Origin of the sequence: Shewanella sp. GutDb-MelDb, assembly GCF_002836075.1 — a bacterium.
Taxonomy (GTDB): Bacteria; Pseudomonadota; Gammaproteobacteria; order Enterobacterales; family Shewanellaceae; genus Shewanella.
The window spans coordinates 1-46,388 of the sequence record NZ_PJBM01000130.1 but is presented as its reverse complement, the minus strand read 5'-3'; the positions used below and the strand labels follow the sequence as shown (position 1 = coordinate 46,388).

The following is a 46,388-nucleotide window of genomic DNA, read 5'->3' as shown; positions in this document are numbered from 1 at the left end:
TCTCATTTAATAGGTGTCTTAGCTCTTTAAATACAAGGGTTTTTAGCTGGTGTAATAACAATATTAGCTCTGCTAATAGCGTTGGTTATTAATGGTTTTATTGTATTTCTCAGTATTTCTAATAGTAATGTTAGCTCTACTAATAAAGGGTTTTAGCCGTACTAATATCACTATTAGAAATACTATTTTGAGTAATAGGTTTTGCCGATTCTCGCTTTGTTTTTTGGCTATGTCTTTTTCGGGCTTACAATATGCGCACGTGATAAAGGTGAATGAAAACAACGGTATGCATCTTTATTTTGAGTGTTTGATTCCATTGGTTCTTTCGTTTTTTATTAATTTGTTGTTGCGTTAACCCACTTTTAAACTTCATTTTTAGCCCCTGTTTTGTGATGGGAATAACACTATTTTAAAAGTGATTTTTTCCGTTTTCTTTCTATTTCAAATGATCGTGATAACGATCACTGAATAAGAAAGTTAAGGAATGCATTATTCTGTCGTCAACCAAGCAGTGTTAATTAATAAATCAACGTTGTGGTCAGTGGGTAAGAAAATGAAAAAGGTGTGTTAAGTTATTTTAATTTGCGTCTCCAACCATTCTTAATAGTTAGCGTTAATAGCCGGGGGTAATCTTCCTAGCTATAAGCTAATACTAGGTCTGATAAGTATACAGATTGAAATAACTTCGAAACCTTCACTATTATCCTCCTAAATATAAGAGGGAGATGTATTAAGATGAATGAAAAAACGATGGATGTAGATATCACCGAAGTAAAAAAGAGGAAGGTCACTATTGACCCGAAAATATTTTTTCCTTCATTGCTTATCGTCATATTGCTTTCTTACTTGACTGTAAGAGATCTGGACGCAGCTAATTTGGTAATTAAGGATGTATTTCACTATTTGACCCACACATGGGGTTGGGCGTTTGAATGGTACATGATCGCAATGGCAGCGGGTTGGGCTTGGCTGGTCTGGGGACCCTATGCAAACAATCGCTTAGGTCAGGAAACACCTGAATTCAGTACCGGAAGTTGGATCTTCCTAATGTTTGCTTCCTGTACATCGGCAGCAGTGTTGTTCTGGGGGTCGTTAGAAGTCTATTACTATGTAACTTATCCTCCCTTCGATCTCGAAGCACTGTCGGTTCCAGCAAAAGAGTTAGGACTTGCTTATAGTCTCTTCCATTGGGGACCTCTGCCTTGGATGGGTTACGGCTTCTTTACCGTTGCTTTGGGTTACTTCCTGTTCGTTAAGAAAATGGATGTAGTTCGTCCCAGTGGCACCTTAGAGCCGATTCTAGGTAAACATCATAAGGGGATTATTGGTACTTGTATCGATAACATCTATGTGGTCGCCTTGATCCTTGCTATGGGTACCAGCCTAGGTCTGGCTACACCTCTAGTGACTGAGTGTATCCAATGGTTGTTCGGCATTCCTCGTACCCCGGCAGTCGATACAATCGTTATCTCTTCATGGATTATCTTTAACGCTGTGTGTGTCGCCTTCGGTCTACAGAAGGGCGTTAAGCTTGCCAGTGATCTGCGTAGCTACCTAAGTATCATCATGCTTGTTTGGGTGTTCCTTATCGGCGCCACCAGCTTCACGGTTAACTACTTCACTGAGTCAGTCGGTGTCATGTTGGACCTACTGCCTCGCATGCTCTTCTATACCAGTTCAATCAGTGAAGGCAGCTTCCCGCAAGATTGGACCGTGTTCTATTGGGCTTGGTGGGTAGTGTATGGCATTCAGATGTGTATCTTCCTGGCTAAGATCTCTCGTGGTCGTAAAGTACGAGAGCTTTGTCTGACAATGGTGGGTGGTTTGACGGCTTCTACTTGGTTCCTTTGGACCATTCTGGGCAGTAACACCATGAACTTGATGAATGAAAATATCATCAACATGCCTCAGCTAATTTCTGAACATGGTGCTGCCAGAGCGATCATCGAAACCTGGGCTGCACTACCGTATAGCACGATTACCATGTGGGGCTTCTTCATCTTATGTTTCCTCGCAACGGTCACCCTGATCAACGCCTGTTCTTACACGTTGGCGATGTCTACCTGTAAGGGAGTCGATGCTGATAACGAGCCACCAGTGTGGGTGCGTGTGGGTTGGTCTGTACTTGTAGGTGTTATCGGTATCGTGTTGTTGTCACTGGGCGGACTTAAGCCTCTACAGACGGCAATTATTGCCGGTGGTGCGCCGCTGATTATCGTCAATGTCATGATTATTATCTCTTTCTTGAAAGATGCTCGTAAAAACAAATGGAGCTCTTAGTGTTGGCCTACAAGCCTGCTCTTTAGCCAAGTAATAGCAATTTATAGGAATATACGATGGATTTTAAATTAAACGACGAGCAAGAGTTATTTGTTTCTGGTATTCGCGACTTAATGGCGAAGGAGAACTGGGAAAACTACTTCGCAGAGTGTGACGAAAACAGTCAGTACCCTGAAAGGTTTGTCAAAGAGTTAGCCGATATGGGGATCGACAGTTTGTTGCTTCCTGAAGAGTACGATGGATTCAATGAAGGCATGGTAACTCTGACCGCTATTTGGGAAGAACTCGGAAGATTGGGTGCTCCCACTTACGTTCTTTACCAGCTGCCAGGTATTGCTACTGTACTGAGACACGGTAACCAAGCTCAGATCGATAAGATCATGGCATTTCGTGGCACCGGTAAGCAGATGTGGAACTCGGCGATTACTGAGCCTAGTGCCGGTTCTGACGTGGGTAGCTTGCTTACCACTTATAAAAGAAAGGATGGCAAAATTTATCTGACTGGTAGTAAGTGCTTTATCACGAGTGCGGCAGGTACGCCTTACATCGTGGTGATGGCTAAAGATGCCGATTCAGAAAAGCCAATCTTCACCGAGTGGTTTGTCGATATGTCAAAACCTGGGATCAAGCTAGGCAAACTGCCAAAGCTTGGGCTAAAAATGGACAGCTGCTGTGAGTTGCAGTTTGACGAACTTGAACTCGAAGAGTCAGACATGTTTGGTGAGGAAGGCAATGGCTTCCTTCGTGTTAAGGAGGAGTTCGATTCTGAACGTTTCCTCGTTGCACTGACCAACTATGGTGCAGCGTACTGTGCATTCGAAGATGCGGCTAAATATGCCAATCAACGTGTGCAATTCGGTGAGGCTATTGGTCGATACCAGCTGATCCAAGAGAAGTTTGCTCATATGGCTATCAAGCTTAACAGCATGAAAAACATGGTTTATGAAGCAGCTTGGAAATGTGATAACGGCGTCATGACTTCGGGTGACTCGGCAATGTGCAAATTCTACTGCGCAAATGCGGGCTTTGAAGTCATCGATTCTGCCATGCAGGTTCTGGGTGGTTACGCTATTGCCGGTGAGCATCGTATCAGCCGTATGTGGCGTGACATTCGTGTCGACAGAGTGTCTGGCGGTTCAGATGAGATGCAAATTCTGACCTTAGGTCGTTCTGTGTTGAAGCAATATAAGTAACTGTCGCTGGGTTTAATCCGTACGGCAAGGCCTCCACAAACCATTGTGGAGGCCATTTAAATACTTGCCTAGTTCCCGAAAACGCGCATTTATCGTCATCACGTTTTCAAGGTTCAGTACGCCTTATCTTCAAATCCGTTTGAGTCTTTATTAGAGATTGCCGACGTATCGTCGTGCAGAGTCTTTGTTTGAATATAAAAGAGAAGGGTAATATGTCAAAGAAATTAACCACTCCTACGTTCGGCCCGCTAGCAGGGGTTCGAGTTGTATTTTCCGGTATTGAAATCGCAGGGCCTTTTGCCGGCCAGATGCTTGCCGAGTGGGGCGCTGAAGTCATTTGGATTGAGAATGTGGCTTATGCAGACACCATACGTGTACAGCCTAACTATCCAGAGCTGTCTCGTCGTAATCTGCATGCCTTGTCTCTGAACATCTTTAAAGATGAAGGTCGGGATGCGTTTCTAAAATTGATGGAAACGACTGATATCTTCATTGAAGCGAGTAAAGGACCCGCCTTCGCTCGTCGCGGTATCACAGACGAAGTTTTGTGGCAGCATAACAAGAAATTGGTTGTTGCTCATCTGTCAGGTTTCGGCCAGTACGGCACCGATGAGTATACTAACCTTCCTGCTTACAACACGATTGCTCAGGCGTTCAGTGGCTACCTTATCCAGAACGGGGACAAGGACCAGCCTATGCCGGCTTTCCCTTATACGGCTGACTACTTCTCAGGCATGACAGCGACCACTTCAGCCTTGGCGGCCTTATACCGTGTTCGTGAAACCGGTGTCGGCGAAAGTATCGACATCGCCATGTATGAAGTGATGTTGCGTATGGGTCAGTACTTCATGATGGATCACTTCAACGGTGGTGAGATGTGCCCGCGTATGACCAAAGGTAAAGATCCTTATTATGCCGGTTGTGGTCTGTACACCTGTAAGGACGGCTACATCGTTATGGAGCTGGTCGGTGCAATGCAGATTGAAGAGATGTTCAAGGATATGAATATTTCTCATCTATTTGGCACAGAGGAGATCCCTGCAGGAACTCAGCTGATCCATCGCGTTGAATGTCCTTTCGGTCAGCAGGTTGAAGATAGTCTGGATGCCTATCTCGCGACTCGCACTATTGAAGAGGCGTTAGCAAGATTTGCCGAGCTGAAAGTCGCCAGCGCTAAGGTGTTGACGGTTCCTGAGCTCGAGACTAACCCACAGTATGTGGCGCGTGAGTCTATTACCGAGTGGCAAAACATTGATGGCAAGACCTGCAAAGGGCCAAACGTGATGCCTAAATTCAAGAATAATCCTGGTCAGATATGGCGCGGAATGCCGAAACACGGTATGGATACTGCGAATATCTTGAGTGATATTGGTTATTCGGATGAAGAAATTCAAAATTTAAGTGAAAAAGGCTTGGCCAAAGTCTCTGGTAGTAAGTGAGGCATTGATAATGGATATCGTTGGTAGCAAAACAATCAGATGCATGTGGGAAGAGCGTGCGCGTAAATATAGTGATAACACAGCATTAGTTTTTGAGGATGCTGCTGGCGATGTCCGAGAGTTTACTTATAGTGCACTGAATGACGAAATTAACAAGGCAGCAAACTTATTCCTTCAGTTAGGTATTAATAAGGGGGATAAAGTCGCTGTACAGTTATATAACAGCCCTCAATTTATATTCTGTTGGTTTGGGTTAGCAAAAATTGGCGCTGTTATCGTTCCTCTTAATACGCAATATGTATATGGAGAGTGTAATTACATCATTAATAAATGTGATGTAAAAGCGGTGGTTATTGAAGAGGAGTTTCTGCCTACTTTTAAAAGAATAGCGCAGGATGACGATAATTTAGTCACTAATATCTTAGTGGCAAGGTCGATAAGTACAGATATTTCGAATGCGATTAATTTCGATAAGCTTATGAGCCAACAATCTAGTCAGTTAGACAAGATGGTGCCATTAAGCAGTGATGATGTGGTCGAAATTTTATGTACCTCTGGCACAACCTCCAGGCCTAAGGGAGTGGAGATCACTCACTGTAATCTTCTGTTCGCGGGTTATTACACAGCCTGGCAAACAAACTTGAGATCTGATGACATCTATTTAACGATGATGCCCAGCTTTCATATCGACTTTCAGTGCAATGCGGCTATGGCTGCGTTTACTGTTGGTGCGCGTTTAGTCATGCTTGAGAAGTACAGTGCACGTAAGTTTTGGAAGCAGGTTTGCGATTATAAGGCCACTATCACCCACAGTATGCCGATGATAGTTCGGACTTTAATGTTGCAGCCGGTCATGCCCCATGAACGCGAGCATTGTCTTCGTGACATGTTGTTTTTTATGCACATTTCAGATCAGGAAAAGTCAGATTTCGAAAGACGATTCAAGATTGAGTTGTTTAATTCCTATGGTATGACTGAGACCTTAGTCGGTTTAATCGGTGACACGCCAGGTGAAGAACGTCACTGGCCGTCCATCGGCAGACCGGGTCTTTCCTATGACGCTAAGATCACCGATGCTAATGGCGATGAAGTTGCGCCAAATGTTGTTGGCGATCTGCGAGTCAAAGGGGTTCCCGGGAGAACCATACTCAAGGGGTACTATAAGGATCCAGAAGCGACAGCACAGGTCTTGACTGCTGACGGTTGGCTCTACACCGGAGATAAAGGATATGTCGATGAAAGGGGATTATTTTATTTTGTCGATAGAAAGACAAATATGATTAAACGCTCTGGAGAGAATATTTCAAGTAGTGAAATTGAAAAAGTTCTGATGTCTCATCCCTATATCCTCGATGCTGCGGTTATCGGTGTTCCGGATCATATCCGTGATGAAGCAGTAAAAGCCTTCGTTATTTTTAATGAGGGCGAGTCATTGAGTGTCGATAATATACTCAATTATTGTTCTGAAAATATGGCTAAGTTTAAAGTTCCATCTATTGTTGAAATAAGAGAGTTCTTCCCAAGAACGTGTACTTGTAAAGTAGACAAGAAACTTCTTGCATGACCTTTGTTTTAATAATTCCAGCTAAATAAAGTGAATTATATCGAATTAATTAAACCCAATTAATTAAACCCAATTAATTAAATCCAATAACTGAATTAATCTTTTAATGAGAGTCATCTTTGATGACTCCTAATGGAGTATTAGTATGAGCGAATCATTACACATCGTCCGAAATGGCAGTATTTTAGAAATTACCTTGGACAGACCCAAGGCGAATGCCATTGACGCCAAAACCAGTTTTGAGATGGGAGAAGCCTTCCTGGCATTTCGTGAAGACCCAGAACTGCGCGTCGCCATTATTACCGGTGCTGGTGCACGTTTCTTCTCTGCTGGTTGGGATCTGAAAGCCGCGGCCGAAGGTGAAGCACCAGATGCTGATTTTGGCCCGGGTGGATTTGCGGGTTTAACCGAGATTTTTGATCTAGACAAGCCTGTCATCGCAGCGGTAAACGGTTATGCATTCGGTGGTGGTTTTGAACTTGCGCTTGCGGCAGACATGATTGTTTGTTCTGAGAATGCCAGTTTTGCTTTGCCTGAAGCCAAACTCGGTATTGTGCCTGACAGCGGCGGAATGCTACGTCTGCCTAAATTGTTACCGCCTGCAATTGTCAATGAGTTGATGATGACTGGCCGTGGTATGGGCGCCGAAGAAGCACTTCGTTGGGGCGTCGTTAACCGCGTGGTTGAAAGCGATAAACTGATGGAGACCGCGCGTGAATTGGCTCTGCAAATTGCTCAGGGCGCACCTTTGGCCATTGCCGCAATTAAAGAAATATATCGCGAAACGGCTGAGCTATCAGTTGAAGAAGGCTATCGTCATATCCGCACCGCAACCTTGAAAAATTATCCGTCAGTATTGCGTTCAGAAGATGCATCAGAGGGACCTCTCGCTTTTTCTGAGAAGCGTGACCCTGTTTGGAAAGGCCGATAATCTTTCGATTAATAGCCTTAAATAAATCGGTGGGATCAGGTGATCCCGATCCCACTGTTATTAGTTCAAATAGCCCGTCAGGCGTTGTGTTTCTTGGTTTGTAAAAGGAGTTTCGAATGGCGTTAAAATTAGAGATGCAGGGACAAATATACGGCCCCTTCATCAATGAATATACACAAAAAGATGTCATGTTGTTTGCACTGGGTTGTGGTGCAGGAAGTGACGGTAAAACAGATTTAGATTATGTGTATGAAAAGAATTTAAAAGTATTACCTATGTTTGCGGCAATACAAATTGTCGACGCCGAGGTGACCAAGACTATAGATTATGGTTTCCAGTGGGGTGGATCTCTGCATTGGGGATTTGATCTCCATATTCATCAGCCATTACCCACCTGTCCGGGGAAATTGAGCACTACAGTGTTGCTAAAAGGCCTGTTTGATCGAGGTGAAGGCCGTGGCTGCCTCGCTCAACATATCGGCGAAACCTTCGATGAAGCTGGTACAAAACTCTTTACTAACGAGAGCTGGGATTGTGCCCTCTATGACGGTGGCTTCGGTGGACCTAAGGCGCCCAGAGATATCGTTGAGATGCCTGAACGAGCACCTGATTTTGAAATTGAACAAGCAATTCCACTTAACCAGGCGCTTATTTACCGACTATCTGGTGACGATCATCCCCAACATGTCGACTGGGAGTATGCTCAGGAATTTGGTCACCCTAAGCCAAACCTGCATGGAGTGAGCACAGCTGGTGTTGCCTGTTGTCACATTATTCAGGCCATGTTTCCCGGCAAACCTGAACGTCTGACGCGTTTTAAAACCCGTCTCACCAAATCATTGTATCCGGGCAGCACAGTGAAAACCCAAATCTGGAGATGGGACGATAACTGTATTCACTTCAAAATGGTGGATGCCAACGATCCTGAGATGGTCTATCTGAACTTTGGCCTCGTAGAGTGGCAATAGTCGAGATAGAGCTACCGAGCGGAAAGTCGCTCGGTTCATGTTTTTCGGTGAGCGCAATGCTCCCAAGAATATCGATGGCACCTTTATATTCAGTGCTCACCACACTGTTATCGGGTCGGTATTAGAGACATTATCCGTTAATTTTTTGGGTCTATTGAGGCAGAGAGTTAACCGCTAATTTCTTACACAATGTAAGAGAGTCACTTGTATGGCCTGTTATGTTCTTGAAAGGCTTAAGTTGCTGATAAAATGGATAGTAAATAGAGCGAGTAATTGTAATGCCCTGTTATGAATTTGAAGGCTTAGTGCCAGTGGTAGATCCCAGTGCCTATGTCCACCCGACTGCAGTATTAATCGGTGATGTAATCGTCGGTGCAGATGTCTATATTGGGCCAACTGCATCGTTGCGTGGTGATTATGGTCGGCTGATTTTAGAGCAAGGTTCCAATCTGCAAGATGGCTGCATCATGCACGGTTATGCTGGTATGGATACCGTGGTTGAGCAGGACGGTCATATCGGTCATGGCGCCATTTTGCATGGTTGTGTGATTAAGCGAAATGCCCTCGTCGGCATGAACGCGGTGGTGATGGATGGTGCCGTGATTGGGTGTGACAGTATTGTTGGTGCAATGAGCTTTGTAAAAGGAAGTTTTCAAGGCGAACCGCGGCAACTGCTGGTTGGCTCGCCAGCTAAGGTCATTCGGCAGGTATCTGAGCAAGATTTGCATTGGAAAGGGCTCAATACCTTAGAGTATCAGCTATTAGCGGGTCGCTCGTCGAGATCGATGCAGGAGGTCGAGCCGTTGACTCAGGTTGAGGCTAATCGTCCACGTTTAATAGGATCTACCGAGGTACAGCCGAAAAGTTAGTGTCAATTTGGCTGGTTTTAACTCTGGCTTATTTGAGCAAGGTTATACGCTTATCGAAGCGTCACATTTTTTATGCTGCCTGAGGAGTGTTCTATTTCAACAGAGTCAGTTGATGATTTTCAATCCCCACATTGTTTGATTCTGTAGCTGTTAGTGATGGCCAGGCGGCATACCTTTTTATTGTTTAGGTAAGAATCTAGGCGACATGTAAATGTTACCAATGCGCGGACATGTCATTTGAATAAGATACTAATTTCAATTGAATACATTAGAGATAAGGAGAGGATTATGCCGCTCGACCCAAAAGTTGAACAGTTTTTGCAAAAGGTGCGTGACTCGGGTGCTCCAGCTTATGAGGATATGACGCCGGCACAGTCCAGACGTGACGATCTAACCGCATTAGCCACGGCAACACCAAGCCGTAAACCAGAAAGCGTTTCTGCGGTTGAACATCGCTTTATTCCGGGGCCAACGGCCGACCTACCCATTCGTATCTATCGTCCTGAAGGCGTTGAAGACACGGGAGAGTTGCAGCCTGGGCTTATCTTTATTCATGGCAGTGGTTGGGTTGTATCTAACATCGAAACCAATGATTCATTTAGTCGAGCGTTGGCTAATCGCACTGGGGCTGTTGTCATTGCCATTAATTACCAGAAGGCACCGGAGCACAAGTTTCCTATCCCTATGGATGATTGTTATGCCTCGACACAATGGGTTTTTGAGTATGCATCTCAACTTGGCTTGGATGCGAATAGAATTGGTATTTTAGGTGACAGTGCGGGCGGTAATCTTGCTGCTGCTGTGTGTTTACGTCTGCGTGATGAAAATGGACCTAAGCTGGCATATCAGGTATTGGTTTACCCAGCAGTGCAGTACGGGTGGCATACGCCTTCGGCTGTCGCCAATGCCGAAGGTTATTTGCTCCAGCAAGCCAGTATGAAATATTACTGGAATCACTATGTACGCAGCGAAACCGATGCCAAAAATCCCTATTGCTCGCCCCTCGATGCTGCCGACCACAGTGGGTTACCACCGACATTGATCTATACCGCCGAGTATGATCCCTTATGCGATGATGGCTGTCATTATGCACAAAAACTTCAGGCATGCGGTGTGCTGGTAAAACATAAGATGTATGGCGGCGTCATTCACGGTTTCATAAAAATGTTGGGTGTGTTTGATCAAGCCGATGAATTTCTCGATGAAGTCAGCCAAGATCTCAGTGTTATATTGGGATAGTCTAATTACCAGTATATTAGACTTTGTCTAATCTTCTCGAACAAGTGTATTTGATTAATGCCCTGTTTAATTCTACGGGGTGTTTTCACGAACGATTGTTAACCAAATGAAAAATTTAAATATTGATGAATGTTTTATTTTAATAAAAACACCCAAGATGTATGCGTTATTTTGACAATAGTTGATGGTAAATATTTTGTTCAAGGTTAAGCTTTTGATTTATAGTGGCTTTATTCTTATTGTTTGATTTTTATTATCATTGTCGTTATATTTTAAAATTGCACTGAAATTTATTTTTATATTTAGTGTTCACGTTATAGGTAGTGTTTGTGATCCCAGTCTTATTATTAAAAAAACCCGTTCCATTTAACTATGGAGTAACACTTTATTGTGCGCGTCATTACATTTTTTAAGTAAAATCTTATGATAACCTCCTGTAAGGTTTTCGATATTTAGTTAATTATGAATAATAATATTCCGTTAAGAGCACTTCAGATTTTTGAGTCCTGCGCAAGATTAGAAAGTTGCTCTCTTGCTGCTAATGAATTGAGTATTACTCAAAGTGCTGTATCGCAGCAGATTAAACAGCTGGAAGACTACTTCTTAGAAAAGCTATTTTATCGGAATTCAGGAAAAATCAACTTAACTGAAGCAGGCCTTGAACTGAGGCAGAGACTGTCTCCGGTTTTCTATGACTTGAATAGTGTCTGTGCCAGTCTGGTTCCAACGATGTCTGGTGAGGTCAGGGTGCACTCCTATACTTCTCTCGCGGCCAGATGGCTGGTTCCAAATATGGAGAAGTTGAGAAGGGAATATCCTGAGTTGAATATTAACGTCGGCATGTTTCAAAATGACATCGAAATGAGCGATATGATTGCCGATATATTTATCGTAACTCGAGAGTCGCAAGATGGTTATGTGTTTAAGCCGCTTATTAAAGAGACGCTTATTGCATTTTGTAGTCCTGAATATCTTGAAAAGTCGAAAAAAATTACGTCGCAAAATTTACATGATCACTGTTTGTTATTTTCCAAACATAAAGATTATGGTCTGGACTGGGATAGCTGGTTCAGGGATAACGGTATCGAAATGAGTTCCGTTCAGAAGAAGTTAGTGTTTAATCATAATATGCTAGCGGTTCAAGCTGCGATATATGGAGAAGGTGTTGTACTGGGGGTTGAACAAACCTTGAAGGTTGAAATCGATTCGGGCAACCTGGTTAAATTAGATCTTCCTTCATGTTATTCAGGTTTTAATTATTCGATAGCCTATAAAGCATCGAAGCAGCGCGATGCAAGGATCATGAAAATCGTTGATTGGATCTGTGACAAATATCCTCGTGTGGGTAGTAGTAAGTAATACCGCGAAGCTTTGTTTTATACCAAACACTGTCCATCACTTGGACAGTGATAAATCTCGTACCTTTTTCTTCCACGCACCTGAAGAGCATCAATTTCTGTCACACCAGAAAGTCTCCATTAGCTATGTTTATGTTCCATAGCCGTTCTCAGCCTTATATCAAAGGTACTTTTGCCAATTTACCTCAATCATTTTGTGCATTCTCAATGTAGAAATATTACTTTTCTAATGCTAAAACGAGATAGGCCAAAACCCTTTGTAAAAGAAATACGGCTGCCGTGGAGTCATTTAGCGACTGTTATTTATTGTTTTTTTATGGCAATTGCTGCATTTATAAATATTACGTGTTGTCAGTTGATATCAATAGCTACAATTACTCGTAGGATAAATAAAACGATCAGGCCATATCATTTTCTTTAAATGATTTAGGCTATCAATGTCAGAGAAAAATGGGCGTTGCCGTTCAATAAATGTGTTCGAGACATCCCATCTAAATCTTCACTCCTCGTCGTGATTTATACAGCAAGTGTAGGCTGGGAATTTACTCATATGCATAGGCATTTTTTTGTTTGATTAATTACATTTTAGGCTAATATAGAGTATTCCAATCAGCTATCTTCCTGATACTATTGGCCAGCATGCCAAGATAAACGTTGTTTAGGCATTGGCACTCACGATTACACATTTCGATTGAGCATTACCAAGGGTTGTAAATGAAACCGACTGATCCGGCTCCTCAGCTAAAGTCACAGATACAAAAAAATTATAGTAGGGCAGTTTTTTACACTTACATCGGTGTAATTATCATGGCCTTGGTGACTGCTTGGTTCTTTTTTGAAAGACAAAAAACACAAGTGATGGAGCAACGTGAAGAGCTTGTTGAGCGTCATGTGCTACAAATCGATCTGTTGCTTGAATCGAGTATTAGAGCGGTAAAGAGTTTGCGTAATGTCGCCATTGACCATTTAAGGTTGGGTGAACTGGTGCGTAAAGACCGCTTACCCCAGTATGAAAAATTTAACGAAAGTGGTCAGTTTTTTACACTGGAACCGAGTTATGCCCACAGTGGTGAACCGTTTACCAGCATGGGGCGGATAACCGGTGCGGGTTCTCTTAACGGCCGCAGCGATAAGTTCTATCAAGAACTGGAAATGCTGTTTGAGTTATCGCTGTCATTCCCTGTTGCGACGCAAGCCGCGCCCAAAGCCTCATCCATCTATTACATCTCTAAACGTCGAATAATGTCCTATTATCCTTGGCCATCGGATGATCAACGTTTTCGCGATGAACTGCTCAATAAAAAACAGTTCCAGTTAGTCACCCCAGCGATGAATCCGCAGCGCAGTATTGCATGGAGTCCGGCCTATGTTGAGCCTGCTGAAAAGGGCTTGCTAACCACTCTAGGCGTGCCTATTTATCTCGAAGATGAGTTTATCGGATCAATCAACTTAGATATGACCTTATCTTCATTAGCCAAGCAGATCCGTCTCTATTTTAAAATGCCTGGTACAGTAATTTTACTGGATCAGGACAATAATATTTTGTCCCATAGCGATATCGACACCTCGGACTTTAGTCGGGTTTACCATATCAGCCAAAAGATCCCTTCTGAATTGCACTCCATCCCAGAGTCTGAACTGTTTGATGCCCATGAAGGTATTATCCGTAATGGCTATTACATTCACTCTGTAGCGTTAAATAATGCGCCTTGGCGACTACTGTATCTGCAAGATGTGGATGATCTGTTTAAAGATTCATGGGAAAAACTTGAACTGTCATTTGTGTTGGTGGTGATGGCGTTATCCATTTTGGTTACGATTGTGCATTGGCAGACACGTCGCTCGTTCGTTAACCCTGCCACTCGGCTACTCACACACTTAGAAGAGTGCTCGGCGGAGCCGATAAAGCCACCGGAGAAGATCACCGAAGGCTGGGCCCCCTGGTTCCAGCTCGTGAGTCGGATTTTTGAAGAAAACAAACAATATACCCGACATCTAGCAGAACAAAACCGGCGACTCGACAAGCAAGTTGCACAGCGTACAGAGCGACTCAAAGAGACCACTGAACGACGTGAGCAAGAGTATGCGTTATTGCGTTCCTTACTGGACTCGATCCCCGAAGCTATTGTGTTTAAAGATAAAGAGGGTCGTTATTTAGGTTGTAATAAATCTGCAGAGCGCATGCTTGGTTACACCGAAAATGAGATCATAGGCCAGTATGCTGATGCACTCATCCCGAGCGAGCAAGCGGTGCGTATTCGCGCCGAAGATAAACGCGTCCTCGCCAATCGCGTGCCACTGCGTTACCAAGAAAAAGTGGATCTGGCAGGTAAACCCGTACTGCTTGATACGTTAAAAATTCCCTTCTATAACCGCCGGGATGAGCTGTTAGGTTTGATTGCAGTATGGCGTGATGTTACCCGCGAGTATGAATCAGCTGAGCAGTTACGTTTGTCTGAAGAGCGTTATCATCTTGCGATGGACGCAGTAGAGGATGGCCTCTGGGATTGGTATCTAGATTCAGAGCAAATTATTTGTAATCCAGCGTATTACTCAATGCTCGGTTATAAGAGTAATGAATTTCCTGCGTTAGTCTCTACAATCGATGAACTTATTCACCCTGATGACCGTTTACGGGTAGAAGAACATCGTAATGAGTACCTGAGCAATCCCGTGGGCACTTATGATGTTGAATTTAGAATGCTCGGTAAAAATGGTGAGTACCATTGGCTGCTATCGCGTGGTCGAGTGGTCGAGTTTACTGCGACCAATCAACCCAAGCGTATGGTCGGAACCCATAAAGATATTACCCGCCATAAGCGCAATGAAGGCGCCATGCTTGAAGCTAAGCAAGACGCTGAAATGGCAAACCTTTATAAGAGTGAATTCTTGGCCAACATGAGCCACGAGATCCGTACACCGATGAATGCGATTATTGGTATGTTGCAGTTGGCGCAGCGCACATCGCTAACGGCTCAGCAGAAAGATTACCTCGAAAAAGCCGGTTTCTCAGCCCATTCATTGCTGCGGATCATCAACGACATTCTCGATTTTTCTAAGATTGAAGCCGGTAAGCTTGAACTAGAGCGGGTCGCATTCCCACTCGATAAGGTGCTCGACCATGCGTTGGATCTTAACGCGCTAAAAGCGCAAGAGAAGGGTGTCGAGCTACTGTTATATGCGCCGGTCACCGCGGGGTTAATTCTTGAGGGCGATCCACTGCGTCTGGGGCAAGTGTTGATTAACATGCTGTCTAACGCCGTTAAGTTCACCCAGTCAGGTGAAATTGAGCTTGGCTGTGAAGATGTCGGTGAGCGAGATCATCGCATTACGCTTAAATTCTGGGTACGTGATACCGGTATCGGGATTAGTAAAGAGCAGCAAGCCATTTTGTTTGACGCCTTTGCCCAAGCTGATGGTTCAACCACCCGTAAGTACGGGGGGACCGGACTAGGCTTATCTATTAGTAAGCACTTAGTGTCAATGATGGGTGGCACCATGCAAGTTGAAAGTGAGATGGGGGTAGGCAGTACCTTTAGTTTCACCATCAGCTTTGAGATTGCCGAAGAAGCGGAAGTGTTGCCATTTGTGGTGCCTGCAACCGTAGGCAGCTTGAAGACCTTAGTTATTGACGATAACCCGACAGCGTTGCAGATCTATTCAAGCGTGATGCGAGATTTTCACTTCTCTGTTGATACTGCCGCCAGTGGCCCTGAAGGGTTATATAAATTAAGCAAGAATCCGGTCGATTTACTGCTGCTTGATTGGATGATGCCCGAGATGGATGGTATTGAGGTGATTAAAGAGATCGACGCCATGGTGGCTGAAGGCAAGTTGGCTAAGCGACCTGTGATCATCATGATGACAGCCTATACGGCGGAGCCGATGCATAAGGATATTGAAGGTGCTAATGTGTTTGCATTGCTGCAAAAACCCTTTAAAGCGTCATCTTTGTTTGACGAAATAATCTCGGCATTCTCCGACGAACCAAGCCTAAATCCGCTACCAGAGGCGAGTGAAGAAGAATCAGACAAAGATGCTGGTTATATATTGTTAGTTGAAGATAACTTTATTAATCAGCAGGTTGCGACTGAACTGCTCAAGAGTGCAGGTTATACGGTAGATGTGGCTGAAAATGGCCAAATCGCCTTAGAGATGATTGATGCGGCAAGCTACGATGCTGTTCTGATGGATATACAGATGCCAGTGATGGATGGTTTAACCGCCACCAAAGAACTGCGTAAACGTTATCCTGCATCAGAGCTGCCCGTTATCGCGATGACGGCCCACGCTATGTCTGGTGATAGAGAAAAGAGTTTATCAGCAGGGATGAATGCACATATCACTAAACCTATTGTGCTCAACGAGTTATTTGAAACCATCAGTTATTGGATTAATGAATGTGGTCGAAAATCATGATTAGCTTGATAATTTTTCATATAGGCTTGCTATAGTACAAGCCTATTTATTAAGCTAACAAATAATAAAGATTATTGTATTGATACAATAGCGAATAATAAGGCTCAAGGAGAGACCATGAAACCTTACAAACTTGCACTGGCAATCGCCCTAGCGACAATGCCACTGACCAGTGTGAATGCTGCTACTAATACCAACACGATCATTAAGAAAAGCCAAGCAGCCACAGGTTTCATTAATCTGTTTTATGAGAAAGCATCTGGCGATCTCTACATGGAAGCCAACAAACTCAACCAACCTTTTTTATTGCTCACCAGTTTACCGCATGGGGTTGGCTCCAATGATATCGGTCTTGATAGAGGGCAGTTAGGGCGTACCCGAATGGTACAGTTTGAACGCCATGGCCCTTACCTTATTCTTAAACAACTCAATACCGCTTACCGAGCTGACACTGATAATGCTGCCGAGCAACGTGCAGTAAAAGAGGCATTTGCTGAATCTGTTTTATGGCGCGGAAAATTGGTCACAGGTAAGCGTAATTTAGTCTCTATAAATGACTTAGTCGTTAGCGATCTACATGGTATTAGCGATGTCTTAGAGCAGACTAAACAGGGTAGCTACCAATTAGACAAAACGAAGTCTTTGATTTTACCTGAAGGGGTTAAGTCATTTGAGCGTAATAGTGATGTGGATGTATTACTGACTTTTAACAGTGCCAAAGAGGGTAACTATGTTGCGCAGGTAACCCCTGATGCAAAACATATGTCAGTGCGTTTACGTTACTCGTTTATCGCTTTGCCTGAAGAGCAATATCAGGCGCGTTCTTATCACCCCATGAGCGGTTACTTATCTGATGATTATCTCGATTACGGCACCCGTGTCGATCAAGATATTCGTCAACGTTTTCTGCTGCGCCACCGACTAGAGAAAGTAACCCCTGGTGCAGCGCCAAGTCAGGTTGTTAAACCTATTACTTATTACCTCGATCCTGGTGTGCCAGAGCCTATTCGCTCAGCACTCCTTGAGGGCGCAAGCTGGTGGGAAGATGCCTTTACTGAAGCTGGTTTTATCAATGGCTTTAAAGTTGAGTTATTGCCAGAAGATGCCGACCCACAAGATGTACGTTATAACGTTATTCAATGGGTGCATCGCGCTACGCGTGGCTGGTCTTACGGTTCAGCCGTGACCGACCCTCGCTCGGGTGAAATCATTAAAGGGCATGTCACACTGGGTAGCCAACGAGTACGACAAGACCATCTTATTGCACGAGGTCTTACTGCGGGTTGGGAAGATAGAGCCGCGGCTGATGATGCCGCCATGGCGTTGTCACTTGCAAGAATAAGACAGCTTGCGGCCCATGAAGTTGGCCACACGTTAGGGTTAGATCATAACTTTGCCGCATCGAGCAATAACAATGCCTCAGTGATGGATTATCCACATCCTATGGTCACGATTAACGGTGACAAGATTGATATTACTAAGCCTTATGATGAAGGTATTGGTGCTTGGGATAAATATACCGTTGCTTATGGTTACGCTGAATACTCAGATCCAGCGCAAGAGAAAGCAGCACTCAAGGATATGCGCGCAGAAGTTGAGCGCCAAGGGCTTAGATATATTGGTGAAGCCGATTCAAGAGGGGCGGGGGCCAGTAACGCTTACGCCAGCCTGTGGGACAACGGCAACGACCCAGTGGCTGAATTGACACGTTTAAGTGCTGTACGCGCTAAAGCGATACAAGACTTCTCTGCCACTGCACTATTAGCGGAGCAGCCAAAAGGTGAGCTTAGTGATGCTTTTGTGCCGATCTACCTATTAACGCGATTCCAAATCACAGCCGCCGCTAAGTTTATCGGGGGCACAGATTACACTTATGGTGACGGAGTGGACGGTAAATCATGGCACTACCTTGCCCCAGCACTGCAGCAGCAAGCATTGCAGGCCATTTTAGCGACCTTAGCGCCGAGTGAGTTAGCCATTTCTGAGTCTCTGCAGGAGATGCTAGTCCCTAAAGCGGGCAACTATAGCAATACTCGAGAAAGCTTCCATTCGGGACTCGGTGTGGTCGCGGATCCGTTAGGAATGGCTGAAGTCTTAAGTCGGCATGCACTATCACAAATTTTTGTGCCAGAGCGAATCAATCGTATAAACCAAGCTTATCTTAACGATAAAGAGCAATGGTCGGTGTCAAAAGTGACCGATAAAGTGCTCGCTAAAACGGTTTTTGCCGATATGCCAACAGGCCCTGAATTGGGTGTGTGGATGCGAGTCAATGCGGTGACTGTTGATGTGTTATTAGCGGCATACCATGACGATAAAACACGACCTGAAGTGAAGGCTCAATTAGCCGAACGTTTAGGCTATATGGTTAAGCAGCTTAAACGCAAAGTAAAACGTGTCAGTGCCTACGAAGCAGCGCACTTTGCTTGGTTGCAACAAGGCATTGAAAAGGGCTTGAACGATCCTAAGCTTAAGCTTATTGCTCATCCTTTACCTATGCCACCAGGTTCACCTATTTAAGCGTAATAGCCTTGAAAATCATCAAAGCGCTTAGTGAATAACTAAGCGCTTTTTTATTGGGCGCGGGAGGCCTGATTGTCAGTCTTTAATAAAAATATAAATGGAAACTATTGGGCGGATCATCTGTCTACTACTGTGCATTCACGGATCTTAACGATTGAATTTCTAGCAAGGGTAAATGATTAAATGATTAAAGGGTTAACACATTGGGTATTACTCATCTCATTGGTTGGGCAGTTTCTGCTGAGCCCTGCGATGGCGTTGCCTGATATACTACATACCCTAGATAAAAGCGATATACAGATCCAACAACGTCTTGCTGATACTGGTAAAACATCTTTACTGATAAACTTTTCAAACATCGCTTCGTCGATTGAAACGCAATATGGTGAACATGGATTTTTGTCTGACAGTCGTTATATCTATGGTGCTAATTGCGACGATGTGTGCCAAGTTTTAGCGTCGGGTCATTGCACTACTCACGCACATTGTCCGATCGGTTTACATTTGTTTACTGATTTGTTTCCCATACAAGACAAGCTCGAAGGAAAGATTTCTGAGAGTCCTTGGCCGATAAAAACAGTTACTCTTCATATAGTTAATCCTCCTCCAATAACATAGTTGTCTAACATAGTTTTAATTTTTTGTATGTTATATGTATCAAATTGCAAAACTTGTCCTTTTTTTGTTCTCTAAAACAGGTAAATAACTTAGACTGTTTGTTAACGAAATAGGCAAATTAGATTGGAGTTGTATATGAAAATGTTAACCAGCGTAGCCTTATCTGTAATTGTTACTTTATTTTCTGCATCAGCAATGGCAGAACGACCAGATTTTTCTAAAACATCAGCTGCACGTGCTGATTACGATTTTTCTAAAAATATTGCCGCAGCAGCGCAACCCAATAATATTCAGCGTGGCTCGACTCGGCATGATTTTTCAAAGACGTTAGCGGCGACTAACGCTTATGATTTTTCGAAAAATGCAAAGTCAAAAATTATTCAGCATACTCAGCCGACAACGCAACATGATTTCTCTAAAACGAATGCCGCTAAAGAGTCATGCATGTAATCGCGACCGCGATTCTGCTTTGTTGAAATCAGCATTGTTAATAAAAAAGGGTTACTCAATGAGTAACCCTTTTTTGTTGGCAAATTTGGCTATATCGAACAGCTAGTCACTATCTTGGCGGCGGCCTAAACGGTAAGCATCTGCAATACCAATAATCCAAGTCACTATAAAACCAGCGGTAGCAAGGTTAATCCAAATCGCTTCATTGCCGACAGGCGCTTGAGTTACTGCGCTGTATATAGCATCAAGCTGTAATGGAATTTCTCCACTGAAGATCTGCTCCGATATTAACTGTGCTCGTTGATAGGCATGCCAGCATAAGTAGGATAAAGAGGCGATGGTCGTGACTAAAATGAGATTGCCTACCGCACGCTGCTTTAAATAAAAATGGCCTGCACCAGGAAAAATAAATGCCGATAACAAGGCTGCTTTTGTTGAGGTTTTCATGGTTATACCCATTCGGTTTAATAGGTGGTCTTAGAACTTTTCCTGGCCTTTTAAGAGGGTTCAGGCGTCTTTATTCTAGATCTATACGTCGTAACGCTTGCTGTAAAAATTCTATTTTTTCTGCTAATGCTGCTTTGTGAGTATGACGATCTTGGCTGGCATAATATTGGCTTTGAACGCCACTAAGCACCTGTACCAACCAGCCTCTTATCATCACATAATAACGCGAGTCGGTGCCGTAGTGAGTAATAATCTCTAATGAGTCGTTAGATGGATTTTCAAGTGCAGTATTTATCGCTTTTACCATTACGCCAATTGAATACTCTTCACTCTGTTGTTCCAACTGGGGTTTATCATCCAATGCTGTATTGGCTATCGCTTCGCTTGATAAGCAGGGGATAGATAGCAATGCTGCGGTGATTATCAGCTTGGAAGGTATTATTCTGAATATTAGCGGCTTCATAAGCAGACCATGATAGTAAGCAACAGCTGTTTACATTAACAGCCTCGTTGATCGATTACTCGTAAACTTTTGTTCATCAAACATCAGAAAGTATTCCGGCTTGGCCCATTTATGGGTCAAGCCGGAGCTGCCGGGAAGCATTTTTGTTGTACTAATTTAATTGATTTACGGGGTTAATTTAATGCGTTGTAACCTCCTTACTTCGCATTTTTATGTGGATAAGGAATGCGAAACATTAAGGTATAAGTGACGGGCAGTACGATGAGTGTCAATACTGACGCAAAGCCTAGTCCGAAGATGATGGTAATGGCCATTGAGCCAAAAAAGGCATCGGATAGCAGTGGCACCATCCCCAGCATAGTCGTTATCGCTGCCATCAACACAGGGCGTACGCGGCTGACCGACGAGTCTACAACTGCCTGATAGGCCTCTTTGCCTTCGCTGAGTTCGAGGTTGATTTGATCGACCAACACAATGCCATTTTTAATGATCATACCGGTAAGGCTCAATAAGCCCAGCAGTGCCATAAAGCTAAAAGGGGCATCAAAGATCAGTAAGCCCGATACCACCCCAATCAAAGCGAGAGGCACAGTAAACCAGATCACCAAAGGCTGGCGTACAGAGTTAAATAACAACACTGTGATTAAGAACATGGCCAAATAACCCATGGGTATTGAGCTGAATACCGACACTTGCGCTTCACCGGCTGTTTCAAATTCGCCGCCCCACTCTAATTCATAGCCACTGGGCAGTGGAATGGTTTCTATATCAGCTCTGATGTTTCTGAAAACGGAATCGGCGGTCTCGTCGGTTCCATTGATGGGGTCGGCATAGACAGCCAGCATACGTTTTCTATCTCGGCGCATAATCAGTGGGTTTTCCCACTCGGTAGTGAACTCCGAGACCACTTGATTTACAGGGACAAAGACGTTGTTTTCACTGCTCCAAACTTGCAGTTTCCACAAGCTGTCGGCGTCGAGTCGCTCTTCTGCAGGAGCTCTGGCAATGATCGGCAACAGGTGGCTATTTTCACGATAAACCCCCACCTGCTTGCCACTGAAGTTAACCAGCAAGGAGTTATCGAGATCTTGTTTACTGATCCCGGTTTCACGAGCTTGTGCTAAGGCCAGTTGCGGGCGGATTAAGGTCACCTGGTTACGCCAGTTATGCCTCACACCAACTGCCGTAGGCTCTGCCTCTAAAATGGCTTCGGCTTGGGTCGCGAGTTGGCGCAGCACTTTTGGATCTTCACCATAGAAGCGCGCCTCAATCTTAGCGGCTGGGCTAGGGCCATTTTCCATATACTTGAAGCGGTACTCCGCTTCTGGGTATTTAAGGCTTAACTCCTGTTCTAGGATGCGCATATACTGATTCAAGCGAGTAAGATCGGTCATCTCTATCAGCAGTTGACCGTAAGCGCTATAGCCTTTCTCTGGCGCATAGGAGAGCACAAATCGTTGTGCACCTTGACCGATAACACTGGTTAAGTTGACTAGACCGATATCATGGCGCTGTTGCTGTTGCATCAAGTCTTGTTCGATACGGCCGAGTAAGTGTTCGGTTGCCTTAATATCGGTGCCCTCTGGCATCCACACATCAACAAAGAACATTGGCGTGTTTGAGGCTGGGAAAAACACGTTTTTCACATGTCCGAAGCCCATGACTGAGGCTATCAGCGCTGTAATAACCAACAGTATGGTCACAGAGCGAAAGCGCATCGCCGTATTTAAGCTGCTACGGTATATCTGAAATACCCAACCCTTATAAGGATCATCGTTTTCATCATCGCTGACGACACCGTCTTTGAACATTAGATGACAGAAAAACGGCGTCAATGTCATCGCGGTGATCCAACTGATAAACAAAGAGATCAGTAAGACTTGAAATAAAGAGACGCAGAATTCACCCGTGGCAGTGTCAGATAAGCCGATGGGTGCGAAGGCGAGAATAGCAATCACCGTCGCGCCAAGCAGTGGCCATTGGCTTTGCTTGACGACTTGTTTCGCGGTTTCTAAGCGACTGTAACCCCGCTTAATGCCGATGAGAATGCCTTCGGTAACCACGATGGCGTTATCGACCAACATACCTAACGCAATGATCAATGCCCCGAGAGAGATGATCTGCAGCTCAATGTTGAGCACACTCATCATGATAAAGGTGCCTAATATGGTCAGTAACAATACCAAGCCCATTAGCAGACCAGCACGTACTCCCATAAATATCAGCAGCACACCGATCACGATGGCAATCGACTCTGCCAAATTGATTAAGAACCCACTGACCGTTTGGTCGACCATCTTGCTCTGGTCATAGACCTTAAAGAGTTCAATACCGATAGGACGTTGGTTATCCAGTTCGCCCAATCTTTGGTTAATGGCCTCACCCACATCAACAACATTGACGCCGCTAGAAAATGCAATGCCCACCGATAACGCAGACTCACCGTTACCATGATAGAGCGTACTTGGCGTTTCATCGTTGGCTTTATAGATCTTAGCAATATCACCTAAATAGATGAGCTTAGTGCTGCCTGGTGCGCTAATCAGCAAGCGTTCCATCTGTTTAACGTGATTAAATTCGCCAGTAGGGTGTAAACGGATACGGTTATCGCCGACACGGATGCTGCCGGCATTGGACACCACATTTTGGCTATTGATCAGACTATAAATATAGTCTTGGTCCAGACCGAGTGCATTGAGCTTCTGTGGTGAAATTTCGACCACCACCTGCTCAGTAATATCACCGGCAATATTGACCTTTTTAACCCCATCGACCAGTACTAGTTCACGCCTGAGAAAATCAGCATAATTTTGCAGTTCTCGGCTGGTGTAGCCATCGCCAGTGATGTTGAGCAAAATGCCATACACATCGCCAAAATCATCAATAACCGCAGGGGTCGCGACCCCGGGGGGTAACAAGGCTATGTTGTCATTCACCTTACGGCGAAGTTCATCCCATACTTGCGGCAGTTCATCTGCCCCGTAATGCTCTTCAATTTCCACTTCAATCTGAGATAAGCCCGCACTGTTGACCGACGTTATGTGCTTGACGGCATCGAGTTGCTGTATGGCATCTTCAAGGACTAAGGTGACCTCTTCCTCTACCTGCTCGGGTGAGGCGCCGGGGTAAGCGGTAACCACAAGTGCTTGTTTAAGAGTGAATTCCGGAAATTCGAGCTGACCTAAGCCAAGAAATGAAATACTGCCCCCCACGAGCAGTAATAGGGCGAACATCCAGCTAATGACTTTATGTTCGATTGAATATTGAGCAAAATTCACAGATTAAATCCTTGCAGGCGAAAGAGAAACATAAAAGCTAATTCCAGTGTCATCAGGGGTTATACGCCACGCTGCCAACGCAGTGGTTTAACGCTTTGTTCGGCTGATAGGTATTGCACTCCAGCGACCACAAGTTGATCGCCTAGGCTTAGTCCCTCTAAAATTTCAATGCCATGGGTAGTGACACGGCCGAGGGTGACAATTTGTGGCGTCACACTGCCAGTATCAGCATGGTAGAGCCAGATGATGTTCTCGCCATCTTGATCGCGCTTCATCACTGCACTTGCTGGCACCACGGTTTTGCTGAGTTCATTGCCCAGTGATAGGTCCAATGTTAGCTCGGCGCTCATACCGGGAAGGATGTTGATGTTCGTCGGATTGGGTAGGGTATAGACCACTTCATAGCTCTGGGTGCCAGGGGTGACTTGGGTCGCATGCTCTTTCAAGCTGACCTGATAGCTTTTATCCAATTGAGTGCTAAAGCGCACCTGTGGCTGAAACTTGGCATTGGGATTAAATGCGATAGCTTTATTCGCCATTGATTCAGGCACCTGAATGACGACATCAATATGATGATTTTTCTGCAACACTAACACTGACTGATTGGCTTGGATCATCTGGTAATTGTCGATAGAAATTTTAGCCACTGTGCCGTCATAAGGTGCGAGTAAGCGGGTGTAACTTAACTGATCTCGGGCATTAGCAAGGGCAGCGGTGGCTGACTTTAATTGCGCCTTAGCAAGATCGTAATCGGCAGGTGAGATCAGCTGACGGCGAAGTAATTCGCCCTTACGTTTATAATCGGCGGTAGCCAACTCATGATCCGCTTCCCGATTAAGCAAAGTGTTGCGGGCATCTCTGTCATCTAATTGAGCCAGAGTCGCCCCCTTTTTTACCTGTAGACCTTCGACCAAATTAAAATCAATTAACTGACCAGAGACGCGAAAGCTCAAGTCGGCCTGCTTAGTCGCGGCCACTTTAGCAGGGAAAACACGAATAGAAGCGGCATTAATATCGGTGACTTCCAATAACTTCACGGGCCTTATTGATTGCGGTGCAGCTTCAGTTGATTCTGCGCTGCAGCCCGAGAATATGGCTGCGATCATAACAAGGATGAATGTTTGGGGGAGGTGCTTCATAAACCGAATTCCATAAGTGCGACAAATAGTATTAATGACGGCTAAGATAACAGTATCTAATTTTGAACAAAACGGGAATGAATGGGAGTGTGAGTTCCATAAAGTGAGACTATTTAACCTTGATTGTAAATGCTAATCGTGTGCATGATCTTTGCTGTTAAAGATGTTACTGATCAAATGTGCTTGTCGGCTGCGCTTTTACTTAAGTTATTTACTTGAGCTATTCGCCCAGCGTGACGCTGTACAGCCCCTGTAGAGTGTGCCGTGAATGTGCCGCGAATTTGTAGTGAGAGAGTATGAAAACTGAAGATATTGCCTTGTTTCATCGTATCGTAGAAACAGGCAGTTTAGTGGATGCGGCAGATCTGTTGAACCTGCCTAAATCGACCGTGAGTCGCCGCTTGCAGAGCTTAGAAGAGGATCTGCATGTGAAATTGTTTCATCGTCAGAGTCGCTCTATGACATTAACGGCGTCGGGGAGTCATTTCTACGATAAGACCTTATCTATTCTTGGCGAACTTGAGCAGACAATGGTGGAGCTGACTGATACGGAAGCCGAGATTGGAGGCCACTTACGCATTCTTATGTTCCCAGTGCCTGAGTTGCTCGATATTGCCAGTGGTATCTTCGAATTTATGGATCATAACCCTGAGCTTACCGTTGAGCTGATTGTGAGTACTGAACCGCAGGATATGATCCGTAATAATATCGATCTCGCTTTCATGATTGAAGACGCCTTTAACGAAAGTGAGATGGTGGCTCGGGAAGTGCTCACCGAAGAATTACATTTCGTCGCCAGTCCCGACTATTTGGCAAAGGCAGGCACACCCTTGCTTCCCGAAGATCTAGAGAAGCATAACTCCATTCTTTTCCGTTACCCTAACGGCCGAATTTTTAATGAAGTTCCCTTCGGCAATGATATGAAAATAGCCGTCAAAGGCAACCTGTGCCTAAATAGCCTTCAACTCTGTTTAGAAGCGAGCTTAGCCGGCCGTGGGATCGCCTTCCTCCCGATAGAAGTGACGCGTGATTATGTCGAACGTGGTGAACTCACCATGTTGTTTGAAGATGTAGCGCCCTATATAGGTAAGTGCTACTTGGTATATCCCTCAAGACGTTTTATTAGCTTAGCCAGTCAGCGATTTATCGATCATATGATGGCGGCACTCAAGCGTTGTAATTCAGGTAAGGGTTGTGGCAGGGAAGAGAGATTACGCGGTGCTATCAAGTCCTGGATTTAAGACCGTTTGAAGATGTAGAGTACATGATATAGGCAAGTGCTATCGGGTATATCCCTCAAGACGTTTTATTAGCTTAGCCAGTCAGCGATTTATCGATCATATGATGGCGGCACTCGAGCGTTGTAATTCAGGTAAGGGCTGCGGCAGGGAAGAGAGATTACGCGGCGCTATCTAACCCACGCGCATACTTAACCAGGGGTTTCAGTCAGGCGTGACTATCAGCCCCAATGGTGCCAGTAATTGCTCCTGTTGCCATTGATTAATGATCACGCCCTCAAGCCCAACGTTGCGCGGATCTAAACCGTCGAGTTCAATTCGGGTGAGGTTACACCCTTTAAGCTCAAAGGTGCCCCATTGCTCTGGGGAGAACTCGCCGCCACTTAAGTCGCTGCCTTTCATCGACGCGCCAGTGAGGTTAGCCCCGCGCCAGCGATTATCAAATAGCTCACACTCTTCCAGCAATGCACTGTTTAAGTCGGCATAAGCCAAGTTACAAGCGGTGATATAGGCAGAGCAAAAATAGCTTTTAGGGGTAATGTAATTGGCAAAGCTAGCCCGACTAAAGTCGCTCCCCTGCAAGTTACACTCGCGCATCTCAATACCGTAACAGCGGGCACCCTTAAACAGGGTCATGCTCAAATTACAGTGTTTAAAGCTGGCGCTGGTTAACGTCGCGTAGCTAAAATCACAGCCCTCATCTTCGCCTTGTCGTACAAATTTACAATGGCTAAAACGCGCATCGGTTAGGTCGGCATGGTTAAAGCGGCAGTGGTGGAATTCACAATGCTCAAAATGGGCATCTTGCAGATCTTGGTCGCTAAAATCTTCATCGCTAAAAATCTGTTTTGATGCCAGCATCGGGTGTCCTTTAGTGTGCTATTGGAGCGAGTTCAGGTTCTGAAATTCGACGTGCCAGAATATAGCAAGCCAGTCCCATCAACGCATTGGTGATCGGTAGCGCGAGCAGCAAGCCCTTTACGCCGCCCAGATAAGAGCCCAGAGCTGCCAATGGCAGCATGATTAAAAACAAACGGCAGATATTTAATACCAGTGAACTCATGGGTCTATGGTAGGCATTGAGCGTGGTCGCCACCAAGATAACAACGCCGAGAGGGCCGTAAGCGGCAGGTAATACCAAAATATAAAAACTCAACCACTCAATCACTTGTGGGTCGCTACTGAACAATTGTGCTAAAGGCTCGGCTAAAAAGAATAGCGGCAGATAAAGTAGGGTTTGAAACAACAATACAAACTTGAGTGAAAGCAGCAATGCATCACGGGCACGAGCGGTTTGCCCTGCGCCTAAGTTCTGCGCCACAAATGGCACCAGGCTTGACGACAACGCCATGACCACAATCAACATCACCGACTCTAATCGAGTGCCCGCGCCAAAGGCGGCGACGGCGCTATGGTCGATACGTGCCAGCATCGCCATGATAATGGCATTTGTGACTGGGTTTAATAGGTTCATTAAGGTTGCAGGCTGGGCAATATGCGCCAGTTGCTTCCAATTACACTTAAGTCTGGCGAGATTAAACTCAGCAAACTCGACTAAGTGACGCTTAAAAATCAGTAGATGAGTCGATAACGACAGCGCCACTATCCAAGAGACCACCGTGGCAATGGCAGCGCCTTGAATTTCTAAGCGTGGGAAAGGCCCAATACCGAAAATAAGCAGCGGATCCAGAATCAGGTTTATCAGCGCCGCCAACATCATTATTTTAGCCGGCGAGTGGGTATCCCCCGTCGCGCGTAGGCCTTGGTTACCCACCATCAACAACACCAATAATGGCGCACCGAGATACCAGGTAAACATATAGTCATGGATCAGCGGTAAGCTGTTTTGGTTAGCGCCGAGCAAGCTAAATAACGGACTAATACACAAGCTGCCAAGCAGCGAGATAACCGCGGTTACCAAGAAGGTTAACAATAGCGCGTCATGCAAAAAAATCTTGGCTTTATCGGCGTGGCCACTGCCTATAAGGCGGCCTAAGTTGGTGGAAACTCCTGCGCCAATGCCAATAGCGATACTGGCGATGATTAAGGTTACAGGAAAAGTAAAGCTGATTGCCGCTAGGGATTCGGTGCCTAACTGGCTGATAAAAAAAGTGTCAATGAGGCTGAACCCGAGAATGGTTAGAATACCAATCAGGTTTGGGAGGCTCATATTTAGCAGTACACGACCAATTGGCTGTGTTAGCAGCCCGTGTCTGTCTTTCATAGGGAAGTGTTGCCTAGTCTATGCTTGGACGGCGAATTCTATCAGGATTGCCGCAATATTTATAAAACAGAGTTAAAATAAACAGATTTATTTTATAAATGGGGCTTGGAACTGTCGACCTTTACCCCCATATCTCGAACATCAAGCGAGATTTTTGTTTTCACAGAGGTGAAAACAACCAATATCGTTACAATCTTTAATAGTCAGCAATAAGCGCTGGCGACCAAAATACTAGGAGCATCCATCGATGAATATTCGCCCATTACATGATCGTGTCATTGTTAAACGTTCAGAAGTTGAATCAAAGTCAGCTGGTGGCATCGTACTAACAGGTAGTGCTGCTGAGCAATCATCACGCGGTGAAGTTCTTGCTGTAGGTAATGGCCGCATTCTTGAAAATGGTTCAGTTCAGCCACTTGACGTAAAAGTGGGTGACATGGTTATCTTCAACGAAGGTTACGGCGTTAAGAAAGAAAAAATTGATGGTGAAGAAGTGCTGATCCTTTCAGAATCTGATCTAATGGCTGTTGTGAGTTAAACCACTTCGTTTAAACATTTTTCAATGCTGATGTGTTGCTCGAGCTTAGAGGACACATCGGTAATTTAAACAGAATTTAAAGGACAATTAAAAATGGCTGTTAAAGACGTATTATTTGGTAACGATGCACGCGTAAAAATGCTTGCAGGCGTTAACGTACTAGCAAACGCAGTAAAAGTAACTTTAGGCCCAAAAGGTCGTAACGTAGTACTAGACAAGAGCTTCGGTGCTCCACTTATCACTAAAGATGGTGTGTCAGTCGCTAAAGAGATCGAACTTGCTGACAAGTTCGAAAACATGGGCGCTCAAATGGTGAAAGAAGTTGCTTCTAAAGCCAATGACGCTGCGGGTGACGGTACTACTACTGCTACCGTGCTTGCTCAAGCTATCGTGACAGAAGGCCTAAAAGCCGTTGCTGCTGGCATGAACCCAATGGATCTTAAGCGCGGTATCGACAAAGCGGTTATCGCTGCAGTTGCTGAACTTAAGACACTGTCACAAGAGTGTTCAGAATCTAAAGCTATCGCACAAGTGGCGACTATCTCAGCTAACTCTGACGAATCAATTGGTGACATCATCGCAACAGCGATGGAGCGTGTTGGTAAAGAAGGCGTTATCACTGTTGAAGAAGGCCAAGCGTTAGAGAACGAATTAGATGTTGTTGAAGGTATGCAGTTTGACCGTGGTTACCTATCACCATACTTCATCAACAACCCAGAAATGGGCAGTATTGAACTAGAAACGCCATTCATCTTGTTGGTTGATAAGAAAATATCAAACATCCGTGAATTGCTTCCTATCCTTGAAGGTCTAGCTAAAACAGGTAAGCCACTGCTTATCGTTGCTGAAGACGTTGAAGGCGAAGCGCTAGCCACATTAGTGGTAAACAACATGCGCGGTATCGTTAAAGTCGCTGCTGTTAAAGCCCCAGGTTTTGGCGATCGTCGTAAAGCAATGCTACAAGATATCGCTATCCTAACTGGCGGTACTGTTATTGCTGAAGAGATTGGTCTAGAGCTTGAAAAAGCGACTCTAGAAGATTTGGGTACTGCAAAGCGCGTTATCATCACTAAAGATGACACCACTATCATTGATGGTAACGGTGAAGAAGTTCAAATTAAAGCACGCGTTGCACAAATCAAAATCCAAGCTGAAGAATCAACTTCAGACTACGATAAAGAAAAACTTCAAGAGCGTATGGCTAAACTTGCAGGCGGCGTAGCCGTAATCAAGGTTGGCGCAGCCACTGAAGTTGAAATGAAAGAGAAGAAAGCACGTGTAGAAGATGCACTACACGCAACTCGCGCAGCCGTTGAAGAAGGTGTTGTTGCTGGTGGTGGTGTTGCACTTGTACGTGTAGCAAGCAAAATTGGTGAAGTTGAAGTGCTTAACGAAGACCAGAAGCACGGTGTGATTATCGCACTACGCGCTATGGAAGCACCGCTTCGTCAAATCGCGACTAACGCGGGTGAAGAAGGTTCAGTTGTTGCTAACAACGTGAAGATCGGCACTGGTAACTATGGTTACAACGCGGGTAACGACACTTACGGCGACATGCTAGAGATGGGTATCCTTGACCCAACTAAAGTGACCCGTTGTGCACTACAGTTCGCTGCATCTATTGCAGGCCTAATGATCACTACTGAAGCTATGGTGTGTGATGCGCCACAAGAATCAGCTGGTGCACCTGATATGGGTGGTATGGGCGGTATGGGTGGAATGGGCGGCATGATGTAATTTTACTGGTCTAAATTGATTCTTACTGCGTTGCCATTCGCTCGCGTAAGAAAGACTACGCGTCGCTCAAGGCGCCTTGTTATAATCAATTTATCCTACGTAAAATACGTTGTCGGTCTATAGCTCAAAAGCTAAAGCCAAATAAAGAAAACCGATACTTAAAAGTATCGGTTTTTTTATGTCTGCAGATTAGTTTAAAGCTGTGGCGCTTCGCCCATTCTGTTGTAAAGAGCAGAGCCAAGGGGTAAAGCGCTTGTCCCCGCTCCATTGCATTTGCTAAGAGTTCATAAGAGTCAATCCCTCAGCACCCCGGCGAAATTTCTGAGAAGCGAAAATTTCCAACGGGGAAGATTGGACTCTGTGAGTGGCGAGGTTTGGAATTGGGTTAATCGATTTTAGAGAAAAAGGGAAAAACATAGGTTTACTCTGACCCAAACTTTTAAAAGGTTACCCTCTTATCATCCCTGATGAGCTTAAGATGCTGAGACTATAATTGGCTTAGTGTTTGCCTTGAGCAAATGCGTTTATTTTAACAAGTTTATCCAGCATAGACTTGTCATGAGTAAATAAACGCAATAATATTGCGCGCAATTGAATTGTTCGAAATATATATTCAATCCGACTGCAGTAAAGGATCACAGGCTGTTCAATGAATGCCTGTAGTAAAACAGATTTTAAATCTGGCTCATCTTTTAAGCTTTAACAATAAGGAACACCATGAAAGCAGAATTAATTAATGGCCAACGTGCGATGATTTTGTTCATTACACTGATTTGCAGTACAGCGAGCACTGCCGCGACAACGCCTGAATCTGAACCTGCCGTTGTAAATGTTGATGAAACAAGTTTTAGCTGCATACGCGACATGACGCCAGTGCGCCACTTTTACGTAGATAATCTGTTGGGAGACATTAACGGGACTCTGGCCGCCGCTAATTCACCTGAGGGAGCGATATATCCGACAGGATCTGTGGTGCAACTGGTACCAACCGAAGTTATGGTCAAGCGTGAGCCTGGCACTTTTCCGGCAACCAGTGACTGGGAGTTTTTTGAGTTAGAAGTTGATGAAAGTGGTTCTAAAATTGCAAAGCGTGGTTTTGTTGATGTAGTGAATCGCTTCGATGGCAACTGCTTCACTTGTCATGTGCCCGCTAAAGAGAAGTGGGACTTTATTTGTGAGTCGGGACACGGTTGTGAACCGATCCCAATCGACCATAAAATGACTGGTGCATTGCAGCGCTCAGATCCGCGTTGCGGCGAAACTGCACTGGAGTCTGGTGATACCATGGCACTTATAAAGCTTAAGGTTATGCTCAGTATTGGCCTGACCAAGAAGTGGCTAGAAGATCTGTTTTAAGCTAATCAAAATAGGGCGGGTCAGAGTAAACTTTCCTTCAGTATCTCGTTAAAAGGACTGGATCAGACTCTCTCCGCGCTATTTATTGCAGAACCTACTTATTTAATGTCCCAGTTTAGGGGAATGGACCATTCTTATTCGATGCCATATTAATCGCCATATTGACTGATTTTCAGTGAATATATTATCTTTTGAGATGACGCTTTGGGTAATGCATTGATTTATAGCTCTTATATTTCTGGCATAACTTTTGCTGTTAACGATGTGTTAAATAAAAATTGTTAACTTTTAAGGTACGCCAAGGGGATAGGAATGAGCGAAGCTGCAATAATCAGAACAATAGCGGTAGATGGTAAAAGTCATAATTCAACGAATAGGCACTGGCTTGGTCATAGTGCGAAATTATGGTTTGCAGTGACTGTCATGGGGCAATGGATTTTTGCTGCCTATGTGGCCATTTTTTATGGTGGGGCAACCTTTTCCGGAGATCTTGCAGAGTGGAATAAGGTGATGCCACACGGTTATATTGCAGGTGACACCATAGGTAACTTAGCGGTAGGAATGCATCTGTTTTTAGCCTTGGTGGTGCTCATTGGTGGGCCGTTACAGCTTATTCCCCAAATAAGATCTTATGCGCCTAAGTTTCATCGCGTTAACGGACGGGTCTATATTCTAACCGCTTTTATATTAAGTCTGGGTGGTTTATTTATGGTGTGGAGTCGCGGCGTTGCAGGCGGTGAGATTGGTAAGTACAGCATCAGTTTAAACGCCATTTTAATCATGGTATTTGCAGGGCTGGCGGTATATAACGCGATTAAGCGAGATATTAAAACCCATAGACGTTGGGCAATAAGGTTGTTTATCGTTATGGGAGGGGTATGGTTTTTTCGTATTGGACTGATGCTATGGTTAATGGTCCATCAGGCACCTGTAGGGTTTGATCCTAAGACATTCGAAGGGCCATTCTTAAGCTTTTTGGGCTTTGCTCAGTACCTGCTTCCGCTTGCTGTCGCTCAACTGTATTTTGCTGCATCAGACAGTAAAAATCCAAAGTATAAGATGGTGATGTCTTTAAGCTTAGTTGTACTCTCTCTTGGTATGGCCTGCGGTATTTTCGCTGCTTCAATGGGAATGTGGTTACCACGAATCTAATCGAAAAATGTTGGCAATGAGATGATTTTCACATCGACGAAATGGAGGCAGAGTCTGACTACCCCTTTATTTAATCTTTTGTGTAACTAATGGGTTTTCTGAAGTAATAAAAAACCGGCCTCAAACATTGGGTTAAGGCCGGTCATGATATTACTGTGTGTTACTGGTTTTCTCTATATATCGCCGTTATCGGTATAACGCGTATTCGCTTTTCAGCCCTTTAATCAGACTAACGCACATTAGTAACAGCACAAAGGTGAAGGGTAATGCAGTAGCAACGACGCCGGACTGTAATGCCTGCAGCGCTTCTTTACCGCCAACCCAAAGCATGACTGCTGCAATAGCGCCCTCTACAGTTGCCCAGAAGACGCGCTGAGGGATCGGTGCATCTATCTTGCCGCCAGCGGTAATGCTGTCGATCACCAGTGAACCTGAATCCGATGAGGTCACGAAGAAGATCAATATCAGCACAACCGAAAGAATCGAAATGGCAGAGCCGTATGGTAGAGCATCGTATACATGGAACAGAGAGAGTGAAATATCAGTCAAGCCATTAGCACCCAGCTCACCCACCTTATTGGCGACTTGATCGAGCGCAATACCGCCGAAGACAGCCATCCAAATGATGGTCATCGATGTTGGAATAAAAATCACGGCAAACAGGAATTCACGTACTGTGCGGCCTTTAGAGATTCGGGCAATAAACATACCGACAAAAGGTGACCATGAAATCCACCATGCCCAGTAGAATACGGTCCAACCATGCATCCATGTTGTGTCTTCCCGACCATGCGGATTGCTCAGGCCAATGACATTGTTCACATAGGCCATTAATGTGTCTGGAATCGACGCCATTACAATATCAAAGCTGACGTAAGTAACGAATATCAGCAAGGCTAATGCAAATAGCATATTGATATTACTCAGCACTTTAACGCCGCCATCGATGCCACGAATAACAGAGCCAATAGCAATTAAAGTCACTAAGATAACGACTGCCAGTTGCATACCGATACCGCCATCAGTACCAAATACATGGTTGATACCACTGGTGGCTTGCATTGCCCCCAATCCCAGCGAAGTCGCCAAACCAAACAAGGTCGACAGTACTGCCATAACATCGACGACATGTCCTAGCCAGCCCCAGGCTCTGTCACCAAAGATCGGGTAGAACACAGAACGAAGCGACAGCGGCAATCCCTTGTTATAGGTGAAAAATGCCAGCGCGAGCGCGACAATCGCATAGATTGACCAGCCGTGAATACCCCAATGGAAGATAGTTGCCCCCATGGCCAATGTTTTAGCTTCAGGGGTTAATGGTTCTACATTAAATGGCGTGCCCCACCAGTCAGTAAAGTAAGCGGTAGGTTCAGCAACACCCCAGAACAACAGTCCGATACCCATACCTGCGGCAAACAGCATCGCCAGCCATGAAACTCTGGAGTGCTCTGACTTGGCCTCTTTGCCGCCAATACGGATTTTACCGAGCGGCGACAGCATTAGTGCCAAAGAGAAAAGGACGAAAAAGTTGGTTGACCACATGAAGAGAACATCAAAGTTTTCAATGATGCTGCTTTTCAGGGTATTTAGCATTTCTTTTGAAGTGCTTGGATCAACGATGAGGAGTGTGGAAAGGAAGATAAGAATAAGGCCTGCGCTGATCCCGAATACGCGGTTATGTATATCGAAACCCCATTTTTGGACGTTGTCCTGACCAACCTGATAGTCCGTTGTTTCAATACTGTATTTATTTAATGTGTTATCCGAATTGATGCTCAAATGTTTTGCTCTTGTAATACTTTTAATCGAAAAGTAAAAACGAAATGGTCTTTAAAAATAAAGTAATTAGACCACGAAATAAAATAACGCGGGGGATAATAACAACTCCAGTACTAAATCTCAAATACCACCTGATTAATGGCGTTTTTATTGCTATTCCAATAGTCGGCGAACATGTATATATAGTTCGTGTTCTAAGTATTTGTCTGATGGGAACCGTTAGGGATTGAGGGCTTTATCTCTATCCCATAGATAATGGAATGGAACTTAACGTTGGATGACGTAGCTTAGATTATCCAAGTGTGCGATAAGCTAGACATACAATATCAATAGGCTATTAATAGGCGGATTCGGCTGCTTCTGAATGGTCATTCGCAAGCGCTTGTCGTTGCTCTAGTCACTCTTTTATGTCTTCTTTTAGCTTATGAACAAACGGGGTTTGATTCCGCTCCTTTAAATGCTAATTACACCACTGTCTTTCACTGAGGGTGCCATCATTGTTGCCGTCCATTTTAATGTTGGGGCAATATTGGTGATAAAACTTTGCTTGCTGACAAATGACTTGGTCTTTTAAGCCATCGATTACAGTGGCTGGGGATAAATATTTTCGTGAGAATGTGTAGATGGCGAGTTTAAATAATGAAATAGCATTACAATGGTTAAACAAGACAAGATTGGACTCAATAGTCACTTGAACACATAAGCTTGTTAATATTTAGGGCGATAAGAGAGAACTCATGGCCCTTTTTTTGAGATACACATTAGTGAGGGTTTAGCGTGTCTAAACAAGATTATTACAGCGTGCTAGGTGTTTCAAAGGCCTCCTCAAATCAAGAGATAAAAAAAGCCTATAAAAAGCTAGCGATGAAGTACCATCCCGATAAAAATCCTGATGATTCTGTGTCAGAAACAAATTTTAAAAATGCTAAAGAAGCCTATGAAGTACTGACTGATGCTGACAAGCGCCAGAAATATGATGATTTTGGTCATGATGCGTATGTAAACAATGGCCAGGATGGACAACGTTATAGCCAAGGCGGGTTTAACGATATGTTTGGTGCCGGGTTTAGTCAGCGAGAACGTGGCTTTGGTGGTCACAGCTTTGATGCAAATGATTTTGAAAGTATGTTTTCTCAATCAAGAGGGCGAAGCCGAACTCAAAAAGGGCAAGATAAAGAGTTTGTGTTCACTGTAGACTTTGTTGATGCAGTGCAAGGTGCTGAAAAAGTCGTTGAACTACCGGTTAATGGCGAAAATAAAAAAATAAAAGTTAAGATCCCTGCGGGTATTAAAGACGGTGAGAAAATACGCTTCACCGGCAAGGGGAGTGCAGGAATACATGGTGGAGCTGCTGGTGATCTATTTCTAACGATCGCCACCCGCGCTCATGCTTTTCTTGAACGTGAAGAGAACGATCTTATTTACACCAAGGCTGTCGATATGGTGACGGTGGCACTGGGTGGCGAGATTGAAGTCAACGTATTGGATAAGCGCTTTAAGCTTAAAGTGCCCGCTGGGACTCAACATGGTCGAAAGTTCAAGATAAAGGGTAAAGGTGTTACGGATCGTAAAGGAGAAACCGGTGATTTGTTTGTGCAAATTAAGGTGGAAATTCCGCAGGATCTCACTGAAGAACAACGTTCATTACTGGAACAGTTCAACGCTTTAAGAGAAAGTTAATACGCTTTAAGCAGTGTTGCAGAGCAAGCCTGCAGCACTGGCCTCAACTTTAATCTCTATATGTACTCAGTGTACGTTTATCGTGAGCCTAGCTTATTTTGGTGCAAAATGAGCTAGGCAGACAATTTCTATAGGTTACTTAGAGGCCGCTTCGGCTTCCTCTTTCTGTGCTTTCAGCAGGGTGGTTATCTGTGCACTGAGCATCATCATTCTATTATCGATCTCTTTGCGTTTCTCATCAGCGCCCGCTGATTTATCACCCGCAAGTGCTTGTCGCTCCTGTTGTAACTCTTTTATCTCTTCTTTAAGTTTATCGATTTTTTTCTCTATATCGGTACGCGTATCTAGTTCTTCACTTTTTTGTTCTTGCGCTTTTGTGGTGGCAGAGTTTTTGTTCATGGCCATGCCAAGTTCAGTCGACAGCTTTTTTTGCGCTGCATCTGAAATAGACACTGTATCTGATCCAGCAACTGGGGAGGTCGATATTGCTTGTGGAGCGATATCAGATCTTACCTTGATCTCTGCTTGTTTCATGTTTTGAGTGACCGAAGATGCTGATCCTATACCTAAGCCGGAAACGTTCATTGCTATTCCTTGCATAATAATACCAGTTGCATTAAGTATTTCGTCAATTCAGAAGCGCTCACGCTTTTCGTTTCAAAGCGCATTGACGAGAGAATGGTTATTCCCTTGTGAGCCAATGCAATGCGGAAGTGGAATGCGTGAGTGCTTCACGTCGGGTGGGTTTCAAAGCGCTGTATGCTGCGTCGAAAACACTCGAGATAGAATCACTATTAGCTTCATGTTTCCGGCTTGCCTTCAGCGCTTTGAATTCCAACTGAATGAACAGGTACTTAATGCAATTGGTATAAGATAATTGTTTATCGGCTTTTTGGGTAAAGGCTTTAGTACTAATTAATGGGCGAATTGCAGCGTAAAGAGTTTGGCTACTCAATACTTGCAGCGGGTTAACCTATAGTTTTTGCTTAATGCTGATGAAAATAAATCTGTAACTTCGAATGAAAGAGGGGGGAAGCAGGATGACATGGCTCATCCTGCTTACTTGTTTGCGGGCAATGAAAGTTTATTCGCTGGCTAAGGACTTAAAGATTTGTCCATCTTTCATCACGAAAGTCACGTTTTCCATTAAGCTGATATTCTTTAGCGGATCCCCCTCTACGGCGATGATATCTGCTAAAAATCCTACTTTTATTTGTCCCAAGTTGTTTTGTTTAAGCAAAGCGGCACTGTTAATCGTTGCTGCTTGTAAAGCTTGGGCTGGGGTCATACCAAATTTAACCATACGTGAGAACTGATTGCCGTTATCACCATGAGGGTAGATAGCAGCATCTGAGCCAAACACCATATTTGCACCTGCTTTGACCGCTTTTCTAAAGCTGTCACGCTGCGCTTGTGATACCAGCTTTTCTTTGTTGATGTTCTCTTCTGGCACACCGTTGGCGGCGCCAAAGGCGAGGGTATATTCAGTATTGTAGATATCACAAGATAGGTAAGTACCCGCTTCTATCGCCATGTCGATCGCTTCATCATCCATAAAGCTGCAATGCTCGACGCTGTCGATACCAGCTCTGATTGATGCCTTAATGCCACTGGTTCCGTGGGCGTGGGCTGCAATGACGAGTCCACGCATATGGGCTTCATCAACGGCAGACTTTATCTCTTCGTAGGTTAACTGTTGAACTCCCACCTTGGTTCCTTTAGAAAAGACTCCGCCAGTGGCACATACTTTAATGGCATTGGCGCCGTACTTTATATTTTCTCGGACTTTAGCGCGTACAGCCCAAGGTCCGTCGGCGACCCCTTGTGCCTTGGCCTTCTTTTCTGGAGATGAGAAGTTATCGTCACAATGTCCGCCGGTAATACTAATAGCATGGCCTACAGCCCAAATTCTCGGTCCAGGAATTTCACCAGCGTTGATGCCGTCGCGGGTAGCGATCACTGCGTAGCCTGAAGCGCCTAGGTCTCGCACTGTCGTAAAGCCTGCCATTAGGGTTTTTTCGGCATTCTTTACCGCTTTAACGGTTTGACGTGGAATGGAATAATTCTGGGCTGCTAGAAAGTTATCCTCTGCATCACCCGATAGGTGCACATGCATATCCATGACGCCTGGGAGTAGGGTTTTTCCACTTAGGTCGACGAGTTTATAATCATTATTAGTCGGGATTTTTGATTGTTTGGTGACTTGGCTTATCTGGTTGTCGCTAATCACTATAGCAACGTCTTTAATGGTTTTACCTGCTGCAACATCGACGTAAGCATCTGCTATTAACAGCGTATCTTGTGCGAGAGTCGGCAAGCTCAGGGTCATTGCTATTGCCGCTGCTAAGGATAACTGCAAAGAGGATTTTAATTTTTGTTTGGTTAAGGTCATGAACTCTTTATTCTTATTTACCATCTTTGTGGCCTTCCCTTTATTGTTTTTAGCTGGAATGAGCTTGAAAACTATCATACGATAAATGTTAACCTTGTGTTAACACTAGTTGCGGTTGATTTGAAAAAAGGGGGAGAGCAATCAATTTTTCTAAGCTTGATTGATTTAGCTCAGTAGCTTCCATAGGTCAAAATGAAAACCAGCCTAAGGGGTTGGCCAACTCGATTATGAGGTTGAGATAACTCAGTCTGTCGCTAGCGTTTTTAATATACGTTTCAGTTTTGTTTATTACAATTGATTGCTTTGTCATGTATTTCAACAGTTAAAAGAGAGAATAGTTAGCATGGATACACAAAATTCACACTCGACTCGGCGTAAGCCTTTGGTTTTTATTGGGGTCATTGCATCAATCGTGGTAGTGGTTTGGTTGTTGTTGATGGTAATGCCAAAAGGTTTTAAAACCACCCACGAACAAATAGGTACAGGCTTACCTGCATTGGTGTTTGTCTATGATCCTAACCTGACACTGAGTCATAGCCAGACCACACAAATGAATGAGGCTCGTATGCATCTGGGCGATAATGCGTTGTTTCTTCTCGCCAGTATTGGCACGCCAGAGGGCGATCAATTTATCGCAAAATATCGAGCGGGTTCAGCTGAACTATTCCTTTTTGATCCTGCTGGAAAGCTAGTTAAAAGGCAGTTTGCTGTGAAAAATGCTAATGATCTCATACTGTGGCTACAGGGCTGATAATGGAAGCCTGAGTAAGATTTACTCAGGCTCATCTTTATCACGATAGCCAAACGTTACCATCTGCTGGCTAAACCCGCGTAATGAAAGAGGGTGCTGAGTAAGCTTTATCCCACGGTATTGCACAGCTTGCCGCTTTTCTCTCAACAATAACCAATGTATCCACAATAGATTAATCTCTTAGCTAAATAATAGTTATTGAAGTATTAAATAGTGCTTGGAAAGTTAAGTGGCTATGTTTAATAAAAAACCGAAGAGTGATTACTCTTCGGTCAATTTAAGGTCTCTAACTGTGTTTATAGCACTGCTTTCAATTAAAGGCTTGGCACATCCACTTTAAGTGTGGCTAAGTGGTTAGAGAGGTTGGCAGGGACCGTATTGTCTTGGCGTCCACCTAAATGCAAGGCAAAAAATTGTTCCATTGCGACAATATAAGCAAGCTTATTATCTCTTTTTTGAAAACCATGGCCTTCATCTTTTGCCAAGATGTACTCAACAGGCAAGCCTCTTTTGTTCATTGCTTTAGCAATATTATCGGACTCAACTTGAGTGACTCGAGGATCATTTGCTCCCTGAACCAACATCAATGGCGCCTTAATGTTATCGACAAAGTTTATGGGTGAACGAGACTGCATATCTTTACGATCCATCTCGATTTCTGGGTCGCCTACCGCACTATAAAATTGCCCAAGATAGGGACGGAAATGTGGCGGGAATGACTCCATTAATGTGATTAAGCTTGAGGGGCCAACGTAAGAGATAACAGCTTTATAGAGATCGGGTGTGAATGTGGCACCTGCTAGCGCAGCGTAGCCACCGTATGAAGCGCCCATGATCCCTAAACGTTGTTTGTCAGCAATCCCTTGGTCGATGAGATAGTTAGCACCGTCAGTAAGATCATCTTGCATGCTGCCAGTGCCCCAGTTTTTATTGCCAAGATTGAGAAAACGTTTACCAAACCCTGTAGATGCTCGGAAATTCGGCTGTAATACAGCATAACCTCGGTTAGCCAATAGTTGAGCAATTGGATTAAAGTAACCTGAACTCAAGGTCCAATAATCTCGTGCCCATGGACCACCATGGGGCAAGATAATCGTTGGAAGGTTTTTGTTTTGCCCTTTTGGGAGAGTCAAATAGGCTTGTATTTTTACACCGTCTCTTGCTACGTAGAAAATGGACTGACGTTTTGCTAATAGCGCGGGATCGATCGCTGGTTGCTGCTTGAGCAATAGACTGATTTTTCCAGTATTTGCATTGTAGCGATAGTCATTACCCATATCGATATCACTGGCGACATGCAGCTGCCATAAACCAGACTCTTCATTGCGTTCTGCTATGGTTATTTCTACATCCTGTGCAAAATATGCGTTAATATTTTCCCAATGTTGAGCAAATGATTGGCTTAATGGATAGGTGCGCAGGCGGCCGCCGTAGTAGCTAACCGCAATCGGTTTGCCACTGTCGTCAAACAAGACGTCTTCGACGTCAGATTCATTTTCTGGATCGGTATGCAGCGTCGTCAATTTCCCAGTGGCTATGTCTAAACTGAGCAACTCTTGTTTGTCTCGTCCCTGTATATTGGCGCGAATATAGGCGACGTTGCTATCTTCATCAAACTGCAGTAAATCAATATCTTCACCAAACTCAGTCGTTATTAACACTTTCCATTGGGTATCGACCTTGGCATACAGACTAGTGGTGTTATCTGGATTGCTGCTGACACCTAAAACAGGGATCCCCTGTTTGTTGGTCTGTATATTATTGAAACCATACGTGTTTGAAAAAACATTACTTATTGAACCGTTTGTTACATCTAAACGGTAAACATCAAGTTGTTGAGGATTATCCTGGTTTGATAGCAGCACTAAGTTGTTGGGGGTTTCTTTGGGCTGCTCAATAATCTGATATGTGACTTCATTATTGTGAGTCAGCGCGGTTGTGGTTGCTTTGGGGGTATCGTGAGTTAAATCGAGTGTTAGCATGTAGATTTGGGTATTTTCGTTACCGCCATTATCACTTAAAAAGAATATGCTATTTCCTGAAGTTGACCACCTAAACTCATTGATTGGCTCTTTGGAATCAGTAATTGCAACGGCCTCTTCAAGTTTGGCGCCTGCTGGTAGCAAGTAAATATTTTTGACTCCTTGATACTCCTTTAGAAACGCCATCCATTGACCATCGTTAGAGGTGTTGAGGTGAGTGATGTTCTGCTCACTAAAGAAGGATTCAAGCGGAATGAGTGGACTTTGCTGTTGCACTGTTTCTACAGACGACACTTTAGGTGTTTGGGAGCACCCAGTGACAAATAAGCTGCAAGCGAGTGCAGTAGCTAAAAGACTGGGTAAGACTTTATTGGTGATCATATTTTTATCCTTTACGACAACGCTATGGCTGACAGCAATGCTAATCTTTCATTATCCTGAATGCTAATTAGCCTATTACATAAAATAATTATTGTAAAACGATAATTAAATATTATTTTGCAATCAAATGTTGTTGTCTTATATAATTGGCAGGTCATTTAAGTTGAGGTCTACAAAAGGTTATGAATTCCAATATGCAGAAGCTGATGCAGATCAGTGGTTTTTTTAGAATCGCAGTTATTTTTGGTGCCGTGTCTATATTGATTTACCTTGGCTATGGCTATTTTATTCAAGGAGATATTCGCTTTTCAACTAGTATGCTGTTTACCGAGTTATGGTGGGATGAGCGGGCGAGTAGACAGGTGTTATTAGCGATTCAGGCGCCGCTATTTATCATGTTTTTAGTTGGGGTGTATTGGCTGCAAAAATTGCTAGGTTTTTATCATCAAGGTCATTTTTTTGGACACAATGCCATGCGCTGTTATTTGTGGTTGATATGGATAAAGCTGGCTGATTTTGCACTTGAAATCGTTCAACATCTGCTGACGGGTTATTACCATAAATCTTTCTTCGATAAAACTCACATCGAGTTACCGTTAGATTTTGGCAATATTACGACAATCTTACTGATGTTGATTATTGTCTATTTGCTTAAAGCCGCTAGAGAAATCGAAGCTGAAAACAAAGAGTTTATTTAAGCCATGGAAATTATAGTTAATTTAGATGTAATGATGGCGGTACGAAAGGTGAGTTCTAAAGAGCTCGCTAAAGCGATAGGTATCACTGAAGCCAATCTCTCTCTACTAAAAAGAGGCAAGGTCAAAGGGGTTAGGTTTGAAACATTGGCGAGCATCTGTAATTATCTGAAGTGCCAGCCTGGTGATATTTTAGAGTTTCGTACGGTTCCAGAGTAGTTCTGTTTTGTCGAAGCTATTGAGATAATAGGGCTCTCTTTTTAGAGGAAGAGAGCCCAGAGTCAACTTTGTTCTATGTCATCGCAGAGCATGCCATTTTTCCCCAAGCAACAACTCACATATCTGTATTGGAATAACCCCTAAGCTAAAAAAGTAATGGTTGAAAATAGCGGTAGTGGTAGAATGCGCTCGGCAAGTCGATTGACTGCCTGAAAGGTCGTTATGCGGTTCGAATGAAACCAAAGTAAAAGTAGCAAAAGTAAGGGGGAAAAGTGCAAGCTGGCCTTACCTAATCTCTTTTGCAAACAGCATTGCGTCCGCCTTATGCCCATAATTCTTCATTATTGATTCGAGTACTTATGAAACGGATTTTACTGCTAACCTTATTTGCCTTTTCCAATGTGGCTGTCGCTGTTGAACCTCTGTTTGAAACTCCTGAGAACATGGAACCGACCTGGGTCGATAACATTTTGTCCGTTTTTGGTGCCGACGGTGAGTTCGATGACAGCAAACCCATTGATATGAGTTATCTACCAACCGCGTATTACACACCCGAGAAGAAGTTTGGTGTTGGTCTGTTGATGGTCGGTTTGTATAAAACTGACGGTGCATCGAATGAAGAGCAACCGTCGTCGTTAGTATTAAATTCATTTGTTTCAATGAACAACTCTTACGGCGTTGAAGTTGAAAACATGACTTTTTTCAATGGTGGCAAACAGCGTTTATTACTCGGGCTAGAGCTACATAATGAAGCGTCAGTTTATTATGGCCAAGGTATTGATGACGGCAATGTCGACGCGAATCATCATGAATTTGAAGAGCAGTTATACAGTTTCAAACCTCGCTGGATGACAGAAGTCGCCGATAATTATTTTCTAGGGGTTGGGGCTGACTTCACTTATGCCAGTGCTGACAAATTAGAGTTAGTCGAAACTGGCGTACCAGTAGATGCAGACACTCTTTTACCGAGTAATTTTAGCTCGGGTATCGTCGTTACCAGTATCTATGATTCACGAGATTATCGCTTAAATGCGACTAAGGGTTGGTTGTTCCAAATCGATGCAGGTCTTTACCAGAACAGTGAATATTCGACGTTTTCAACCTATAACCTTGAGCTAGCAAACTACATTGATTTGAGTTCAACATCGCTACTTAGCTCTGCGCCAGGGCTGATTGCATGGCAAGTGCAAGGGCAGTTCACCGAGGGCGATGTACCTTGGAACATGTTGCCAGATTTAGGCGGTTCAAGTGCAATGCGTGGTTATATTAAAGGGCGCTACCGCGACAAGCAGATGATGATGGGCCAAGTTGAATATCGTTTACCGATTTTCCAGCGTTATGGCATGGTTTTTTGGGGCGGTGTGGGTAGCGTAGCATCAAAGGTGAGCGATCTTAACGAGGAGCTAATGACCTCTTATGGCACAGGCTTCCGCTTTAAAATCAAAGACAATATCAATTTGCGTCTTGATATTGGTGTCGGCGAGAACGAAACTAACTTCTACCTCAATGTGAACGAAGTCTTTTGATTTTGACTAGAGTAGTTTCATTGACGATGAACACGTGTTATTTGGGGCTAGCGTTAACGCTTGCCCTCGTTAATAACGTGTTCGCTAGTCAGTCAAAGATGGATCAACAAGTCCCTGTAAAAGAACAGTGTAACCGTAGTTCAGATTACGATATTTACCTCAGTGGTATTCATACTGGAACAATGGCCCGAACCGAGACTTGGTTGGGTAACACTGCGGTGGTAACCTCAAAAAGTGAAGCCAGTATTTTAGGCATTGGCACTCAATATCAACAGCGGGCTGAGTTGTCTTGGTCCAATAAAACTAATGAGTGGATAACCGACAAGTTTCATCAAAAAGTGACCGGGTTTAGGGCGAGAGACATGCAGGTTTCTTTTAGCCATAACGGCCGTCAATCTCGGGTCGATATTGATGGTGATATCACCAACTATACCTCTGCTCATCTCCCTTTGCGGGACGTGGACACTTTAGCGATTCAAATTCGTCAGTACTTGCTCCAAGGCCGCACACAATTTGCATTAATCAGACAAGCTTCAGATGCAATAGAGCCTTATCAACTTTATGTTGAGGACCCGCAAACCGTAAACATCGCACCTTGGGGCGAGTTAACCTTAATCCCGGTTAAGCAGTCTGGTGCCGAAGAGGTGACTTACTACTTTGCGCCAACGATGGATTATCAATTAATTAAAGCCCGTTATCACGGCATCATAATTGAAGGGCTTATCGAACTTAATCACTACAGTTCATCTTGCGAGTAGCTCCTCTGAGCCTGTCACTGTCGGGTCACAGCAAGCGTTTATTAAACCCCTCCCAATGCACCTTCGGGTTCTAGATATATAGGCCGAATAGGCCAGAATATTTCGTCAGTTACTTTTTGCTCCCCTATAAATCCTCTGCATTACATCAAACAAAACTCACATCCTAATAATTTATCCTAGAATACATATATTAGCCGTTGATAAAAACAAACTAATCTAATCAAATCAACAACAGGATGTGCATGGGTAACGTTGGACTATCACAAAGTAAATACTCTACACGGGTCATTCTTGTAGGATTTGCAATCATGGTTCTGTTGATGATGCTATTCGTTTTCATGGCGGTAGATGAAAACAAAGAGCTTGCTGAACTCAATCATAAAATGTACCAGCATCCCTTTTCTGTCAGTATCGCGGTATTAGAAGCCAATGGCGATATCCTTGCTATGCACCGTTATATGAAGGATGCGGTGTTAGCTAGAAACAAAGATGAATTAGACGCAGCCATCTCGCAAGTCGATCAACATGAACAAGAAGTGTATCGACATTTCGAATTAATCAAACAACGTTTTCTTGGGGATAAAGAACAGATTAATGTCGCCTATAAATCCTTTGTTGAATGGAAATCTATACGTGACGAAGTGCTTGCTTTGAAACGTAATAACCAACATCAACTCGCTGCAAGTATTACCACTGGGAAAGAAGCGCTGCATGTTAAAAAGCTGAACCGAAACATGACTTTCCTAATCGACTTTGCGCGTAATAAGGCACTTGAGTTCAAGGGAAGTAGTCAACGCTCTTA

General features: G+C 44.1%; 35 protein-coding genes and 1 pseudogene. 26 read left to right on the top strand and 10 right to left on the bottom strand.

Annotated features, from left to right (window positions below; all coding sequences use genetic code 11):
* Nucleotides 1-735: 735 nt before the first annotated feature.
* From caiT to CXF82_RS04600, 13 genes are all read left to right on the top strand, one after another.
* Nucleotides 736-2,280, top strand: coding sequence for an L-carnitine/gamma-butyrobetaine antiporter (caiT, locus tag CXF82_RS04660; RefSeq protein ID WP_101089888.1), 1,545 nt, complete (start codon nucleotides 736-738; stop codon nucleotides 2,278-2,280).
* A gap of 56 nt (nucleotides 2,281-2,336) precedes the next feature.
* A complete protein-coding gene (caiA, locus tag CXF82_RS04655; protein WP_101089889.1) occupies nucleotides 2,337-3,473 on the top strand; it encodes a crotonobetainyl-CoA dehydrogenase in 1,137 nt (378 codons plus the stop codon).
* A 212-nt stretch (nucleotides 3,474-3,685) separates the two neighbouring features.
* On the top strand, nucleotides 3,686-4,912 hold the full coding sequence (gene caiB, locus CXF82_RS04650) for an L-carnitine CoA-transferase (protein ID WP_102038861.1): 1,227 nt from the start codon (nucleotides 3,686-3,688) through the stop codon (nucleotides 4,910-4,912).
* Nucleotides 4,913-4,922: 10 nt separating this feature from the next.
* The gene (caiC, locus tag CXF82_RS04645; RefSeq protein ID WP_102043740.1) at nucleotides 4,923-6,476 is read left to right on the top strand and encodes a crotonobetaine/carnitine-CoA ligase; all 1,554 of its coding nucleotides are present in this window, start codon (nucleotides 4,923-4,925) and stop codon (nucleotides 6,474-6,476) included.
* Between the two features lie 145 nt (nucleotides 6,477-6,621).
* The gene (gene caiD / locus CXF82_RS04640; protein WP_101089892.1) at nucleotides 6,622-7,407 is read left to right on the top strand and encodes a crotonobetainyl-CoA hydratase; all 786 of its coding nucleotides are present in this window, start codon (nucleotides 6,622-6,624) and stop codon (nucleotides 7,405-7,407) included.
* A gap of 116 nt (nucleotides 7,408-7,523) precedes the next feature.
* Nucleotides 7,524-8,375 carry a MaoC/PaaZ C-terminal domain-containing protein gene (locus tag CXF82_RS04635; protein ID WP_101089893.1) on the top strand — a complete coding sequence of 284 codons (852 nt, stop codon included), beginning with the start codon at nucleotides 7,524-7,526 and terminating at the stop codon, nucleotides 8,373-8,375.
* A gap of 278 nt (nucleotides 8,376-8,653) precedes the next feature.
* Complete coding sequence (gene caiE, locus CXF82_RS04630; RefSeq protein WP_102038859.1) at nucleotides 8,654-9,244, top strand: carnitine operon protein CaiE; 591 nt, start codon at nucleotides 8,654-8,656, stop codon at nucleotides 9,242-9,244.
* Between the two features lie 288 nt (nucleotides 9,245-9,532).
* Nucleotides 9,533-10,483, top strand: a complete 951-nt coding sequence (locus CXF82_RS04625) for an alpha/beta hydrolase (protein WP_102038858.1) — start codon at nucleotides 9,533-9,535, stop codon at nucleotides 10,481-10,483.
* A gap of 462 nt (nucleotides 10,484-10,945) precedes the next feature.
* Nucleotides 10,946-11,842, top strand: a complete 897-nt coding sequence (locus tag CXF82_RS04620) for a LysR substrate-binding domain-containing protein (RefSeq protein WP_101093465.1) — start codon at nucleotides 10,946-10,948, stop codon at nucleotides 11,840-11,842.
* A gap of 713 nt (nucleotides 11,843-12,555) precedes the next feature.
* Nucleotides 12,556-16,260, top strand: a complete 3,705-nt coding sequence (locus CXF82_RS04615; protein ID WP_102038857.1) for a response regulator — start codon at nucleotides 12,556-12,558, stop codon at nucleotides 16,258-16,260.
* Nucleotides 16,261-16,377: 117 nt separating this feature from the next.
* On the top strand, nucleotides 16,378-18,780 hold the full coding sequence (locus CXF82_RS04610; protein ID WP_102043739.1) for a zinc-dependent metalloprotease: 2,403 nt from the start codon (nucleotides 16,378-16,380) through the stop codon (nucleotides 18,778-18,780).
* Nucleotides 18,781-18,966: 186 nt separating this feature from the next.
* Nucleotides 18,967-19,401 carry a hypothetical protein gene (locus tag CXF82_RS04605; RefSeq protein ID WP_101093468.1) on the top strand — a complete coding sequence of 145 codons (435 nt, stop codon included), beginning with the start codon at nucleotides 18,967-18,969 and terminating at the stop codon, nucleotides 19,399-19,401.
* 135 nt (nucleotides 19,402-19,536) lie between these two features.
* Complete coding sequence (locus tag CXF82_RS04600) at nucleotides 19,537-19,851, top strand: hypothetical protein (RefSeq protein ID WP_101093469.1); 315 nt, start codon at nucleotides 19,537-19,539, stop codon at nucleotides 19,849-19,851.
* A gap of 102 nt (nucleotides 19,852-19,953) precedes the next feature.
* Here CXF82_RS04600 and CXF82_RS04595 read toward each other — a convergent pair whose 3' ends face one another.
* The 4 genes from CXF82_RS04595 to CXF82_RS04580 form a co-directional block, all read right to left on the bottom strand.
* Nucleotides 19,954-20,298, bottom strand: coding sequence for a DUF6677 family protein (locus CXF82_RS04595; RefSeq protein ID WP_101093470.1), 345 nt, complete (start codon nucleotides 20,296-20,298; stop codon nucleotides 19,954-19,956).
* A gap of 70 nt (nucleotides 20,299-20,368) precedes the next feature.
* Nucleotides 20,369-20,761 carry a hypothetical protein gene (locus CXF82_RS04590; protein ID WP_101093471.1) on the bottom strand — a complete coding sequence of 131 codons (393 nt, stop codon included), beginning with the start codon at nucleotides 20,759-20,761 and terminating at the stop codon, nucleotides 20,369-20,371.
* Nucleotides 20,762-20,958: 197 nt separating this feature from the next.
* Nucleotides 20,959-24,039 (bottom strand): efflux RND transporter permease subunit, encoded by a 3,081-nt coding sequence (locus CXF82_RS04585; RefSeq protein WP_102043738.1) that lies wholly within the window; start codon nucleotides 24,037-24,039, stop codon nucleotides 20,959-20,961.
* Nucleotides 24,040-24,098: 59 nt separating this feature from the next.
* Nucleotides 24,099-25,178, bottom strand: coding sequence for an efflux RND transporter periplasmic adaptor subunit (locus CXF82_RS04580; RefSeq protein ID WP_101093473.1), 1,080 nt, complete (start codon nucleotides 25,176-25,178; stop codon nucleotides 24,099-24,101).
* Between the two features lie 296 nt (nucleotides 25,179-25,474).
* Here CXF82_RS04580 and CXF82_RS04575 point away from each other — a divergent pair, with 296 nt between their 5' ends.
* A complete protein-coding gene (locus CXF82_RS04575) occupies nucleotides 25,475-26,419 on the top strand; it encodes a LysR family transcriptional regulator (protein ID WP_101093474.1) in 945 nt (314 codons plus the stop codon).
* 31 nt (nucleotides 26,420-26,450) lie between these two features.
* A pseudogene (locus tag CXF82_RS22750) lies at nucleotides 26,451-26,594 on the top strand (LysR family transcriptional regulator); the annotation flags it as partial.
* Nucleotides 26,595-26,620: 26 nt separating this feature from the next.
* Here CXF82_RS22750 and CXF82_RS04565 read toward each other — a convergent pair.
* A complete protein-coding gene (locus CXF82_RS04565; protein WP_101093475.1) occupies nucleotides 26,621-27,277 on the bottom strand; it encodes a Qnr family pentapeptide repeat protein in 657 nt (218 codons plus the stop codon).
* A 10-nt stretch (nucleotides 27,278-27,287) separates the two neighbouring features.
* The gene (locus tag CXF82_RS04560) at nucleotides 27,288-28,640 is read right to left on the bottom strand and encodes an MATE family efflux transporter (protein ID WP_101093476.1); all 1,353 of its coding nucleotides are present in this window, start codon (nucleotides 28,638-28,640) and stop codon (nucleotides 27,288-27,290) included.
* A gap of 247 nt (nucleotides 28,641-28,887) precedes the next feature.
* Between CXF82_RS04560 and CXF82_RS04555 the strand changes: the two genes are divergently transcribed.
* From CXF82_RS04555 to CXF82_RS04540, 4 genes are all read left to right on the top strand, one after another.
* Nucleotides 28,888-29,178, top strand: coding sequence for a co-chaperone GroES (locus tag CXF82_RS04555; RefSeq protein WP_101093477.1), 291 nt, complete (start codon nucleotides 28,888-28,890; stop codon nucleotides 29,176-29,178).
* 93 nt (nucleotides 29,179-29,271) lie between these two features.
* A complete protein-coding gene (groL, locus tag CXF82_RS04550; protein ID WP_101093478.1) occupies nucleotides 29,272-30,915 on the top strand; it encodes a chaperonin GroEL in 1,644 nt (547 codons plus the stop codon).
* Between the two features lie 717 nt (nucleotides 30,916-31,632).
* Nucleotides 31,633-32,271, top strand: coding sequence for a hypothetical protein (locus CXF82_RS04545; RefSeq protein WP_102038853.1), 639 nt, complete (start codon nucleotides 31,633-31,635; stop codon nucleotides 32,269-32,271).
* Between the two features lie 312 nt (nucleotides 32,272-32,583).
* The gene (locus CXF82_RS04540; RefSeq protein ID WP_219621769.1) at nucleotides 32,584-33,423 is read left to right on the top strand and encodes a DUF2306 domain-containing protein; all 840 of its coding nucleotides are present in this window, start codon (nucleotides 32,584-32,586) and stop codon (nucleotides 33,421-33,423) included.
* A gap of 186 nt (nucleotides 33,424-33,609) precedes the next feature.
* On the opposite strand, the gene CXF82_RS04535 is transcribed toward CXF82_RS04540, so the two are convergent.
* Entirely contained in the window at nucleotides 33,610-35,202 is a 1,593-nt protein-coding gene (locus tag CXF82_RS04535) for a BCCT family transporter (RefSeq protein ID WP_101093483.1), read from the bottom strand.
* Between the two features lie 777 nt (nucleotides 35,203-35,979).
* Between CXF82_RS04535 and CXF82_RS04525 the strand changes: the two genes are divergently transcribed.
* Nucleotides 35,980-36,882 (top strand): DnaJ C-terminal domain-containing protein, encoded by a 903-nt coding sequence (locus tag CXF82_RS04525; protein WP_102038852.1) that lies wholly within the window; start codon nucleotides 35,980-35,982, stop codon nucleotides 36,880-36,882.
* A gap of 135 nt (nucleotides 36,883-37,017) precedes the next feature.
* Here the strand turns inward: CXF82_RS04525 and CXF82_RS04520 are convergent, their stop codons facing one another.
* Both CXF82_RS04520 and CXF82_RS04515 read right to left on the bottom strand, forming a co-directional pair.
* Nucleotides 37,018-37,467 (bottom strand): hypothetical protein, encoded by a 450-nt coding sequence (locus CXF82_RS04520; protein WP_102038851.1) that lies wholly within the window; start codon nucleotides 37,465-37,467, stop codon nucleotides 37,018-37,020.
* Nucleotides 37,468-37,966: 499 nt separating this feature from the next.
* The gene (locus CXF82_RS04515) at nucleotides 37,967-39,211 is read right to left on the bottom strand and encodes a Xaa-Pro dipeptidase (RefSeq protein WP_257982731.1); all 1,245 of its coding nucleotides are present in this window, start codon (nucleotides 39,209-39,211) and stop codon (nucleotides 37,967-37,969) included.
* 406 nt (nucleotides 39,212-39,617) lie between these two features.
* On the opposite strand from CXF82_RS04515, the gene CXF82_RS04510 reads away from it, so the two are divergent.
* On the top strand, nucleotides 39,618-40,025 hold the full coding sequence (locus tag CXF82_RS04510) for a hypothetical protein (protein ID WP_102038850.1): 408 nt from the start codon (nucleotides 39,618-39,620) through the stop codon (nucleotides 40,023-40,025).
* 314 nt (nucleotides 40,026-40,339) lie between these two features.
* Here the strand turns inward: CXF82_RS04510 and CXF82_RS04505 are convergent, their stop codons facing one another.
* Nucleotides 40,340-42,388, bottom strand: coding sequence for a S9 family peptidase (locus CXF82_RS04505; protein ID WP_102038849.1), 2,049 nt, complete (start codon nucleotides 42,386-42,388; stop codon nucleotides 40,340-40,342).
* 194 nt (nucleotides 42,389-42,582) lie between these two features.
* On the opposite strand from CXF82_RS04505, the gene CXF82_RS04500 reads away from it, so the two are divergent.
* The 5 genes from CXF82_RS04500 to CXF82_RS04480 all read left to right on the top strand — a co-directional run.
* Nucleotides 42,583-43,086, top strand: coding sequence for a DUF2975 domain-containing protein (locus CXF82_RS04500; RefSeq protein WP_232775167.1), 504 nt, complete (start codon nucleotides 42,583-42,585; stop codon nucleotides 43,084-43,086).
* Nucleotides 43,087-43,089: 3 nt separating this feature from the next.
* Nucleotides 43,090-43,302, top strand: a complete 213-nt coding sequence (locus CXF82_RS04495) for a helix-turn-helix domain-containing protein (protein ID WP_101093490.1) — start codon at nucleotides 43,090-43,092, stop codon at nucleotides 43,300-43,302.
* Nucleotides 43,303-43,661: 359 nt separating this feature from the next.
* Complete coding sequence (locus CXF82_RS04490; RefSeq protein ID WP_101093491.1) at nucleotides 43,662-44,828, top strand: BamA/TamA family outer membrane protein; 1,167 nt, start codon at nucleotides 43,662-43,664, stop codon at nucleotides 44,826-44,828.
* Between the two features lie 26 nt (nucleotides 44,829-44,854).
* Nucleotides 44,855-45,586: a hypothetical protein gene (locus CXF82_RS04485; RefSeq protein WP_374702354.1), complete on the top strand. Its 732-nt coding sequence runs from the start codon at nucleotides 44,855-44,857 to the stop codon at nucleotides 45,584-45,586.
* Nucleotides 45,587-45,906: 320 nt separating this feature from the next.
* Nucleotides 45,907-46,388: MCP four helix bundle domain-containing protein (locus CXF82_RS04480; RefSeq protein ID WP_219621768.1), on the top strand; the 482-nt coding region annotated here is incomplete at its 3' end.

Coding starts and splice junctions, on each gene's coding strand:
- CXF82_RS04565 (WP_101093475.1), bottom strand. CDS start 27,277: ATGCTGGCATCAAAACAGATTTTTAGCGATGAAGATTTTAGCGACCAA.
- CXF82_RS04575 (WP_101093474.1), top strand. CDS start 25,475: ATGAAAACTGAAGATATTGCCTTGTTTCATCGTATCGTAGAAACAGGC.
- caiE (WP_102038859.1), top strand. CDS start 8,654: ATGCCCTGTTATGAATTTGAAGGCTTAGTGCCAGTGGTAGATCCCAGT.
- CXF82_RS04485 (WP_374702354.1), top strand. CDS start 44,855: ATGAACACGTGTTATTTGGGGCTAGCGTTAACGCTTGCCCTCGTTAAT.
- CXF82_RS04600 (WP_101093469.1), top strand. CDS start 19,537: ATGAAAATGTTAACCAGCGTAGCCTTATCTGTAATTGTTACTTTATTT.
- CXF82_RS04615 (WP_102038857.1), top strand. CDS start 12,556: ATGAAACCGACTGATCCGGCTCCTCAGCTAAAGTCACAGATACAAAAA.
- CXF82_RS04520 (WP_102038851.1), bottom strand. CDS start 37,467: ATGAACGTTTCCGGCTTAGGTATAGGATCAGCATCTTCGGTCACTCAA.
- caiD (WP_101089892.1), top strand. CDS start 6,622: ATGAGCGAATCATTACACATCGTCCGAAATGGCAGTATTTTAGAAATT.
- CXF82_RS04595 (WP_101093470.1), bottom strand. CDS start 20,298: ATGAAAACCTCAACAAAAGCAGCCTTGTTATCGGCATTTATTTTTCCT.
- caiT (WP_101089888.1), top strand. CDS start 736: ATGAATGAAAAAACGATGGATGTAGATATCACCGAAGTAAAAAAGAGG.
- CXF82_RS04620 (WP_101093465.1), top strand. CDS start 10,946: ATGAATAATAATATTCCGTTAAGAGCACTTCAGATTTTTGAGTCCTGC.
- CXF82_RS04605 (WP_101093468.1), top strand. CDS start 18,967: ATGATTAAAGGGTTAACACATTGGGTATTACTCATCTCATTGGTTGGG.
- CXF82_RS04505 (WP_102038849.1), bottom strand. CDS start 42,388: ATGATCACCAATAAAGTCTTACCCAGTCTTTTAGCTACTGCACTCGCT.
- CXF82_RS04490 (WP_101093491.1), top strand. CDS start 43,662: ATGAAACGGATTTTACTGCTAACCTTATTTGCCTTTTCCAATGTGGCT.
- CXF82_RS04545 (WP_102038853.1), top strand. CDS start 31,633: ATGAAAGCAGAATTAATTAATGGCCAACGTGCGATGATTTTGTTCATT.
- caiA (WP_101089889.1), top strand. CDS start 2,337: ATGGATTTTAAATTAAACGACGAGCAAGAGTTATTTGTTTCTGGTATT.
- CXF82_RS04625 (WP_102038858.1), top strand. CDS start 9,533: ATGCCGCTCGACCCAAAAGTTGAACAGTTTTTGCAAAAGGTGCGTGAC.
- CXF82_RS04560 (WP_101093476.1), bottom strand. CDS start 28,640: ATGAAAGACAGACACGGGCTGCTAACACAGCCAATTGGTCGTGTACTG.
- CXF82_RS04515 (WP_257982731.1), bottom strand. CDS start 39,211: ATGACCCTGAGCTTGCCGACTCTCGCACAAGATACGCTGTTAATAGCA.
- CXF82_RS04590 (WP_101093471.1), bottom strand. CDS start 20,761: ATGAAGCCGCTAATATTCAGAATAATACCTTCCAAGCTGATAATCACC.
- CXF82_RS04610 (WP_102043739.1), top strand. CDS start 16,378: ATGAAACCTTACAAACTTGCACTGGCAATCGCCCTAGCGACAATGCCA.
- CXF82_RS04580 (WP_101093473.1), bottom strand. CDS start 25,178: ATGAAGCACCTCCCCCAAACATTCATCCTTGTTATGATCGCAGCCATA.
- groL (WP_101093478.1), top strand. CDS start 29,272: ATGGCTGTTAAAGACGTATTATTTGGTAACGATGCACGCGTAAAAATG.
- CXF82_RS04555 (WP_101093477.1), top strand. CDS start 28,888: ATGAATATTCGCCCATTACATGATCGTGTCATTGTTAAACGTTCAGAA.
- caiB (WP_102038861.1), top strand. CDS start 3,686: ATGTCAAAGAAATTAACCACTCCTACGTTCGGCCCGCTAGCAGGGGTT.
- caiC (WP_102043740.1), top strand. CDS start 4,923: ATGGATATCGTTGGTAGCAAAACAATCAGATGCATGTGGGAAGAGCGT.
- CXF82_RS04495 (WP_101093490.1), top strand. CDS start 43,090: ATGGAAATTATAGTTAATTTAGATGTAATGATGGCGGTACGAAAGGTG.
- CXF82_RS04510 (WP_102038850.1), top strand. CDS start 39,618: ATGGATACACAAAATTCACACTCGACTCGGCGTAAGCCTTTGGTTTTT.
- CXF82_RS04540 (WP_219621769.1), top strand. CDS start 32,584: ATGAGCGAAGCTGCAATAATCAGAACAATAGCGGTAGATGGTAAAAGT.
- CXF82_RS04500 (WP_232775167.1), top strand. CDS start 42,583: ATGCAGAAGCTGATGCAGATCAGTGGTTTTTTTAGAATCGCAGTTATT.
- CXF82_RS04635 (WP_101089893.1), top strand. CDS start 7,524: ATGGCGTTAAAATTAGAGATGCAGGGACAAATATACGGCCCCTTCATC.